48 protein-coding genes (1 of these 48 cut by a window edge) are annotated in these 57,671 nt (G+C 49.4%); 27 read left to right on the forward strand and 21 right to left on the reverse strand.

What is annotated here, in order from left to right; all coding sequences use genetic code 11:
• Positions 1-134: 134 nt before the first annotated feature.
• Positions 135-587: a TM2 domain-containing protein gene (locus ACO0LF_RS15435; RefSeq protein ID WP_423015430.1), complete on the forward strand. Its 453-nt coding sequence runs from the start codon at positions 135-137 to the stop codon at positions 585-587.
• Between the two features lie 169 nt (positions 588-756).
• Here the strand turns inward: ACO0LF_RS15435 and ACO0LF_RS15440 are convergent, their stop codons facing one another.
• Both ACO0LF_RS15440 and ACO0LF_RS15445 read right to left on the reverse strand, forming a co-directional pair.
• Entirely contained in the window at positions 757-1,341 is a 585-nt protein-coding gene (locus ACO0LF_RS15440; protein WP_423015858.1) for a TMEM175 family protein, read from the reverse strand.
• 198 nt (positions 1,342-1,539) lie between these two features.
• A complete protein-coding gene (locus ACO0LF_RS15445; RefSeq protein ID WP_423015432.1) occupies positions 1,540-1,920 on the reverse strand; it encodes a tautomerase family protein in 381 nt (126 codons plus the stop codon).
• 312 nt (positions 1,921-2,232) lie between these two features.
• Between ACO0LF_RS15445 and ACO0LF_RS15450 the strand changes: the two genes are divergently transcribed.
• The gene (locus ACO0LF_RS15450; protein ID WP_423015434.1) at positions 2,233-2,955 is read left to right on the forward strand and encodes a substrate-binding periplasmic protein; all 723 of its coding nucleotides are present in this window, start codon (positions 2,233-2,235) and stop codon (positions 2,953-2,955) included.
• A gap of 2 nt (positions 2,956-2,957) precedes the next feature.
• On the opposite strand, the gene ACO0LF_RS15455 is transcribed toward ACO0LF_RS15450, so the two are convergent.
• Positions 2,958-4,076 (reverse strand): DUF2855 family protein, encoded by a 1,119-nt coding sequence (locus tag ACO0LF_RS15455; protein ID WP_423015436.1) that lies wholly within the window; start codon positions 4,074-4,076, stop codon positions 2,958-2,960.
• Positions 4,077-4,329: 253 nt separating this feature from the next.
• On the opposite strand from ACO0LF_RS15455, the gene ACO0LF_RS15460 reads away from it, so the two are divergent.
• The 6 genes from ACO0LF_RS15460 (at position 4,330) to ACO0LF_RS15485 (ending at position 9,574) form a co-directional block, all read left to right on the forward strand.
• Positions 4,330-4,977, forward strand: coding sequence for a hypothetical protein (locus ACO0LF_RS15460; RefSeq protein ID WP_423015438.1), 648 nt, complete (start codon positions 4,330-4,332; stop codon positions 4,975-4,977).
• Positions 4,974-5,651 carry an ABC transporter ATP-binding protein gene (locus tag ACO0LF_RS15465; RefSeq protein WP_423015440.1) on the forward strand — a complete coding sequence of 226 codons (678 nt, stop codon included), beginning with the start codon at positions 4,974-4,976 and terminating at the stop codon, positions 5,649-5,651. Before ACO0LF_RS15460 ends, ACO0LF_RS15465 begins: the two co-directional genes overlap by 4 nt.
• On the forward strand, positions 5,648-6,865 hold the full coding sequence (locus tag ACO0LF_RS15470) for an ABC transporter permease (RefSeq protein ID WP_423015442.1): 1,218 nt from the start codon (positions 5,648-5,650) through the stop codon (positions 6,863-6,865). The genes ACO0LF_RS15465 and ACO0LF_RS15470 overlap by 4 nt, the downstream gene beginning before the upstream one ends.
• Before the next feature lie 18 nt (positions 6,866-6,883).
• A complete protein-coding gene (locus ACO0LF_RS15475; protein WP_423015444.1) occupies positions 6,884-7,624 on the forward strand; it encodes an outer membrane lipoprotein-sorting protein in 741 nt (246 codons plus the stop codon).
• 2 nt (positions 7,625-7,626) lie between these two features.
• Complete coding sequence (locus ACO0LF_RS15480; protein WP_423015446.1) at positions 7,627-8,880, forward strand: hypothetical protein; 1,254 nt, start codon at positions 7,627-7,629, stop codon at positions 8,878-8,880.
• 73 nt (positions 8,881-8,953) lie between these two features.
• Positions 8,954-9,574, forward strand: a complete 621-nt coding sequence (locus ACO0LF_RS15485; protein ID WP_423015448.1) for a hypothetical protein — start codon at positions 8,954-8,956, stop codon at positions 9,572-9,574.
• Between the two features lie 2 nt (positions 9,575-9,576).
• On the opposite strand, the gene ACO0LF_RS15490 is transcribed toward ACO0LF_RS15485, so the two are convergent.
• From ACO0LF_RS15490 to ACO0LF_RS15510, 5 genes are all read right to left on the reverse strand, one after another.
• Positions 9,577-10,554: a GGDEF domain-containing protein gene (locus ACO0LF_RS15490; protein ID WP_423015450.1), complete on the reverse strand. Its 978-nt coding sequence runs from the start codon at positions 10,552-10,554 to the stop codon at positions 9,577-9,579.
• 190 nt (positions 10,555-10,744) lie between these two features.
• Positions 10,745-11,296: a GNAT family N-acetyltransferase gene (locus tag ACO0LF_RS15495; protein WP_423015452.1), complete on the reverse strand. Its 552-nt coding sequence runs from the start codon at positions 11,294-11,296 to the stop codon at positions 10,745-10,747.
• A 17-nt stretch (positions 11,297-11,313) separates the two neighbouring features.
• On the reverse strand, positions 11,314-12,423 hold the full coding sequence (locus ACO0LF_RS15500) for an HD-GYP domain-containing protein (protein WP_423015454.1): 1,110 nt from the start codon (positions 12,421-12,423) through the stop codon (positions 11,314-11,316).
• A gap of 104 nt (positions 12,424-12,527) precedes the next feature.
• Positions 12,528-13,616, reverse strand: a complete 1,089-nt coding sequence (locus tag ACO0LF_RS15505) for a DKNYY domain-containing protein (RefSeq protein WP_423015456.1) — start codon at positions 13,614-13,616, stop codon at positions 12,528-12,530.
• Between the two features lie 191 nt (positions 13,617-13,807).
• A complete protein-coding gene (locus ACO0LF_RS15510) occupies positions 13,808-16,669 on the reverse strand; it encodes a M16 family metallopeptidase (protein WP_423015458.1) in 2,862 nt (953 codons plus the stop codon).
• Positions 16,670-16,886: 217 nt separating this feature from the next.
• Here ACO0LF_RS15510 and ACO0LF_RS15515 point away from each other — a divergent pair, with 217 nt between their 5' ends.
• Positions 16,887-17,171: a hypothetical protein gene (locus ACO0LF_RS15515; protein WP_423015460.1), complete on the forward strand. Its 285-nt coding sequence runs from the start codon at positions 16,887-16,889 to the stop codon at positions 17,169-17,171.
• A 221-nt stretch (positions 17,172-17,392) separates the two neighbouring features.
• Here ACO0LF_RS15515 and ACO0LF_RS15520 read toward each other — a convergent pair whose 3' ends face one another.
• The 5 genes from ACO0LF_RS15520 to ACO0LF_RS15540 all read right to left on the reverse strand — a co-directional run bounded on the left by ACO0LF_RS15520 (position 17,393) and on the right by ACO0LF_RS15540 (position 29,925).
• On the reverse strand, positions 17,393-20,275 hold the full coding sequence (locus ACO0LF_RS15520) for a M16 family metallopeptidase (protein ID WP_423015462.1): 2,883 nt from the start codon (positions 20,273-20,275) through the stop codon (positions 17,393-17,395).
• 170 nt (positions 20,276-20,445) lie between these two features.
• A complete protein-coding gene (gene lpdA, locus ACO0LF_RS15525; protein WP_423015464.1) occupies positions 20,446-22,542 on the reverse strand; it encodes a dihydrolipoyl dehydrogenase in 2,097 nt (698 codons plus the stop codon).
• A 14-nt stretch (positions 22,543-22,556) separates the two neighbouring features.
• Positions 22,557-23,903 (reverse strand): dihydrolipoyllysine-residue acetyltransferase, encoded by a 1,347-nt coding sequence (gene aceF, locus ACO0LF_RS15530; protein WP_423015466.1) that lies wholly within the window; start codon positions 23,901-23,903, stop codon positions 22,557-22,559.
• Positions 23,904-24,024: 121 nt separating this feature from the next.
• On the reverse strand, positions 24,025-26,721 hold the full coding sequence (aceE, locus tag ACO0LF_RS15535; RefSeq protein ID WP_423015468.1) for a pyruvate dehydrogenase (acetyl-transferring), homodimeric type: 2,697 nt from the start codon (positions 26,719-26,721) through the stop codon (positions 24,025-24,027).
• A gap of 414 nt (positions 26,722-27,135) precedes the next feature.
• Positions 27,136-29,925, reverse strand: a complete 2,790-nt coding sequence (locus ACO0LF_RS15540) for a TonB-dependent receptor (protein WP_423015470.1) — start codon at positions 29,923-29,925, stop codon at positions 27,136-27,138.
• Positions 29,926-30,280: 355 nt separating this feature from the next.
• On the opposite strand from ACO0LF_RS15540, the gene folD reads away from it, so the two are divergent.
• The 6 genes from folD (at position 30,281) to ACO0LF_RS15570 (ending at position 36,091) form a co-directional block, all read left to right on the forward strand.
• Entirely contained in the window at positions 30,281-31,126 is an 846-nt protein-coding gene (gene folD / locus ACO0LF_RS15545; protein ID WP_423015472.1) for a bifunctional methylenetetrahydrofolate dehydrogenase/methenyltetrahydrofolate cyclohydrolase FolD, read from the forward strand.
• A gap of 1 nt (position 31,127) precedes the next feature.
• Complete coding sequence (locus tag ACO0LF_RS15550; RefSeq protein WP_423015474.1) at positions 31,128-33,191, forward strand: M3 family metallopeptidase; 2,064 nt, start codon at positions 31,128-31,130, stop codon at positions 33,189-33,191.
• Between the two features lie 17 nt (positions 33,192-33,208).
• Positions 33,209-33,802, forward strand: coding sequence for a DUF4124 domain-containing protein (locus tag ACO0LF_RS15555; RefSeq protein ID WP_423015476.1), 594 nt, complete (start codon positions 33,209-33,211; stop codon positions 33,800-33,802).
• 6 nt (positions 33,803-33,808) lie between these two features.
• Positions 33,809-34,228 carry a DNA polymerase III subunit chi gene (locus ACO0LF_RS15560; RefSeq protein WP_423015477.1) on the forward strand — a complete coding sequence of 140 codons (420 nt, stop codon included), beginning with the start codon at positions 33,809-33,811 and terminating at the stop codon, positions 34,226-34,228.
• A 1-nt stretch (position 34,229) separates the two neighbouring features.
• Positions 34,230-34,631: a hypothetical protein gene (locus tag ACO0LF_RS15565; protein WP_423015479.1), complete on the forward strand. Its 402-nt coding sequence runs from the start codon at positions 34,230-34,232 to the stop codon at positions 34,629-34,631.
• 155 nt (positions 34,632-34,786) lie between these two features.
• The gene (locus ACO0LF_RS15570) at positions 34,787-36,091 is read left to right on the forward strand and encodes a D-amino acid dehydrogenase (RefSeq protein WP_423015481.1); all 1,305 of its coding nucleotides are present in this window, start codon (positions 34,787-34,789) and stop codon (positions 36,089-36,091) included.
• A gap of 192 nt (positions 36,092-36,283) precedes the next feature.
• Here ACO0LF_RS15570 and ACO0LF_RS15575 read toward each other — a convergent pair whose 3' ends face one another.
• Positions 36,284-36,796 (reverse strand): Lrp/AsnC family transcriptional regulator, encoded by a 513-nt coding sequence (locus tag ACO0LF_RS15575; RefSeq protein ID WP_423015483.1) that lies wholly within the window; start codon positions 36,794-36,796, stop codon positions 36,284-36,286.
• Between the two features lie 145 nt (positions 36,797-36,941).
• Here ACO0LF_RS15575 and ACO0LF_RS15580 point away from each other — a divergent pair, with 145 nt between their 5' ends.
• Positions 36,942-38,087 carry a branched-chain amino acid ABC transporter substrate-binding protein gene (locus ACO0LF_RS15580; protein WP_423002226.1) on the forward strand — a complete coding sequence of 382 codons (1,146 nt, stop codon included), beginning with the start codon at positions 36,942-36,944 and terminating at the stop codon, positions 38,085-38,087.
• A 126-nt stretch (positions 38,088-38,213) separates the two neighbouring features.
• On the opposite strand, the gene ACO0LF_RS15585 is transcribed toward ACO0LF_RS15580, so the two are convergent.
• Positions 38,214-38,522 carry a c-type cytochrome gene (locus ACO0LF_RS15585; RefSeq protein ID WP_423015485.1) on the reverse strand — a complete coding sequence of 103 codons (309 nt, stop codon included), beginning with the start codon at positions 38,520-38,522 and terminating at the stop codon, positions 38,214-38,216.
• 360 nt (positions 38,523-38,882) lie between these two features.
• Here ACO0LF_RS15585 and ACO0LF_RS15590 point away from each other — a divergent pair, with 360 nt between their 5' ends.
• From ACO0LF_RS15590 to leuA, 5 genes are all read left to right on the forward strand, one after another.
• Positions 38,883-39,116, forward strand: coding sequence for a TIGR04438 family Trp-rich protein (locus tag ACO0LF_RS15590; protein ID WP_423015487.1), 234 nt, complete (start codon positions 38,883-38,885; stop codon positions 39,114-39,116).
• A gap of 85 nt (positions 39,117-39,201) precedes the next feature.
• The gene (locus ACO0LF_RS15595) at positions 39,202-40,101 is read left to right on the forward strand and encodes a LysR family transcriptional regulator (RefSeq protein ID WP_423015489.1); all 900 of its coding nucleotides are present in this window, start codon (positions 39,202-39,204) and stop codon (positions 40,099-40,101) included.
• Between the two features lie 11 nt (positions 40,102-40,112).
• Complete coding sequence (lgt, locus tag ACO0LF_RS15600) at positions 40,113-40,907, forward strand: prolipoprotein diacylglyceryl transferase (RefSeq protein ID WP_423015491.1); 795 nt, start codon at positions 40,113-40,115, stop codon at positions 40,905-40,907.
• Positions 40,908-41,155: 248 nt separating this feature from the next.
• Positions 41,156-41,833, forward strand: coding sequence for a substrate-binding periplasmic protein (locus tag ACO0LF_RS15605; protein ID WP_423015493.1), 678 nt, complete (start codon positions 41,156-41,158; stop codon positions 41,831-41,833).
• A gap of 562 nt (positions 41,834-42,395) precedes the next feature.
• The gene (gene leuA / locus ACO0LF_RS15610) at positions 42,396-44,108 is read left to right on the forward strand and encodes a 2-isopropylmalate synthase (protein WP_423015860.1); all 1,713 of its coding nucleotides are present in this window, start codon (positions 42,396-42,398) and stop codon (positions 44,106-44,108) included.
• Positions 44,109-44,122: 14 nt separating this feature from the next.
• Here the strand turns inward: leuA and ACO0LF_RS15615 are convergent, their stop codons facing one another.
• Positions 44,123-45,622: a PLP-dependent aminotransferase family protein gene (locus tag ACO0LF_RS15615; protein ID WP_423015495.1), complete on the reverse strand. Its 1,500-nt coding sequence runs from the start codon at positions 45,620-45,622 to the stop codon at positions 44,123-44,125.
• Between the two features lie 102 nt (positions 45,623-45,724).
• Here ACO0LF_RS15615 and ACO0LF_RS15620 point away from each other — a divergent pair, with 102 nt between their 5' ends.
• The 5 genes from ACO0LF_RS15620 to ACO0LF_RS15640 all read left to right on the forward strand — a co-directional run bounded on the left by ACO0LF_RS15620 (position 45,725) and on the right by ACO0LF_RS15640 (position 49,995).
• Positions 45,725-46,186, forward strand: coding sequence for an OsmC family protein (locus tag ACO0LF_RS15620; protein ID WP_423015497.1), 462 nt, complete (start codon positions 45,725-45,727; stop codon positions 46,184-46,186).
• A gap of 3 nt (positions 46,187-46,189) precedes the next feature.
• Complete coding sequence (locus ACO0LF_RS15625) at positions 46,190-46,852, forward strand: FMN-binding negative transcriptional regulator (RefSeq protein WP_423015499.1); 663 nt, start codon at positions 46,190-46,192, stop codon at positions 46,850-46,852.
• Positions 46,849-47,313: a GNAT family N-acetyltransferase gene (locus ACO0LF_RS15630; RefSeq protein ID WP_423015501.1), complete on the forward strand. Its 465-nt coding sequence runs from the start codon at positions 46,849-46,851 to the stop codon at positions 47,311-47,313. Before ACO0LF_RS15625 ends, ACO0LF_RS15630 begins: the two co-directional genes overlap by 4 nt.
• A 113-nt stretch (positions 47,314-47,426) precedes the next feature.
• Positions 47,427-47,807, forward strand: a complete 381-nt coding sequence (locus ACO0LF_RS15635; protein ID WP_423015503.1) for a hypothetical protein — start codon at positions 47,427-47,429, stop codon at positions 47,805-47,807.
• 112 nt (positions 47,808-47,919) lie between these two features.
• Complete coding sequence (locus ACO0LF_RS15640) at positions 47,920-49,995, forward strand: M13 family metallopeptidase (RefSeq protein ID WP_423015505.1); 2,076 nt, start codon at positions 47,920-47,922, stop codon at positions 49,993-49,995.
• Positions 49,996-50,063: 68 nt separating this feature from the next.
• Here ACO0LF_RS15640 and ACO0LF_RS15645 read toward each other — a convergent pair whose 3' ends face one another.
• Together ACO0LF_RS15645 and ACO0LF_RS15650 are read right to left on the reverse strand one after the other, a co-directional pair.
• On the reverse strand, positions 50,064-51,023 hold the full coding sequence (locus ACO0LF_RS15645) for an aldo/keto reductase (protein WP_423015507.1): 960 nt from the start codon (positions 51,021-51,023) through the stop codon (positions 50,064-50,066).
• The gene (locus ACO0LF_RS15650; RefSeq protein ID WP_423015509.1) at positions 51,020-51,862 is read right to left on the reverse strand and encodes a 2OG-Fe(II) oxygenase; all 843 of its coding nucleotides are present in this window, start codon (positions 51,860-51,862) and stop codon (positions 51,020-51,022) included. The genes ACO0LF_RS15645 and ACO0LF_RS15650 overlap by 4 nt, the downstream gene beginning before the upstream one ends.
• Before the next feature lie 651 nt (positions 51,863-52,513).
• Between ACO0LF_RS15650 and ACO0LF_RS15655 the strand changes: the two genes are divergently transcribed.
• Entirely contained in the window at positions 52,514-53,809 is a 1,296-nt protein-coding gene (locus ACO0LF_RS15655; RefSeq protein ID WP_423015511.1) for a GAF domain-containing protein, read from the forward strand.
• A gap of 53 nt (positions 53,810-53,862) precedes the next feature.
• Here the strand turns inward: ACO0LF_RS15655 and ACO0LF_RS15660 are convergent, their stop codons facing one another.
• The 3 genes in view from ACO0LF_RS15660 to ACO0LF_RS15670 are tightly spaced (at most 25 nt apart) and all read right to left on the reverse strand, a layout consistent with a single transcriptional unit that may run on beyond the window.
• Positions 53,863-54,717: a hypothetical protein gene (locus ACO0LF_RS15660; RefSeq protein ID WP_423015513.1), complete on the reverse strand. Its 855-nt coding sequence runs from the start codon at positions 54,715-54,717 to the stop codon at positions 53,863-53,865.
• A 25-nt stretch (positions 54,718-54,742) separates the two neighbouring features.
• A complete protein-coding gene (locus tag ACO0LF_RS15665; RefSeq protein ID WP_423015514.1) occupies positions 54,743-56,563 on the reverse strand; it encodes an adenylate/guanylate cyclase domain-containing protein in 1,821 nt (606 codons plus the stop codon).
• A gap of 10 nt (positions 56,564-56,573) precedes the next feature.
• Positions 56,574-57,671, reverse strand: the final stretch of a protein-coding gene (locus ACO0LF_RS15670) for a filamentous hemagglutinin N-terminal domain-containing protein (protein WP_423015516.1). It continues 2,076 nt past the right edge of the window; only the last 1,098 of its 3,174 coding nucleotides appear in the window; its start codon lies beyond the right edge, outside the window — the gene reads right to left on this strand; it ends in the stop codon at positions 56,574-56,576.

Raw genomic sequence — 57,671 nt, forward strand, 5'->3', positions numbered from 1 at the left:
GCTTCTTGAGCAAGTCGCAAGAACTATCCCACTTTTCGCTTGCACAGCCCTATTTTTATCTGTCAGCGTGACGATTGAGACACACTCTAGTCTCATCGCATACAATCACAGCTTCAACTTTGATGGTTTTTGCAATGACTTCCAACAATATAAGCAAGGCAATAAGCGGCAATACAACGCCACATAAAAATAAAACCGTGGCAACCCTACTGGCCGCCGTCTTCGGTGCCATAGGTTTGCACCGCTTTTACCTGGGTGGCAAAAAAGATAAATGGGGCTGGCTGCATTTCATCACACTACCGATCAGTATGGTCATTCACTATTTCTACTTTGGCAAACCCGAGATTGTGCAATATAGCTTCCTGCTACTATCTTTCCTGATTGCCATACTGGAAGCGCTGGTCATGGGATTAACGCCCGATGAAAAATGGGACGCCAGGCATAATAGCAAATCCGGCCAGGCCAGCGAATCCAATTGGCCACTGGCGCTATTGCTGGTATTGACACTGGGCGTAGGCGCATTTGTACTGATTGCGGTCATTGCCCGCAGTTTTGATCTTTTATATACGGGCGGCGCTTACGGTTGATAACCCAGCTGTCATTTTCATGGCATCAGCTAACTTAAAAAGCCTCTTGAGATTAAGCAAGAGGCTTTTTGCATATTAATACGCTCGCCACTAATGATCTGCTACTGCCCCTACTACCTCTTCTCTGGGACTTATTGCGCAACATGCTCACCAAACGAGCAAAATAAAATCACTCATCGTGACTCTTCAAAACCTTTTCTATACGGCGATCAGGTATCAGCCAGATCAATGCCATGCCTACATACAGTGCCATGGATAACAGGGGATACCAAAATGCCAGCGGAATCGCCGTTGCATAAGTCACAGGTGATAACTTGCCCTTCCAGTCTGAGCCCACCGCTTTCTTGAGTAGAGAATCATTGCCCTGTGTGGCGATAATCTGTTGCTGCAAAATGAAATAGGCAATTGCCGACATCAGCAAGACCAGACCGTACAGTGCCGTAGGAGCTGAAGCAAAATGATTTTCGCCCACCCAGCCAGAAGCAAAGGGTATCAGTGAGAGCCAGAACAGCAAATGTAGATTGGCCCACAATATGCCGCCTGTCACTTTGCGGCAGGTGTGGAGCATATGATGATGATTATTCCAGTAAATTCCGACGTAGACGAAGCTTAGTACATAGCTCAGAAATACTGGCCAGACAGGTAGCAACACTTCCAGCGTGCCGCCACGCGGGACTTTCATTTCCAGCACCATGATAGTGATCAAGATGGCGATGACGCCGTCGCTAAATGCTTCCAACCGGGTTTTTCCCATCATTGCCTGCCTCGCCCTATAAAGTAGTGTGTGGCTTATTTTGATGGATATGGCAGTCCGCGGCAAGTAGCCAACAGAGCGATGCAGGCGTTTCAGCAGGCATCGTTTATGGTGTTCCGCAATGCGTCGATCAATGCGCGCCTACCCTCACCTGCATGGCAGCAGATTTTATCCGCGCTAAGCAGGCTAAAAAGGAGGTCAGGTATGCAGCAGGCGACCGCCAGCGAAAGACCAGTTTTCCCAGGAAGTTTCCTTGAAACAGACCATGATGTTTTCCGGGTTCATGCTCTTGTCGCACAGGCGCTTCATCAGGGTATCAAGTAATTTCCTCTTGACCTGTACGCTGCGTCCTACCGACCAGAGAATTTCTATCAGGACGAAATCCTGGTTCCGGTCTTTGCGCAAATCGGGATAATGCGGGTCAAAGCGGAAGTTTTCTGCATCAAGCTCCAGTATGCGCTGGAATTTGTCCGTCTCCGGCACGCCCGCTTCTATCAGGGCCGCATGCACTGCATTCAAGATTGTCTCCTTGAATAGCAGGGACTTGGGTTTGCAAACAGTGATGGTAACCAGGGGCATGATGTCTCCTATCTACACAAACTGCGACTTTCAAAAAAGCGTATCTTCATCTTAGCAAATTAATTAGCACTTTAAAAATTTATCTATCATTCATGGCAATATCAGGATGAGGCTTTTTGTATCGCCGCTCTGAAAACCTGTTAACGGCCTTACACTTAACAAATCCTTACTTTAAGCTGCTATGCAAGCCTTGCCATGCAAAGGTATGATCCGGCTATTCTTTCCGTAAAAAAAGATTGCATGCAAGACAAGCGCCCATCTCTTTCCCTTCACTTCACCCACATTACGGCGTTGTTGCTTTGCTTCTGCTGTATGGCACTTGCTCAGGCAAAAACTGTCCTGCCTCTGCTGGTGGCAGAAACACGTGACGAAAATGGCGAGATCGCCCCACTACGCCCGGAAAATCAAAAAATCATCGCGTATTTTGAGCGTGCCCTGGATATGCAGTTCGATATACGCCGCTACCCTTTGCCGCGCGTCATAGAGAATACAGGCAAGGGAGAAGGTCTGGCCTTTGGACTATCGAAAAGTACTGAAAGGCTCAAAACCATGCGTTATTCCGAGCCGGTTTTCTCAGACTTTGTCTGGGTTGTAGTCAGGGATGATTCCAGGATGCAGTATTCAGGCTTGCAGGATTTACAAGGGAAAGCCGTAGGCATCGTCAGGGGAATACGCTTTGGCGATGAAATAGACAAAATGCGTAATACAGTGTTCAAGGTGGAAGAGGATCAGCCACAAAGCAGCTCTCGCCTGAAGAAACTCTTATCAGGGCGCATGGATGTCATGCTGGTCAATTCACGCCTGCCAAATGCCAAGGATCTGGAAGCAGAGTTGAATTCATATCTGGATGAAAAGAATTTGCGCAGCGAAACCCAGATGAATTTTGGGGTCAAGGTATTTGCCAAACCCTTGCTGGTCGACCCCATTCATTTCACCTCAGGCATAGATACCAGGCCTGAGGTTATCAACAAGATCAATGCAGCCATCATCAAAGGCAGAAAATCCGGGGATTTGCCTGCCTTGTGGAAAAGCTGACATCAGCTTTCTGTCAATAAACTCAAGACATTGCCTTGATCAGGCCGGGCAGCACCGCCCAGCATATCTTCATATACCTTGCGCACTGCAGCCTCACCATGGCCGTGGATGACTTGCATCCAGGGTTTCTCGGCTGTCATGACAGGTTGCATGAAGGCTTGCCAGGCTATCGCCAGACGGGTTTGCACACCGTTTGGTCCCCAGTCGGTCATACGTTTCTTGATTTGAGCTGGCGCAAAAAACAGCGCTGGCCGGGGCCCGGGCAGGTTTGAAGCACCACTCAATTCTTCCCAATGGGTGCCCCCAACGGCGCAACTGTATTTCATGTTGTCCTTAAAGTGATGATGCAGCTGGCTGCGCAATTGCCCATTGCCAGCCATATCCACGTAGACAACACCCTGGTCAGCCGCTAAATCATTCACCTGCTCATAGCTGATGACCTCATCATAAATCCCCATATTCCTGACGAATTCCAGATTGCCAGTTGAAGTCAGGCCTATGATCTTGCAAGCCTTGTCCTTGCGCTGCGCCAGCATAAAAGCCAGGCCATAGGCAGTCTTGCTGGATGCACTGGAGATCAAGACGGTTTGTGCTCCAAAGAATTGATTATCCTCAAGAAAATCATCGATCATGAATGAAGTGATAAACAAGGGACGCAGCAAGACCTGTACATCCTCGGATTCTTTGGTATAGCCAGGGTCAGTACTGGTTCTGACATAGTGATTATACAAACCATGCATGGCTTGCCTATGATCTGCACCATCGACAAAACCAGCAGGTGACACCCGGGTCGCCTGCAAGCTCACATGGGTCGCCATGGGGAAGTAGCCATAAAAACGCTCACCAACTTGTACGCCCTCGGCTTTCGATACCAGCACATTGCCAAAGCCCCAGACCGGGATATTGCCCCAGCCCTCGTCCGTAGGAAAAAAATTCCAGTAATGCATGGCTGTACCAAAGGCGGCATAGGTCACATTATTGGATGTAAAGGCAAAACGCTCGACCTGCAAAACCACTTGCCCTTCTTGCAACTCTGCTTCCGCAGGCACATGCAAGGGCCTGAACCTGGATTCCAATAAATTGCTTTTATTGACAATAAATTCTTTGGCTGTGGTTTTCATGGTCTCGTTGTTTTGTTGGGGAATTTACAATTAAAGCTCAGTATTGCACGATTCAGGATTTTTTTCTCGACTTGCCAATAGTTCTAGTTAGGTAAAACCTCTGGCACAACAGTCCATCCATTCGCGCCATTTTTTCCACCCTTCACGGCAAACTTCCCTCCCCCGTCGCATAGGCATTGAGGCTAAGGGATGCCCTCTTTATTCTCCTTTCTGTCGCAAGATCAGATGATATTTAAACAAACAGGAGATTCACATGCGCGCACTCAACCTCACTCACGGTAAAAAATTTCTGCTGGCAAGCGGCCTGCTGCTGGCTGTTACTACACAGGCCCTGGCATTTTCTGAGCCAGAGTTCAAAACTGCCTTCCAGCAATTCACCCAGTCTGGCAAAGGGAGTGAAGAGGCTGCCGCCAATGCTTTCAATGACTTACTCAAACAAGACCCCAGCAGTCCACTGATCATGGCCTATGCCGGTGCCAGCACGGGCAGACTAGCAGTCACCACCATGTTCCCCTGGAAAAAAATGTCTTATGCAGAAGACGGCATGGCCATGCTGGAAAAAGCCCTGCAACTGGCCGCCGCCAATGAAAATGCCCAGGGCCATGGCAGCACGCCAGTGATACTGGAAGTCAAATATGTCGCCGCCAGCACTTTCCTGGCTGTGCCCGCTTTTATGAATCGTGGCCCGCGTGGCGTAAAGCTCCTTAATGAAGTGCTGGAACACAAGCAGTTTGACAAGGCCGAAGCTGGCTTTCGTGGTTCAGTGTTGATGCGCGCCGCCAGTCTGGCCACCGAACAAAAACGTCCTGAAGATGCCAAGCGCTATCTGAATGAAGTAGTTAAACAAAATGCGCCACAGACAGAAGCAGCCAAGGCCATGTTGAAAGGCATCCCATCATGAGCCTGCCACCTGCCATAGAACTGCATGCAGTTCATAAGACTTATCAACTCGGCGCCCACGTCGTCAAGGCCTTGCAAGGTGTGGATCTGAAACTGGAGCGCGGTGAATTGCTGGCCCTGACCGGCCCGTCTGGTAGCGGCAAAAGCACGATACTGAACCTGTGCGGCTTGATAGACCATGCGGATGCTGGCGACATCCTGCTCAACGGTGTCAACATCAATCAATACAATGAAACGCAAAAAACACTGCAAAGACGCGACACCATAGGTTTTATCTTCCAGAGCTTTAACCTGGTGCCTGTCATGACGGTGGCAGAGAATGTCGATTACCCGCTCTTCCTGAGCGGCGTGCCAGCAGCAGAACGACGCGAGCGCGTGGCTGCGCAATTGAAGGCAGTTGGCCTGCATGAACATGCCCAGCATTTGCCAGATGCCTTGTCTGGTGGCCAGCGTCAGCGTGTAGCGATTGCCCGCGCACTCATCAAACGCCCCAGCCTGGTGATTGCCGATGAACCCACGGCCAGCCTGGATTCACGTACTGCCGACCAAGTGCTGGACCTGATGCGTGAACGTGGTCATGCCGAAGGCGTGGCCTTCATCATCGCCAGCCATGATAACCGCCTGACTAGCCGCAGCGACCGCATCGTGTCGCTGCTGGATGGGAGATTGCAATGAAACTCAGCTGGCTCAAATTTGCCTTTTACAATACCCTGCGCAACCGTCGCCGTTCTGCCATTACCGTCGTCATCGCCGCACTGGGTACAGCGGCAATCCTGCTGGCTGGAGGCTTTGCGTATTCCACCTATGAAGGCCTGGCACAGATATCGGCGCGCAGCACTGGCCACCTCATCATAGGCAAACCCCAGCACTTCACTAGTGACCAGGACGTGCCCTTGCAATATGGTCTGGAAAATGCTGCGGCACTGCAAAGCAAGCTACTGGCAGACCCAGCCGTACGCTATGTCTTGCCACGCATAGAATATAGTGGCCTGATCAGCAATGGCGACAAGTCCACCATCATGATGGCAGTAGGTATAGACCCGGATGCAGAATTCTCAGTCAAGGGCCCTACCCTGACATTAAAAGAAGGCCAACTCCTGCAAACTGAATCAGCAGAAGCAGAAATCGTCCTGGGTGATGCACTGGCACGCAGCCTGAAGGCCAAACCCGGCAGCAGCCTGACGCTGATGGCCAGCACTACCGATGGTGCCTTGAATGCGGTTGATGTCACCGTCAAGGGCCTGGTATCGACAGGCGTGCCTGACCTGGATAAGCGCCTGGTGTATTCGAATATCAAGACAGCGCAAAAGCTCTTGAATACCCAGCGTATTTCCAGCCTCGGCGTGTTCCTGAACTCCATGGACGTGACCTTGCCTGCCCAGGCCAGACTGGCCAAAGCTTTTCCTGAACTGACGGTGCAAAACTGGCTGGAGCAAGCCTTCTTTTACAAGTCTGTACGTGATTTGTATAACCGCATCTTTGGTGCACTGGGTGCCATCATCAGTGTCATCGTGGTGTTCGTGGTTGCCAATGCCATGGCCATGGCCATCATAGAACGTACCCGTGAAGTTGGTACTTTGCGCGCCATGGGTACTTTGCCAGGACAACTGATACGTAGCTTTTCTTTTGAAGGGATGATCCTGGGCGGCACAGGTGCCATCGCCGGTGCCTTGCTGGCGATTAACGTTGCGCTGCTGCTCATGGTATTCCCCGTAGAAATGCCACCGCCACCAGGGCGCTCCAGCGGTTACCCATTATTGATCACGATAGATGCTGCCATGTATGCCATCACCGTGTTCATGATGATTGCCTTGTCCATGCTGTCGTCGGCCTTCATCGCTCGTAAAACCCTGCGTCAACCCATCGTCGATGCGCTGGCACATAACTAAGAGATAGAGAGAATAAGAATGAAAACAACTATGCACATTGCCATCTTATTGCTGGCAGCAACTACAGGTATCGCCCGTGCAGATGAAGTCAATGATTTGTTGAAAGCGGCTGATCAGTTTCGGCTAGGTACAGAAAACATGCAGGTGGAAACCGAGATCACGACCTTTGCCAAGGATGGCAGCAAGGAAAAAGAAAGAAACTATCTGGTATTTTCGCAAGCCAATCATCAGTCCCTGGTGTTGATGAAAAGCCCGGCAGAAAAAGGGCAGAAGGTCTTGATGCTGGGCGATGATTTCTGGATGCTTTTGCCTGGCAGTCAGCGCCCACTACGCATCACGCCCATGCAAAAGTTGCTGGGAGATGCTTCTATCGGTGATATCGCTACGATGAGCTGGTCGCAGGATTACACAGGAAAAATCGTTGCAGAAGAAAAATGTGATGACAAAGCCTGCGTGCATTTGAGTTTGAATGCCTTGCGCAAATCAGTCGCTTACCAGCGCATAGAACTGTGGCTGGGCAAAACCCGTCATGAACCTATCAAGGCCGACTTGTATGTGCAATCAGAAAAACTCGCCAAGCAAGCCAGCTTTGTCTTTGACAAGCCACAAGCGCCGACTACCGTGTCTGAAATGCTGTTACTGGATCAATTGAGCAGCCACAAAGAAACACGAGTGCGCTATCTGAGCCGTAAGCCCAAGACCGTGCCTGAACAATGGCTGAACCCCATGTTCCTGGCCAAAAATCCCAGTCTGGAGTGAGCATGTCTGATTTTACAAATCCTGCATTGAGATTAATGCTCACTGCTGCACTCTGCACACCTGCCCTGGCCATCGCTGAAGATATAGACTTCAGCGGCCAGGTACGCGGTCTGGTCAATAGCTACACCAGCAATAATGCCAGTCAGTTGGCGATCGCTAACCAACTTGCCCCAGGCTTGAGTAGCAAGAATACACAGCTGGGTGTAGTCGAAACCGAATTGCGTGCCAGTGGCAAAGGGATTACCGCGGTTGCTACTTTACAGGGACAGATAAATGATAGTGGGCGCACACAGTCTACTGCCTGGATCAATGAATTGTATGGCAGCCTGGGTGATGGTGCCTGGCAGTTCAGTGCTGGTAAAAAAACCATCGCCTGGGATGTCGGTTACGGTTTTCGCCCGAACGATGTCGTGGCGCAGGAAAAGCGCCGCTCGCTGATCAGTACGACCGTGATAGGCAAGCCGTTGGCCAGCCTTGATTATTTTAACGCGAGCACTTCGGCAACCATGGTCTGGGTTAATCCCGATCATGCTGCAACAACTGACGTAGCAGATGAGCAAGCTCTGGCAGCACGAGTGTATCACCATGCTGGCGGCGTCGATTTACATGGCTTTGGTCGTTATGGTCAAAACAGTGGTGGCAGCCTGGGTGCTGCTGCTTCCTGGGTGGCGACAGATGAAATGGAAATCCACGGATCAGTGCGCTTCATGCAAAAAAATACAGGCTTGCGTATGACTGCCGATACGCCCCTGTTGCAGCGTACCAGCCCCTGGCAAAGCAGCACGCAAAACAATGTCGTGCAAGCCATGCTGGGTGCGAACTACACAACAGAATCACAGCATAGTTTCTTTCTCGAAGCCTGGTGGGACGGCACGGCCCTGTCTGAGCGTGAATGGCAAGACTGGAACAGGCGTAACCTGGCTTTACAAGGCAGCATCAATTATTTGCCACAGATGCAACAAGTGATAGGCTACAACCTGGCCTGGCAAAACCAGGCGCTGTCTGCCTCTGGCAATATCCGTCGCAAGAATGTCTTTGCACGCTGGAGCTGGCAAAAGAATGACTGGCAACCTTCGCTGGATGTATTGTGGACGCCAGAAGATAACGGTCGCATCATCACCGCAGCACTGGGCTGGCAGGGTGATCGTATTAGCATCAATGGCGGTTTGCGTGTTTATGGTGGGCCCAGCAAGTCAATATTGGCACAGCTGCCAGACAGCAAAACTGCCTACATTTCTGCCACCTGGGCATTTTGAGTGTACTGACAGGCAGATTCAGCGATAATTTCAGCGATAATAGCGGCTTGCTCCAAATCGCTGAAAGCTGTCTATGTCAAAATCCCATGTCGATGCCAATTACCGTTTTATCGCTGCCAACCAGGAAGTCAATACCCGCATAGCACAAAGACATCAGGCGCTGGCCTTGTATGTGACCCTGGTGGTAAGTCTGCTGGCCGCTCTGGTGGCCTTGAAGCCTGGCGAACCCAATAGCAAGCTGCCTGTCGAATGGCTGGTCATGGGTTTTCCCGTGGCATCGATTTGCCTGGCATTCCTGAATTACAAGGCAGAACGCTCGATCACGAATTTGCGCCATTTCCTGGCCACGCTGGAAAGGCTGGAAGATGCCCATCTGCACCTGCCCAGCTATAACACTGACCCACGCTGGGCCAGGAGCGCCAACAAGGCCAGGCGCTTTCAGGATTATGCCTGTGCCGTACTGGTGGCCGCCGCCAATGCCATAGGCCTGGGCGCGGTTACCCATATCTACCCTGAACGTATCGCGGCTAATCAGTTTGTCATCTGGATCAGTGCGATTACCGCATTGGCTTCTTTATTTGTATTGCTCTTCATGCCAGCCTGGAGTTATCGCCCGGACAGTGAGCTGGAAAAGCAGATCATCGTAGAGAATGAAGGCGCAGATATCGCCAGCAGTTCAGACCAGAAAAACTAAGCTTAGACGCCATCCTCCCGGGCTACGCGCACTGCATTCCGCCCGGAAAGCTTGGCTGCATACAGCATGGCATCGGCACGCTGAAACCAGGCTTGCCCCTGTTCTTCGGCCAATCTCCTGGCGACGCCTATAGAGACCGTCACAGGATAATCAGGCAATAATTCTGTCTTTTCGACCAGGGCGCGCAATTCTTCGGCAAAACGTGCCGCGGTAAATTCATCCACCCCCATGGCAATAACCACGAACTCTTCTCCGCCATAGCGAAAAAAACTATCGGCAGTCCGTATGCGCGCGCGTAGCAAGGAACAAAACTGTATCAAGACCTGGTCACCTACTGTGTGGCCGAATTGATCATTAATTTTCTTGAAATGGTCAAGGTCCAATATCAATAAGCAGGCATCTGTCTGAGGCTCTCCCTGTTTGCACAAGTTTTGTAATTGGCGATCAAAGGCGCGGCGATTACCCACGCCAGTCAAAAAGTCTTTTTCCGCCTGTTGATTCAATTCAAAATGCTGCAGACTGGTGCGATCAGAAAAGATATAAGAAAACAGATTGATCAATACCAGGGTAACGACCACACTGGATAAGTCCAGCAAGGGCATGGCGTCATGCAAAATAACCAACAGGCACAGCAGGGATACGCTATTGATCATCAGGGCTTCTCTGGCCCTGAGTATGAAGAAAGCCGCGATCATGGTGGGATAAACCCAGAACACGATGGAAACGCCTTTGACATATACCGCGGCCAGCATGCCCAGCGAATAAAACACGGTGACCGCGATACCCGCAAAACGCACACGCCTGGTACGCCAGACGAATACCATGATGCACAACATGCCTAGTACGATTAATAAATCAACCGTGGCAAGTATGAAGTTACCCTGAAATAAACGGACTATCCCAAAAGGAAGGATACTGGGTATGCTGAGGCCGCAAAGCAGCAACAGTACCACCTCTTCTTTTGAGCGTTTTAACAACATGCGTTTTTCCTGGCGGTCACAAACAAATGGATTGCTGGGTATCTCACTCTGAAACCACACAGTGAAGCATCAAGGTTTCACTGCCAGCCTAACTCAAGCCACAAGCATATGTCCAACACTAAGCGCCAGGCTTTGCATGAAAAAAACAGTATTACTTCTTTCGTATAGAAATCTATTTATAAAAATCTATTTATTTAGAGACAAGCTCAGGATGTATCAAGGCATATATCCAGAAATTGCCTGGCTTGCCACGCACCATGCGAAAAGCCCGTAAGTAACCTTCACGCTGAAAACCCATACGTTCAAGCACCTTGCAGGAGTTGCTATTGCTTTCCAATACCGTCGCCTGTATGCGATTGTATCCAGCCTCGTGAAAGCCCCATTCACACAGTGCAGTGGCGGCAAGCCGCATGATGCCCTGGCCCCAATACTCAGGTGCCATGTCATAGGCCAGTTCGGCACTGCGATTCAAGTCTGACACAGTATGGAAACCGACCGTGCCTATGAGCTGGTCATCGGCTTGCCTGACTATGGCAAGTCGTATGGGGGAGCTGGCTGCATCGTTTTCAAAACTTCGTAGTTGCGGCAATAAGTCATCCGCGCCGCCGGGGTTCCAGCTGGTATGCCTGATGACGTCAGGATTCTTGAGGTAGGCATACCAGTGTTCTGCATCGCTGCTGCGTATATTGCGCAGGGTTAAACCGGGATAGGGAAGTTCCAATAATTTTTTAATTTGCGTCATCAAAAAATGAATCAAGATTATTGTTGCTTGGCTATTAACTTGCGCACAACTTCATTGAACATTTCCACCATCTGCGGATCAAACTGGCTTTCAATATTGGCATTGATCTCGGAGATCGCGCTGAGCAGGCTGCGCTTATAACTGCGATCCGAACGCTCATTGGTGATAGAACAAAAGGTATCGACTATCGCCAGCATGCGGGCACCGGCATGTATTTGCTGTCCAGTCAAACCGTTAGGATAGCCATAGCCATCAAAGCGTTCATGATGATCAAGGACGATGCGTGCTGCTTCATCCCAGCCACCAAAACGCAATAAAATCTGGCTACCAGTTATCACATGCTCCTGCACTATCTTCAACTCTTCGCGGGACAAGCCCCCTTCCTTGTTGAAAATATTATGTGGAATAAAGCTCATTCCTACATCATGCATCAAGGAGGCTGCTTGCAATTGCCTGGCATCAACAGGAACGCCCAGGGCTTCGTTCAGGGAAGCAGTCAATTGCGCGGCCTGTTCACTACGATTTTTCCTGTAGATGCTCAAATTATCGATTTGCTGGGCAAATTTGCGCATCATCAGCATATCGTCCTGCAACTCCAGCACGATCCTGGCAGTTTTGCCGACAGCCTCTTTACTGCTGACCTTGCCATCCAGCAAGCTAATTGCATCCTTGAATTGCTGGGCTTGAAAACCGTTACGGCTGGTCTTTTGCAAGGCGTCACATAAGTCATAGAGCTTCTTGCGTCTGACATCGCTGGTGCTGCCATTGGCAATCAAGTCATTGAGCAAATCTTCTACTTCATCAATGGCCAGCAAGAGAAACTCGCCCAACTCCCGAAAATAAGGGTCTTGCTCAGCCCTGACCCTGGCAACTATCTCTTCAACACGATGCAATAATTCGACAAAGGGTGTCAACCCCACCATCTGACAATTGCCCTTGAGTGAATGCATGGCACGAAAGAGCCTGTGCACATAGGCGGCACCACCATCATTATTGAGCTCTTTAACGCAGGCCTCTGCCTCTTCGCAAGCTTCGCGGGTGCAATCGACAAAGTCGTCGATGATAGTGCGCTCCATTGCCAGAAATTCAGGACAAGTGAAACTGTCAACGCTAGTGGCTGTATTCATGTCGAAATATCCCTGGTTGTCGTAGGTCAATATTATTAAAAATTATAGTCGCAAGTTCTGCAGAATATATACATAAATACGCAGATACACAGATACGCAGTGAGCTATTTTTTCCCTGTTGCCAGCTTACCAGCAAGATAATAGTGCGCGCCATCATGAGCGTCTGAATCCGTGGCAGAGTCATAATTGCCTGCGACAAAACCAGCCGCATCGGCAGCCTCCAGCAAGATCACTTTTTTCTGGCTGGAATCTCTGTAATACACTCGCTTATTGTCTTTAAAGTAAGACCGTTCCAGCAATGTGAATGTTGCAGGATCTGCATCCGTGACGACTTGCAAGGGTTCCATCGCTCCAAAAAACACTGCGTACAAGAATTGCCCGTCCGTAGCATAGACTGCCAGATCCTGATTTGACAGTAAATGAAAGTGCGCCGTGGGCGCATTCAACTTGCATGCCTTGTCGAAAACAAACACCTGCTTATCATCCTTGCCCATGTCCGGGTTGAGCAATTGAAAGCTTGCCGGATTCCCGCCCTGCAAGACTTGCCAGCCATAATAAACTTGCTGATTATCACTGCCATAACGACCACCCAGGTGCCGGAACTCTGCCGCTTTGGCACCCGGCAATATACGTCCCTCCAGATAGACATGGGCCTGGTCTTTCCAAAACAAGGTGAAACGCTCCTCACCAGCCTGGGCGTTTGGATTACTGACGCCAGTAAAACTGCCAGCATCAGCTCCCTCTATCAAGCGGCCATCAAAATAGACATGCTTTTCATCCAGGGCATAACGCGCATATTGTCCGCCTATGGTTTTGAAGGTAGATGCCAGAGCACTATTCAAAGGTTTGCCGTAGTAATAGACCTTGTCTTCTTTGACAAAATAGCCGTTGCCCGATATGCCAGCCACGACGTTCATGATGAAGCGCGGATAACCAAATACCAGCGCCACCAACACCGTCAGCACGACACACACCAGCAAAGCCCGGTCTGCAGAAATACGAAAGTAAGTCATGCCAAACAGCTTGTAACAGACAAAGATAATGACGGGGTAAAAGATGACGAACAGCAGAAAAGTCAGATTGGATTTATTGTTTTCCGAACCAGGCGCATCAAACAGCATGGGTGACATCATCATGAGCAAAGGCCATACCAGCAAGGCCAGGGTACTCAGAATATCCAGGAATAATTTCATTTTCACTTTCACGGTCTTAGAGCAGCTTAGCAACTTGATTTGCGATAAATTTATCATCAATTTCGGGAAATAGCAGAAAAACACGCCACTACCCAGCGTTTCAAGGACACATCAAGTTAAAAGCCCGGCGATCGCTAACGATGGCCGGGCTTTTAACTTAAGATTTTATGAGGGCTTAATGCATTTATTTTTTACTCGGCAAATACCTGTTGTACAGGCAAAATATTAATTGAACTTGCCTTGATATTAAGCTTGCGCTGACCTATGACCCTGTCTTCCTCCAGCAATTCCTTAGGTTGAGCGACATCATACTTGATAGGCAAAGGCCGATCAGCCAACAAGCGCTCTTTCAAGTTTGCCGTATCCTTGGCGACGATAACGATAGACATATTTTCCACATTTAAATGTCGTTTGATTGCTGCATTCACGTCTTCCACCCTCAACTTGCTCAATTGCGTGCGCATCATCTGGGTGAATTCAGGTGTTCCCTGCCATTGCGCATCCATGGCATAAGCCAGTTGCTGATCCTGACGCATCATCATCATGAAAACATTCTTCATGAGGTAGTCACGGACCATTTCAAACTGCTCTTTACTGAGCCCTTGCTGTATCAGCTTGTCGAGTTCGCTGAGGCTGATACGCAATGCCATATCTGCATTTTCAGGCTCGGTAGGACGTATCCAGATTTCAAATAACTGCGCTTGACGGGCACGATTGGCAATAGGCAAAAACTCCGACATCCCTTTGGGAAAGGCTTCGATATAGGCATACGTACCATAATTCAAGCCACGCACTTCACGTATGCGCTTGGCCAGATACCCCATGCTGGAGCGATGCTCACCCAGCCAGGTTTTGGCCAGCCAAAGTGCTGCAAAGTCTGGGTGCGAGCGTGTTACTTGTATGGGAAAACCCAGGGAAATGGCAGTAGATCGATTATCTTTTTGTATGATCTGCACTGCCAGCCCCTCATGACGCGGGATGACGGGAGCAGCAATCCGTGCAAATCCCCGACCTTGTGGCAATTTACTCAAAGCCTGTTGCAGGCTGTCCAGCATGGATTCATTAACATCGCCGGCAATACCTGCCTGGATTGCACCCTGGGTATAGGCTTGTTTCCAGAACTGCCTGACATCGTCCAGGGTAATGGAGTCAAGTCCCTTGACCGTACCCAGCACTGGGTGAGCAAATGCTGAACCAGAAAAGGCCATACTCTGCAAAGCTTCTTTGGCCAGCTCTTCATCGTTGTTACGTTTCAAATCCACCAGCAAAGCCGTCTTTTGCGCATCTTTGAGACGAACAAAGTCCTCCTCTCTGAAAGAAGGGCTTAGCAATTGTGGCATGGCGACACGCATCAAGGTTTCCCAATTATCCTTGTGTACGGAGCCAGTAAAGCTGGTCATTTCCTTATCTGTCTGCACTGAAAAACTGGCAGCGAGCGGCGACAGTGTCTGCCTGATTTCATCTGTCTTGTATTCTGTTGAGCCAGCAGATGCCAGCATGGCAGCTGTCAGTGCAGCCAAGCCTTCTTTGCCCATAGGGTCATGCACAGAACCAGCATTGAATATCAATTTAAAATTGATCTGCGGCAGACTGGAAGCCTGTACCAGAATATTGAGCTTGCTGGCAGTGTTGGTTTTTTTAAAACTGGCCAGGCCAGGCAATTGCCCTACCCCAGTTGGCAACGCGGCATTCGACATGGTCGTGACTACCATGCCTTCATCACGCAAGTATTTTTTTGCCGCAGCCTGCAAATCACTTGGTCGCAATTCATCCGTAAGCTGCTGGAACTGATTGAAGGTGGCATAAGAGCGCTGGTAATGAATGTAGCTCGTCAATGTGGCTGCAATTTCTTCAGTATTGTCGAGGCGACGTATCAATCCATATCTATGTTTGGATTTGGCATCTGCCAATTCTTTTTCAGAGATGGGGTTTTGTGCCAGATCCGCCATTTTTTCCAGGATGGCATTACGCACATAAATAACATCTTCAGGTTTTTTGACGCGAGCAACTACTGTTGCCAAGCCAGGGTCTAGGTTTGAAGGCGTAAAATCATATAACTCATCCACTTTTTGTTCACGCTGTTGCAAGCGTTCGTGCAATTCTGAGTCCTCTCCAAACACCATGGAGAATAACAACTTTATCGCAGCATGTTCCTTGTTCTCTACCGAAAAAGCAGGGGCATGAAAAGACACGGTTACATACGGCAGCGTTGCTCCCGACCAGATGACCGGTTTATAGACTGGTCCAGTTGGCGTTGGCTCAACAGGAATAGTGACTCGCTCTTTACCTTGCTGCCACTTGCCCCAGTATTTTTCAACCAGTGCAATTGCCTTTTCCGGATTCACGTCACCAGCAATGACGATGCTGGTGTATTCGGGCCTATACCAGCGTTCGAAGAATACTTTGGAATAGGCATATTGATTTGGCATGTCTTCTATATCCTGCAGGAAGCCAAGAGGCATATGTCTATAGGGATGTTTTTGAAATGCCGCCTCGTGTGCATCCGCCAGCAAGCGGCGCAGAGGGTGAGTGCTATTCTTATTGTATTCTCCAAGAATAGCCTTGGCCTCAGTCTTGAAATCATTTTCGCTAAACCACAAATTCTGAAAACGCTGCGCTTCTACCTGCAGCATGCTTTCCAGATCTTCCTTGAAAAAAGTCATGTGGAAGTTGGTCAAGTCTTCGGTGGTATAAGCACCGGAATGCACACCGGCCCTGGCTAAAATTTCTCCATACTTATCTACCGAAATTTCTTTGGTTCCCCGAAACATCAAGTGCTCAAAAAAATGTGCGAATCCGGATTTACCAGCCTCAATCTCATTGCGGGAACCAGTTTTGACTGGTATTTGCAAAGAAATCAGATTAGGCATGCCGGTAGGTATGACTATCACTTTTAAACCATTTGGCAACTGCTTTTCTGTGGCCCGAAAAGGCAACAATCCATTTTCCTTTGGCACAGTCACAGCCATCTTTCCAGATTCACTATCAGCGGCTGCCCCAGCAAACACCGGCATGATCGAAGAGATAAGGGCAAGCACCATACTCAAACGCATTGAATTTTTCATATTTAAGCAATTAAATAGTGTTATTTAAAAGGAATTAGCAATATATGAAAGAAAATAATCGATTAAGTTCCAGTAAAAAAATTAAATAATTGAAACTTTTTAATTGCCAGGTTGAACTAAGTGTAGCAATCCATCGTAGTAGCCTCGTAACAACTTAAATATAGCCGCAACATCAAGGAAGAAATTTCAAGTATTTGTCTCCTTCATGATTTTTGATTTTATAAACCTGGAGTTTCATGGGAAATTTGATTTCCTTCGGTCTTCCTGCGCATTTGAACATCTGGGTTCGATAGAACATGGCAAGGAATTTGGCTATAACGCCATGCATTGGCTCAAGCCCGGTGGTCATACAGTACACACAACAAAATTCAATTTATCCTCGAATGAAGAAACCCTAGAAACCGTGGACGCCGTGCTATACCGCAAGCGTGATATAGCGGACATCATCACTGCCCTGCGCGCTCAGGGCCATCATATAGAGATGAACTAGCACTAAGGCAATGGCTACGCCGATGGTCATGTCGACCTCGCCTCCCTATGTGCATGACTCCCATTTACGCCTGCAGATAGAAAGATATGTGGTTACCTCACTAGGCTTGATAGTGCAAAAAGCACACTAAAAACAAATACTTGATCAATAAAAAAGCCCTGCAATCACGATAGATTGCAGGGCTTTTTACTAACTGAACTTAACAAGCGAACTTAACAAGTTTAATCAGCAAACACCTTGCTCGCTGGTGTAATGCTGACAGCCTCAGCCTTGATATTCAATTTACGCTTGCCTATGAGTTGGTCTTCCTCCAGCAATTCCTTGGGTTGATCGGAATTGTATTTGATAGGAGAAAATGCATCTGACACCAACTTTTCTTTCAAATCAGCCGCGTCTTTGGCGATGATGACGACGGACAGGTTTTCAGAGTTCAGATGCTTTTTGATGGCAGCATTGACTTCTTCCGCAGTCAGTGTCGTCAGTTTATCGCGCATCATTTTTGTAAACTCTGGTGTGTGATGCCATTGCGCATCGAGTGCATAACCGAGCTGCTGATCCTGAGTGGCTGTCATCATGAAGACGTTCTTCATGAGGTAGGCGCGGGTCATCTCGAACTGTTCTTTGCTCAAGCCCTGCTTGAGCATTTTATCGAGTTCAGCAATCGCCACACGCAAGGCCATGTGGGCATTTTCAGGTGCGACCGGGCGTATCCAGATTTCAAACAATTGCGATTGACGGGCACGATTGGCAGTCGGGAAGAACTGGAACATACCACCGGGGAAAGCTTCAATATAAGCATAGTCACCATAATTCATGCCGCGTATTTCACGTATGCGCTGATACAGATGGGATGAGCTGGCCCTGTGCTCACCCAGCCAGGTCTTGGCTAGCCACAGCGATGCAAAGTCAGGATGAGCGCGCGTCACCGTAATAGGCAAACCCAGGGATATTGCCGTTGCCCTGGTATTTTTCTCTATGATCTCAACATCCAGACCCTGGCTTGCCTTGCCAACTGGCGCAGCAATCGCAGGCAAGCCCTTGCCTGCTGGCAGTTTGGCGACAGCCTGTTTCAGGATATTGACCATCTCATCATTGACGTCACCCGAGATACCGACATTGAGTGCACCGCTGGTGTAAGCCTGTTTCCAGAATTGTTTAACGTCATCCAGAGTAATGGCTTCTATGCCCTTCAGTGTGCCCAAGACCGGATGGGCGTAGGCGGAACCTGCAAACACCTTGGTTTGCAGCCGCTCTTTGGCAAATTCTTCTTCATTATTGTCTTTCAGGTCGAGCAAGAGTGCATTCTTTTGCTCATCCTTGATACGGCGGAAGTCCTCTTCACGGAAGCCTGGCTCCAGCAATTGCGGCATGGCGATGCGCATATAGTCTTGCCATTTATCTTTGTGCACGGAACCGGTAAAGCTGGTCATTTCTTTGTCAGCCTGAGCAGAGAAGCTGGCTGCCATAGGGAACAGGGCTTTCTTGACTTCATCTATCTTACGTTCTTTGGAACCGGCACCTTCTATCATTGCTGCCGTCATGCGCGCCAGGCCTTCCTTGCCTGCCGGGTCTTGCGCAGAACCAGCATTGAATACCAGCTTGAAACGTATCTGCGGCAATTTGGAGGCCTGTACCAACACATTGTATTTGCTGTAGTCAGGCTTCTCTGTGAAACTGGCCAATTTTGGCAGTGTAGCAATTTCAGCAGGCAAGGCATTGCTGGCCAACGTGCTGATTATCATGCCTTCATCGACCAGGTATTTTTTCGCAACGGCTTGCAGATCTGCAGGTGTCAGGCTGTCAATCACTTGATAGAACTGGTTGATAGTGGCGTAGGAGCGTTTGTAATGGACAAAGCGCACCAGCGTACCAGCGATCTGGTCGGTATTATCAAGACTGCGTATCACGCCATATTTGAGTGCGGACTTGGCGTCTTCCAACTCCTTAACTGATAAAGGCGCTTGCGACAACGCAGCGACCTTTTTCAATATCGCATCTCTGACGTAGACCACATCTTCCGGCTTCTTGACGCGGGCGGCGATGGTGGCCAGACCTGGGTCTACATTGTCAGGTGTGTAATCAAACAGTTGGTCAACTTTTTGCTCATCCTGCTGTAAGCGCTTGTACAACTCGGAAGTCGCGCCAAATGACAGCGACAACAACATGCGCAGGGCGGCATGTTCCTTATTGGTGACTGAGAAGGCTGGCGCATGGAAAGACACTGACACATAAGGCAGGGTCGCACTAGGCCAGGGCACGTGCTTGTATAGCGGACCATTCGCAGTCGGCTCAACAGGGACTGGTGCTTGCACCTTGCCACGCTGCCATTTACCCCAGTATTTTTCTATCAGGACGATGGTCGCCTTGGGATCAACATCACCGGCGACAATGAGCGTTGTATATTCTGGCCTGTACCAGCGGTCAAAGAAAATTTTTGAGTAAGCAAACTGATTGGGCATGTCCTCAATATCCTTGAGGAAGCCCATGGTCGTATGCTTGTAAGTGTGTTTCTGGAAAGCGGTATCACGTGTGACTTCAAACAGCTTGCTGCTGGGGTTGGCGCTATTCTTATTATATTCACCCAATACGGCACGGGATTCTGTCTTGAAGTCAGCTTCGCTATACGACAAATGCTGGAAGCGGTCTGCCTCTACCCTCAGGATGGTTTCCAGGTCTTCTTTGGAAAACGTCGTGTGGTAGTTAGTCAGGTCATCGTCTGTGTAGGCATTTTGCCTCGCGCCTGTGGCCGTCAATATGTCTTTGTACTTGTCTGCCGGAATTTCCTTGGTGCCGCGAAACATCATGTGCTCAAAGAAGTGAGCAAAACCAGATTTGCCAGATTCGACTTCATTGCGAGAACCAGTTTGTACCGGGATTTGCAGGGATACCAGGTTAGGCAAACCAGTGGGAACAATAATGATTTTCAAGCCATTCGGTAAGAGCTTCTCGGTTGCCTGGAAGGGTAGCAAGTCCTTGCCTGCCTGCGCCTTGCCTGCAGGCTTTTGTGCTAACGCTGGCGTACCCGCCTCCTGGCTTTGGGCAAGCGCTGGATAGACTATGGTGCTAAATACCAGCGTCATGGCACATGGCGTAAAAATTTTCATTGTATCTCCCGGTTAATAGATTTAAACGATGTTATGGGCCTATGACTGCAAATAAAAGAACTAGTTCAGATTTTTGGCCTACCTCAAAAGCAAAAAAAGCCCGGATACAGTTTCCTGTATCGGGCTTTTTCTCGCACCACCTATGAATTACATACCTATGAATTACATACTTACTTCTTGCGCTGCGGTGGCAAGTCAGTGCAAACGCCTTTATACACCTCAGCCGCCATGCCTATCGATTCACCCAGGGTAGGATGGGGATGGATGGTCTTGCCGATATCGACTGCATCAGCACCCATCTCTATCGCCAGGGCGATCTCGCCTATCATGTCACCTGCATGCGTGCCGACGATGCCGCCACCGACGATACGCTTGGTTTCTGCATCGAACAACAACTTGGTGAAGCCTTCGTCACGGCCATTGGCCACTGCACGGCCAGACGCTGCCCATGGGAAATGGCCTTTTTCAAGCTTGACGCCTTTGGCCTTGGCTTCATCTTCTGTCATACCTACCCATGCGACTTCAGGGTCGGTGTAGGCAACGGATGGGATCACGCTGGCATCAAAGTAGGCTTTTTCACCGGATGCCGCTTCTGCTGCGACGTGGGCTTCATGCACGGCCTTGTGTGCCAGCATGGGTTGGCCAACCAGGTCACCAATCGCAAAGATATGCGGCACATTGGTGCGCATTTGCTTGTCGACATTGATGAAACCACGGTCAGTCACGGCCACGCCTGCCTTGTCGGCAGCAATTTTCTTGCCATTGGGGCTACGGCCTACTGCGACCAGTACCAGATCATAGACTTGTGGTGCGGGTGCAGTTCCACCCGCTTCTGCGGCTTCGAACGTGACCTTGATGCCTTCAGGCAGGGCTTCAACTGCAACCGTCTTGGTTTTCAACATGATGTTGTCAAAACGTTTTTCATTGAATTTTTGCCAGACCTTGACCATGTCACGGTCTGCGCCCTGCATCAGGCCATCCAGCATTTCCACGACATCAATGCGTGAGCCCAGGGTGGAATACACGGTCGCCATTTCCAGGCCGATGATGCCACCACCGATGACCAGCATGCGTTTTGGTATCTGGCGTAATTCCAGCGCGCCTGTACTGTCAACAATACGTGGGTCAGCCGGTACGAAAGGCAGGTTCACGACAGAAGAGCCAGCGGCAATAATCGCCTGCTTGAACTGTACGGTTTTCTTGCTGCCATCCGCCGCGGTGACTTCAATATGGTTAGGGCTCAAGAACTGGCCCACACCCTGCACTACATTGACCTTGCGGGCTTTTGCCATGCCACTCAAGCCAGTCGTCATTTTCTTGATGACGCCTTCTTTGTAGCCGCGCAGTTTATCGATATCGATTTCTGGCTTGGCAAATGTCACGCCATGCGCTGCCATGGATGCAGTTTCATCAATCACGGCTGCCACGTGCAACAAGGCCTTGGATGGAATACAACCGACATTCAGGCAGACACCACCCAGCGTGGAATAACGCTCGATCAGCACCGTATTCATGCCCAGATCAGCAGAACGGAAGGCAGCAGAATAACCACCAGGACCAGCGCCCAAAACCATCATGTCGCATTCAACATCGACCTTACCGGTGTAACCGGAAGCGACTGGTGCGGGTACGGCAGGAGCTGCTGATGCGGCAGCGGCAGCAACCGGGGCAGCCGGAGCAGCGGCAGCAGGAGCAGACGCTACCTGGCCTGCGGCTTCCACCAGTAACAGCAAGCTGCCTTCGGCAACCTTGTCACCGACCTTAACCTTGATTTCTTTTACCGTACCGGCATGGCTGGATGGAATCTCCATACTGGCCTTGTCGGATTCGACAGTAATCAACGACTGGTCTACCTTGATGCTATCGCCCACCTTGACCATGACTTCGATGACTTCGACTTCTTTGAAGTCACCAATATCAGGGACTTTAACTTCGACGATACCGACTGGCCCAGCAGGTGCTGCAACCACAGGAGCAGCCGCAACTGCAGGAGCGGCCTGAGCCGCTGGTGCTGCGCTTGCGGCAGCACCTTCAGCTTCTATGACCAGCAACAGGCTGCCTTCGGCAATCTTGTCGCCCAGTTTGACTTTCAGTTCCTTGATGACACCGGCATGGCTGGATGGGATTTCCATGCTGGCCTTGTCGGATTCGACAGTCACCAGCGATTGATCAACCTTGATGGTGTCACCCACCTTGACCAGCAATTCTATGACTTCAACTTCCTTGAAATCACCGATATCGGGTACTTTGACTTCGATAGTGCTCATAGTCTGGTCTCCGTTCACAGCAGGGTTTTACGCAGATCAGCCAGTACATCGGCCAGATAAGCGGTGAACTTGGCAGCCATGGCGCCATCAATGACGCGGTGGTCATACGACAGCGACAAAGGCAGCATCAGGCGTGGCTGGAATTGCTTGCCATCCCAGACTGGTTTGATACTGGATTTGGACAGACCGAGAATCGCCACTTCAGGTGCATTGATGATGGGCGTGAATGCCGTGCCACCAATACCACCGAGTGAAGAGATCGTGAAGGTAGCGCCCTGCATGTCAGCAGGTTTGAGTTTGCCATCACGTGCCTGGGCAGACAACTCGCCCATTTCGACCGCGATTTGCGACAGGGTTTTCTGGTCTGCGTTCTTAACGACAGGCACCACCAGACCATTCGGCGTATCAGCAGCAAAGCCGACGTTGTAATACTGCTTGAGGATCAGGTTTTCACCGGTCGCATCAAGCGAAGAATTAAATGCCGGGAATTTTTTGAGTGCAGCAACGCTGGCCTTGATGACGAAAGCCAGCATCGTCAGTTTGACGCCGGATTTGACCAGGGCTTCGTTCGAAGACTTACGGAATTCTTCGAGGTCGCTGATATCAGCTTCATCAAATTGCGTGACATGCGGGATCATGACCCAGTTGCGGTGCAAATTCGGGCCGCTGAGTTTTTTGATGCGTGACAAAGGTGATGTCGTAGTCGCGCCAAACTTACTGAAATCCAGCGATGGCCATGGCAATACATCGAGACCGACGCCACTGCCATTTTTTGCCGGAGCAGAAACCGCAGCAACAGCTGTGCTACCCGCCATAATGCCCTTGACGAAGTTTTGTACGTCTTCTTGCGTGATGCGGCCTTTTTGGCCGGAACCGGCAACGCGGCTCAGATCGACACCGAGTTCACGCGCAAACTTGCGTATGGATGGTGAAGCGTGGGCTTTGCCGGCGCTGGCTGTTGCTACAGGAGCAGGAGCAGCCGGTGCTGCAGCGACTGGAGCCGGTGCAGGTGTGGGGGCCGCTGGTGCTGGCGTTGCCGCTACTGGCGCAGGAGTTGCTGCCGGAGCAGCCACAGGTGCGGCCGCTGGCGCTGCGGTAGTTGCCGCAGTTGCCGCAGCATCAACCACGACCAGCAAAGAACCTTCAGCAACCTTGTCGCCAACCTTGACTTTAATTTCTGTGACCACACCTGCATGGCTGGATGGAATTTCCATGCTGGCTTTATCTGATTCTACGGTGATCAGTGACTGATCGACCTTGATGGTGTCGCCGACTTTAACCATCAGCTCAATGACTTCAACTTCCTTGAAATCACCAATATCCGGTACTTTGACTTCTACGCTACTCATAGTTTTCTCCATTGTCGCCCTGCGCTTTCACAGGGCGGTTGGGGTGAAGCCAGGTTTTGACTCTGTCTTCACGCTCATCCTGTCTCTCTAAAATGAGAGAGACAGGAAATGTTAGTGGGTGTCAGACGTAAAATTACACAGTAACCGGATTAGGTTTATCTGCATCGATACCGTATTTGGCAATTGCCTGCGCCACGACAGAAGCAGACAAGGCACCTTCATCAGCCAGTGTTTTCAATGCAGCGATGACGACGAAGTAACGGTTGACCTCAAAGAACTCACGCAGTTTGGCGCGGGAATCAGAACGGCCAAAACCATCTGTACCCAACACTTTATAGCTACGGTTCTTAGGTATGAACGCACGTACCTGTTCAGCAAAGGTGCGCATATAGTCGGTTGCGACGACGATAGGGCCAGCCGTGTCTTTCAGGCATTGAGCGATGTAAGGCACGCGTGGCTCTGCAGTCGGGTGCAGCATGTTCCAGCGTTCAGCGTCCTGGCCATCACGCGCCAGCAAGGTAAAGGATGGTGCAGACCAGACATCGGCAGCAATACCCCAGTCATTTTGCAGCAACTCAGCACCGGCAATCACTTCACGCAGGATAGTGCCTGAGCCCATCAGTTGCACGCGGTGCTTGGTGGTTTGCTCGGATTTTTGCAACTGGTACAGACCTTTGATGATGCCCTCTTCCTGACCGGCTTTCAAACCTGGGTGGCTATAGTTTTCATTCATCAGGGTGATGTAGTAGAACACATCTTCCTGATCGGTCACCATGCGACGCAAACCATCATGCATGATAACTGCCACTTCATGGGCAAAGGTCGGGTCGTAAGGAATACAGTTAGGGATGGTGGATGCCAGTACATGACTGTGACCATCTTCATGCTGCAAGCCTTCACCATTCAATGTGGTGCGGCCAGCTGTACCACCGAGCAGGAAGCCGCGTGCGCGCATATCGCCAGCAGCCCATGCCAGATCACCAATACGCTGCAGACCAAACATCGAGTAATAGGTATAGAACGGGATCATGACGCGGTTATTGGTCGAGTAGGAAGTCGCCGCAGCGATCCATGAACTCATACCACCGGCTTCATTGATACCTTCTTGCAAAATCTGACCAGCTTTATCTTCGCGGTAGTACATGACCTGATCTTTATCGACAGGCTCATACAACTGACCGACCTGGCTGAAAATACCGATCTGGCGGAACAGACCTTCCATACCAAAGGTACGCGATTCATCGACCATGATAGGCACCACGCGCTGACCCAGGCTGGCATCGCGCAGCAAGGCGGTCAGGATACGGACATATGCTGCTGTCGTGGAAATCTCACGACCTTCAGCCGTTGGTTCCAGCATAGCCTGGAAGGCGGTCAGTTCTGGCACCACCAGCGCTTCGTCGGCTTTTTGACGGCGTTGTGGCAGGTAACCACCGAGTTCTTTACGGCGCGCATGCAGATATTGCATTTCTGGCGTGTCGTCAGCCGGTTTGAAGAATGGGATGGCTGGCAATTCAGCATCCGCAATCGGCAACTGGAAGCGGTCACGCATAGCCTTGATGGCTTCGTCGTCGAGCTTCTTGGTATTGTGCGCAGTATTGCGTGCTTCGCCGGATTTGCCAAAGCCAAAGCCCTTGATACTCTTCGCCAGGATGACGGTAGGCTGGCCCTTGTTTTCCTGGGCAACTTTGAATGCAGCGTAAATCTTGTGTGGGTCATGACCACCACGGGTCAGACGCCAGATGTCGTCGTCCGACATTTTGCTGACCATCTCCAGCAATTTTGGATGCTTACCAAAGAAATTGGCGCGTACATAGGCACCATCCTTGGCTTTGTAGTTCTGGTATTCGCCATCGACAGTTTCCATCATGACTTTTTGCAGGATGCCGTCTTTGTCTTTCGCCAGCAACTCGTCCCAGCCGCTGCCCCAGATGACTTTGACGACATTCCAGCCTGCGCCGCGGAAATCAGATTCCAGTTCCTGAATGATCTTGCCATTGCCACGTACCGGGCCATCCAGACGTTGCAGGTTACAGTTGACAACAATCACCAGATTGTCCAGTTGTTCGCGACCAGCCATGCCGATTGCGCCCATGGATTCTGGTTCATCCATCTCACCGTCACCACAGAATGCCCAGACTTTACGCTTTTCAGTATCTGCAATGCCACGAGCGTGCAGGTACTTCAGGAAGCGTGCCTGGTAAATCGCCATCAATGGACCAAGGCCCATTGATACCGTAGGGAATTGCCAGAAGTCAGGCATCAGTTTTGGATGCGGATAAGAAGACAGGCCTTTGCCATCAACTTCACGGCGGAAATGCAGCAACTGGTCTTCAGTCAGACGACCTTCGAGGAAAGCGCGTGCATAGATACCAGGGGAAGAATGGCCCTGGATGTACAGCAGATCGCCACCGTGATCTTCAGTTGGCGCGTGCCAGAAATGGTTGAAGCCTATGCCCAGCATGTTTGCCAGTGAAGCAAAGCTGGACAGGTGACCACCGAGGTCGCCATCCACGCGGTTAGCCTTGACCACCATGGCCATCGCATTCCAGCGCATATAAGAGCGCAAGCGCTCTTCAATTTCCAGGTTACCCGGGCAATGCTCACCCTGGTCAGCCGGAATGGTATTCACATAAGCAGTATTACTGGAAAACGGGATATGGGCACCACGGCGGCGCGCCAGATCAACCATGCGCTCCATCAGATAATGTGCGCGCTCAGGGCCTTCGGCCTCGATGACGGATTCAAGCGCATCCAGCCACTCATTTGTTTCAACTACATCGGGATCATTTACGGCCTGGGCCAGCACCTGGTCTATCTGGGGTGACATAGAAGGGGTCTCCTGTTATTGCGCGTTTGGGTGAAACGCGCGGGGCGAATCGACAAATTACGGCTAGTTTTTTGTTCTCGCAAGTATTTTAACAGGACTTTTTATTTTTTCAAATAGCGATAAATGATTTCACAATGTGAAATTTGTACCGCAGCGCAGCAATTACCTCAGCAATCTTCCTTATCCTATCCACAAGACTTCTGGGTCGGACTGCTAAAAGTACTTACTGTGCGGTGCAAAATCGGCTCAAAACCGCACTAGCATGAATTTTGCTTGGAAATACTGTGTCTTTACCAAGTTTTCCCTCTAAAGATGAATAATTCTGGTTTTTCCGCGAGCAATAAAAAAGGGCGATGAATAAATCATCGCCCTCTCAATCGCCCTAATCAGCGTAAAACTTATGACAACTACTTATTATTTGAATTGATATTTCAAACCAAGTTTGAAGTAACGGCCAACTGCGCCACTACCGTCCATAGGGTTGAAACCCATGGAACCGTAAGTCAAAGGATCCAGTGGTGCAACTTTGTCAAACAAGTTGGCGATAGAACCAAAAATTTCCAGGTTCTTCATTGCCTTGTAGCGGAAAGACATATCCAGGGTAGTGAAGGATGCCAGTGAGCAACCTGCTGGAGCTTCAGTGCCATCAGCAAACTTATTCGCGCAAGGCTGACCCTCTTCAGGAATGTTTTTCAGGGAACCACGGTAGCTGACTACGCCAGTTACGTTCCATGCGCCTTTATCCCAACCCAGCACAAAGTTGACTTTGTCTTTTGGTGTACCTACGCAATTGGATGTATCGCAGTTACCATGAGTACCGGCATATTGATGTTGAACTGCACCGTCAACACGCAACCAGGAAATCACGTGTGTCCAGTTCAAGTCAGCATTCAGCTTGCCGTATTCACCCAGGTTGAAACGCTGTTTCGCGTTGAAATCCACACCCTTGACTTCAGTGTAGCTAGAGTTTGCATATGGAGCCGGACCACCGATGATAGTACCTGTACCTGGCGTTACCACACCATTGATGGTCAGGTTATTATCCTGACGCAACACGCCTGGCAAAGAAGCCGCCGTTTGGAAGGACATGGAGTTGATTTCATTGTTGCGACGAATCAACCAGCCATCGACAGCCATGCTGGTATCTGGCAATGGATCCCATACCATACCCAGAGTGTAGCCTTTGGATTTTTCAGGTTGCAGATCAGGATTACCAACCTTGGCGCCAGTGAAAGTTGTTGCACAATCTGATGCTTGAGCACCTGGCAATGCTGTGCCGTTCGGACAACGAATAGGATCACGGACTGAAGCAGTACCTGCGCTGAAGCTTTCTGTGCCGGATTCTGGAGCACTAGGAGCACGGAAGCCTTCAGAGTAAGTGCCGCGCAGAGCAAAGGTCTTCACTGGCGTCCATTTCGCACCTACTTTAGGCGTTACAGAGGAGAAGTGAGAGTATTTGTCGTAACGCAGCGCGCCTGACAATTCTACAGATTTGATAACCGGTGCCAGGACCTCAGCATAGATAGCAGAAACTGTTTCATCACCTTTGGCAGCAACATAGCTGCTGTTGATGCTACCGTCGATACTACCATTCAGAGATGGCATGTTATATGACTCTCTGCGGTACTCAGCACCTACAGCCAGACCCATCATACCGCCAGGCAAAGCTACCAATTCACGAGAAGCCTTGAAGTCGACGATGTCCATTTTGGTTGGCGCATCCAGTGTTGCTGTCGTCACCATCGCTGCATACAGGGAAGCAGGGTTTTTTCCAGCCTGCGCGCCTATATAGTATGGGAAATACGGGCTCTTAGGATCGCCCAGTGCAGCTTTCAACACTTTCATATTGATCATGTTGGTGTAATCCAGGTGCAACTTGGATTCAGAATGCAGGATTGCAGTATCGAAATCCCAGCCTGCCATAGTCCCCTTCAAACCTACAACTGCACGATAGAAAGAGTTGTCAGCAATACGACGGTTTGGGCCGACGTCAAACATGGAGTAACGGAGACGCACATCAGCGCCATACGGGTTTTGCGGATGCGAAGCCGACATCAAAATGGTGTTGCCATAGTTGATGTTACCGGTCAAATTGGTTGACGTGGGAGGGAAGAACACGTTAGCAGACGTTGACGGTGGCGTTACGGTAAACGCAGCCTTACGTTGAGAATATCCAAATTCCGCATAGGCTTGCAAATCGTCATTCAACTGCCAGGTACCGCGCGCAAACAGGTTTACACCATCAATTTGTGGCAACATGGTACGGAACTGATCTGCATACCAAAGGCAACCGCCACCTGGGTCCTGCACTTTTGTCGCGGACAGCGAGGAGCAACCAGGCAAAGACACATAGTTCAGCGTTTTTGGATCACGCAAGGAACCTGTAGGGCTTGGGGATGCACTGTTATTGCCAGCAATGTAACCGTTGGTGAATGACCCAACCGTATTCATTGGGTAGCCCCAACGGCGCCAGTCGCCAGTACCTATCCAGTCACGGTCAGAGCGCTGGCTATTCATCAACTCGTTGGACTTGTAAGCCTCAGCATTGAGAATGATGTTGTATTTGTCTTTTTCCAGATTACCAAAACCGGCAGTAATCGAAGCTTTTGCCTGATTTGCATCACGGGAACCTGATGTACCAGCAGAGGCACTGACAGTCACGCCTTCATAATTCTTTTTCAGGATGATGTTGACAACACCGGCAATCGCGTCTGCACCATAGATGGAGGAAGCACCATCTTTCAGGATTTCGATACGATCAACCACTTCCATAGGGATAGTGGAGATATCCGTAAATGCTTTTTGTCCGTCATCTGCACGACCGAACTGCGCCATGCGGCGGCCATTCAGCAAAACCAGAGTAGATGTAGCACCCAGGCCACGCAGGGAAATTGCGGTAGAACCAGCAGCAAAACCGTTACCAAAGCTGGTAGGCAAAGAACCAGCACCATCGGAGGTCAAAGTTTGCAGATATTCAGCAACAGTAGTCTTGCCCGCTTTATCGATATCAGCGCGGCTGATGATTTGTATGGGGGATGCAGTTTCAGCTTCAGCACGTTTGATACTGGTACCTGTTACTTCCACCCTTTGGACTTTGGCGTCGTCCTGCGCGAATGCCGGCTGAGCCAACATACCCGCAGTCACCATCAAGCCCCCTGAAAACATGATGCGCAGGGATCTTGAAATTACTTTTTCCTTCAACATATCTCTCTCTCCTTTGAATTATCTTTAGTATTGCTTTGCAGCATATGCGCCATTATGAAAAAGACTTTGAAAATTAATTTTCACAGCTGTTATGAAGCCATTCTTGAAATTTGAAGTCAATCACAAGTCATGGAATGGGGACAGAAAACAACAAATGACAGCAAATCCATAACCAAACAAAGGAAATTATTTACACAAGAGTAATGCTAAAATCCTTGCATTATTGGAATAAGGCAACTATTTCCATTAAGAAATTCTGCAGAAAACCGTTAACTCACCAGCAGTTCTTAGCCATGGTGCACGCATCATTTATAATCCTGGCTATCCATCACTCTCATCACTCACTAAGCCGAACATGACTGCCCAAATTATCAGCGGAACCCAACTCTCTCAACAAATACGCGCCGATGTCACTGAGCGTGCGGCTAAATTGACAGCCCAAGGCAAGCAACCAGGTCTGGCAGTCATTCTGGTTGGTGAAAATCCGGCCTCGCAGGTGTACGTACGCAATAAGGTCAAGGCTTGCGAAGACTGTGGTTTTTACTCAGTTTTGGAAAAATATGATGCAAATTTGACAGAACAGGCCCTGCTTGAGCATATCGCCCGGCTGAACAATGATGCAAAAATCAACGGCATACTGGTGCAACTACCCTTGCCTGCTCACATCAATGCTAACAAGGTCATAGAAGCCATTGCCGCAGAAAAGGATGTTGATGGTTTCCACATCAGCAATGCTGGTCTTTTGATGACAGGCCAGCCACTCTTCCGCCCCTGCACACCTTATGGCGTGATGAAAATGCTGGAGTCGATAGACTATCCGGTGCGTGGTGCCAATGCCGTCGTGGTTGGTGCCTCAAATATTGTCGGCAAACCGCAGGCCATGTTGCTCTTGCAAGCGGGTGCCACAGTCACCATCTGTAATTCCAAGACCCGTGATCTGGCTGCGCATACGCGCAATGCAGACATCCTGGTGGTGGCGACAGGCAAGCGCAATATCGTCACGGCAGACATGATCAAACCCGGTGCCGTAGTCATCGACGTGGGCATGAATCGCGATGATGAAGGTAAGCTCTGCGGCGACGTTGATTATCTGCCAAGCAAGGAAGTCGCGGGTTATATTACGCCAGTACCTGGCGGTGTCGGTCCTATGACCATCACCATGCTACTGGTCAACACCATAGAAGCTGCAGAAAGAATTTAATATGACCACAGACAATCCTTTGCTCGACTTCAGCGATTTACCGCGTTTTTCAGATATCCAGGCCACACACGTCAGCCCGGCCATTACTGCCTTGCTGGAAGAAAACCGGGCCGTAATAGCGACACTGGAAAAAAACACTGGCCCAGTCACCTGGGATCAGTTCGTAGAGCCGCTGGACAATGTCACAGAAAAACTGGGGCGGGCATGGAGCATAGTCGGTCACCTCAATGCCGTAGTTGATACGCCAGAAATGCGTGCTGCCTACAATGAAAACCAGCCGGCCATCACGGAGTTCTGGACAGAGCTGGGACAAAACCTGGCTTTATTTGCAGGCTATAAAGCCCTGCAACAGGCGCCCGAATTTGCCAGCCTGCCGCAGGCCAGGAAAACCATCATCCAGAATGCCATTCGCGATTTCCGTCTCAGCGGTGCAGAACTCGCCGAAGACAAGAAGTTGCGCTATGCCGAAATCCAGGAAAAACAGGCCGCCTTGTCGACCAAATTCTCTGAAAATCTGCTGGACGCAACCAATGACTATGGCCTGTTCATAGAAGATGCTGCCGAGCTAAAAGGTTTGCCTGAAGACGTCTTGCAGGCCGCTAAATCCGCAGTAGAAGCTGACGACAAAACTGGCTATAAATTTACCCTGCACTTCCCTTCCTATTTCCCGCTGTTGCAATACGCAGAAAACCGTCAGATTCGCGAAACGATTTACCGCGCGAATGCAACTAAAGCCTCTGAACTGGGGGCAAAAACCGAATGGGATAACAGCGACATCATGGCGGAGCTTTTGCGTCTGCGTAAAGAAGAAGCTGGCTTGTTGGGTTATCAAAATTTCGCAGAAGTATCCCTGGTCAGCAAAATGGCGGAGTCCCCAGCCCAGGTCAATCAATTTCTGGAAGACCTGGCAAAACGTGCCCGCCCTTATGCAGAAAAAGACCTGGCCGAATTGCGCGCTTTTGCTGCCGATGAGCTCGGCATCAGCGACATGCAAGCCTGGGATACTACCTATGCATCCGAAAAATTGCGCCAGCAACGCTATGCTTTTTCTGAACAGGAAGTGAAAGAGTATTTCCCTGAACATAAAGTCATTGACGGTTTGTTCCGTGTCATCCAGACCCTGTTTGCTGTCGACATCAAACCTGACCAGGCCACAGCCTGGCATAAGGATGTGAAGTTTTACCGACTTGAAAAAAATGGCGCATTGGTCGGCCAGTTTTACCTCGACCTGTATGCCCGTAATGGCAAGCGCGGCGGTGCCTGGATGGATGATGCCCGTGGCCGCAGATTGACTGCGCATGGCGTGCAAACACCAGTCGCCTATCTGACTTGTAATTTCAGTGCTCCTGTGACCATGAACGGTGTGGCAAAACCTGCCCTGTTCAGCCATGATGAAGTGATTACCCTGTTCCATGAGTTTGGCCATGGCCTGCACCATTTACTGACCAAGGTAGATGATTTGTCAGTGTCCGGTATTTCTGGCGTTGAATGGGATGCAGTTGAATTGCCTTCGCAATTCATGGAAAATTTTTGCTGGGAATGGGATGTGTTGCAACATATGACTGCGCATGTTGATACCGGTGCAGCACTGCCTCGCGCGCTGTATGACAAGATGATTGCAGCTAAAAATTTCCAGTCTGGTTTGCAAACTCTGCGCCAGGTTGAGTTCTCCCTGTTTGACATGCGTTTGCATGATGCCTTTGAACCGAATGGCACGCAAAGCGTGCAAGACATCGTCAAGGCAGTGCGCGCCGAGGTTGCAGTCATGCAGCCACCAGAATTCAATCGTTTCCAGCATTCTTTCAGCCATATCTTTTCTGGTGGCTATGCGGCAGGTTATTATAGTTACAAGTGGGCGGAGGTCTTGTCTGCCGATGCCTATGCGGCCTTTGAAGAACATGCGACTGTATCGGGTAGCACCTTGTCGCGTGCAATAGGCGAGAAGTTTCAGACCGAAGTCCTGGAAGCTGGTGGTTCCCGCCCTGCCCTGGCTTCGTTCAAGGCTTTCCGTGGTCGTGAACCACGCATTGACGCCTTATTGCGTCACAATGGCATGAGTGCCTGAGTATCGAGGAGAAAATCATGAAATTCAATAAAAAGATCCTGGCCTGCGGCTTATTATCCACCGCCTTCGTGGCGATGACGGCACAGGCGCAATTATATAAATCGGTGGGGCCTGACGGTAAAGTCACCTACAGTGATCAGCCGCCAGCCAACCAAAAACAGGTGGAAAAGAAAAAACTGCCTGGCATTGCGGAGAATAATAATTTCCCGCCGGAACTTGCTTTGGTGGTCGCCAAGAACCCTGTGACCCTCTACACAGCAACTGGATGCACTCCATGCAATGACGGGCGCAATTTATTGAAAACTGCCGGTGTACCATTTTCAGAAAAAACCGTGAATACGGCAGCGGACCAGGAAAAACTCAAGCAAGTCAGTGGCGATATACAAATGCCTTTGCTGGTCATTGCCAACGTCAAGTTCCGTGGTTATAGCTCAGATCAGTGGAAAGATGCGCTGGATAAAGCAGGCTACCCATCTACCAATAAACTGCCCAAGGATTATCGCTATCCAGCAGCAGAACCAGCTTCGCCACCGCCACCACCAAAAGAGGCAGAACCAGCCACGCCGGCTCCAGAAGCACCAAAGAAACCTGACAATGGTTTTAAATTTTAAGCCAGCATGACACGCATCGATTTTCATAGCAATGTGGCGGACAAGTTCAACTACACTTGCCGCCTGATACGCAAAGCCCATGCGGCCAATTGCAAGATGGTGGTGTATCACCAGGATCGCGCCTACTTGCAGCAACTCAATGAAGCCTTGTGGACACTCGCCGAAGCTGACTTCCTGCCACATGTCATGCTGAGCGATCCCCTGTCTGCCATCACACCCATCATTCTCACACATGATGAGCGTGCCGCCTGCCCGCATTATGAATTATTGATCAATCTGACTGCTGCAATGCCAGCCAATTTCGCGCAATTTCAGCGCATGATAGAAGTCATTTCTGCGGATGAGGCTGACAAACTGGCCGGGCGTGAACGTTATCGTCTTTATCAGCAACAAGGCTATGCCCTTACCCACTCCGTGGCGAAATAAAATGAATAATCAAATCGATGCCAGCATTCCCATCTTGACAGAAGTCATCAAACCGGAAGAGCTGCTTACCCCGACCAACAAACCAGCCGCGCCCTCCAAACCAGCCAGCCCGATGGACACTGTACCTATGGAGAATGATGGTATCAGTATCAATTATCCCGGCAAAGTAGAAGAAGACTGGCAAGCGCTGGAACAAAGCCTGAGAGAAAACGTATTACGTCAGGTGTTGACACGAATAGATTTCGTGCTTGAGCACAGAATCAGGGATAACCTGGCTGATGTCTTGCAAATCGCAGTGGCGAATTTGTCGACTGAGATACGCTCAGGCTTGCATAAAACCCTGGAAGAAGTCATCACCCGCGCAGTGAGCCAGGAAATCACCAAGGCAAAGACGTCAAAATAATCAAAATAATTAAAAATATTTTTATTTTTAAACACAAAAAATATAATTTCGTTTAAAAATAAAAATAGAGAAGGCATTTCTGATTACCTGAGAAAGCAAAGTATTTCTACAATCTCCCTCATCACATACAAGATGAAAAACAGGAGATTTACCCCATGAAAGTCATCGTTCTCGGCTCAGGCATAGTCGGCACTTCTTCCGCATGGTTTTTAAAAAAACAGGGGCACGAGGTCATCGTCATTGATCGCCAGCCTGGTGCTGCACAAGAAACCAGTTTTGCCAATGGCGGTCAGATTTCTGTCTCTCACGCAGAACCCTGGGCAAATCCATCCGCACCGATGAAGGTCTTGAAATGGCTGGGCAAAGAAGATGCACCACTATTGTTTCGTCCACGTGCAGAATGGCTGCAATGGTTGTGGGGCTTGAGTTTCCTGCGTGAATGCACGCCAGGCCGCACTGCAGAAAATATCCGCCAGATTGTTGCCATTTCAGAATACAGCCGCCTGACTTTGCGCAGCCTGCGCGAAGAAACTGGCATACAGTATGACAACCTGAGCAAAGGCATACTGCATTTTTATACCGACCAAAAAGAGTTCGATATTTCTCTGCCTGCCGCAAAACTCATGCGTGACCTGGGTTGTCCACGTGATTCCATCGACGCTGATGAGGTGGTACGCAGAGAACCTGCTTTGGCAAGCATACGCAATAAAATCGTCGGTGGTGACTATACCGAAACCGACGAGTCCGGCGATGTCTATCAATTCACGACCAGCCTGGCCGACAAAGCTGCTGCGGCTGGCGTACAATTCCAGTTCAGCACCACAGTCACCAGACTGCTGACTGAGGGCACTGGTGCCAGCGCCAAAATTACTGGCGTGGAAATCATTGATGCTGCAGGTCGTCACAAAATCTTGCACGCCGATGCCTTCGTGGTGGCGATGGGCAGTCATTCTCAAAGTTTGCTGAAACCTTTAGGAATCTCGCTGATGATTTATCCTGGCAAAGGTTATTCAGCGACTTATCAAATTACGAACCCCGATCAGGCACCTGTCATTTCCCTGACGGATGATGGCTATAAACTTGTGGTATCGCGCCTGGGCAATCGACTGAGAGTTGCGGGGACTTGTGAAATCAATGGCTATGGCCGCGAACTCAATACTGCGCGTTGTGAAGCCATCACCAGACGCACGCGCGAACTATTCCCGCACGCTTGCGACTACGACAATCCTGTGTATTGGACTGGCTTGCGTCCATTGACACCGTCTAATGTTCCTTATATAGGCAAATCCCGCATCAGCAATCTCTACTTGAATACCGGACACGGCACCCTGGGCTGGACCATGGGCGCAGGCTCTGGTCGCGCCATTGCAGACATCGTTTCGGGTCGGCAGCCAGATGTCGATTTTGCGTTTACTGGCATGGAACGGAAAATGGACAAAAATACCCTGCTGCCAGTCTGAAGCAAGGCGCACTACCCCAACAAGGAGGCACAGCCGTGACCTGCAAGCAAGTCCAGATATTCCTGCAGGGAATACGTGGACAACAGTTTCCCCTCACGCAAGTTGCCAGATAGTATTTCTATCTGCAACAACTTGCGTTCTTTTTGTCATCCATTCTTTCTACTCCTGCGTTTACTGGATAAACGGGCCGGTTCATTTGCCTCTGGTACGCACAGCCAGCTCTTCGGCTTTTTCATCAAACGCAATCCGTGTCGTAAATTTGGCACGCTTCATAGGAAAACGGGAATGGAAATGCCTTACATTGCCAGAGCCAGAAATGGCGCGCCGCACAAACTGGTAATAGGCATCCATGTCTATGATATGGACAACCAGGAAATAGTCATACTCTCCGGATACAAAATAGCATTGCATGACCTCGGCTTCCTTGTTCATGCGCGCCTCAAATTCACGCATGAATTCGTCGGATTGATTGATCAGCGATACTTCAAGAAAGGCCAGCATGCCATAGCCAAGAGCAAAGCTGTCGACCATGGCCACTTCAGCGCTGATGACACCAGCCTCACGCAGTTCGCGTATGCGGCGCAGGCAGGTAGGCTGGGAAATATGCAGCTTGTCGGCCAGTACCCGGGTCGGGGTTTGATTGTCTTTTTGCAGGAGGTTCAAAAGCTTGCGATCAAGCTTGTCAAGAGTGCGATATTGGGGCATATAAAAAACGTCTGTTTTAAGAAAAAACCACACAAAATAGCTTTGCGAAATATTTTTTCTGTTGTACCTTCTTGCTGTTCAGTTATCTGAATAAGTCAGAGATGCAGTACTGTTATCCTACTTTTTAATCCTTAGGAGTATGTTCATGTCGTTCAAAACTAAAATGATTCCACTGGCTGGCGCAATTGCTTTCGCTTTCGCTGGTGCTGCGGCAGCTCAAGATCTGGTAGTAAAAATCGGTCACGTTGGCCCTATCTCAGGCGCAATCGCCCACTTGGGTAAAGACAATGAAAACGGCGCCAAAATGGCGATCGAAGAACTGAACGCCAAAGGCGTGATGATCGGCGGTAAAAAAGCCAAATTCGAATTGCTGGCTGAAGATGACGGTGCCGATCCAAAACAAGGCACAACCGTAGCACAAAAACTGGTAGACGCGAAAGTAAACGGCGTTATCGGTCACTTGAACTCTGGTACAACCATTCCAGCTTCGAGCATCTACAATGCTGCTGGCATCGTTCAAATCTCCCCATCTGCAACCAATCCTAAATACACACAACAAGGCTTTAAAGGCGCGTTCCGTGTAGTGGCCAATGATGGTCAACTGGGCGGTACTCTGGGCCGTTTCGCTGTACAAATCAATAAAGCGAAAAAAGTCGCTGTTATTGATGACAAAACAGCCTACGGTGAAGGTGTAGCTGCTGAGTTTATCAAAGGTGCCAAAGGCAAAGGTGCAGAAGTTGTTGTGCAAGAACATACAACAGACAAATCTACAGATTTCAGCGCCATCCTGACCACTATCAAAGCTAAAAACCCTGATGTGATCTTCTTCGGCGGTATGGATGCGGTTGCTGGTCCTATGCTGCGCCAAATGAAAGCACTGGGCATTACAGCCAAGTTCATGGGCGGCGATGGTATCTGTACAGCTGACTTGGTTAAACTGGCTGACACAGGCATAGGCGAAGGCCAGGTTGTTTGTGCTGAAGCAGGCGGTGTGTTGGATGCACAGAAAAAAATCAATGATGACTGGAAAGCAGCATTCAAGAAAAAATTTGGTGTAGAAGTCCAGATTTATGCACCATATGTCTATGATTCCGTCATGGTCATGGTAGAAGCAATGAAAAAAGCTGGCTCTGCTGAACCAGCGAAATATTTGCCAGAACTGAAAAAAATCCATTACAAAGGCGTAACAGGCGATATAGCATTTGATGACAAAGGCGACATCAAAGACGGTACACTGACTTTGTACACTTACAAAGGCGGTAAACGCGAACTGCTGCAAGTTGTTAAGTAATAGTTAAAGTGTGAAAGGATGGCCAATTTCCAGGCTATCCTTTACAAATAACTTGTTTGGATAATAAAAAACCTGGCAATTGCCAGGTTTTTTTTGATACATATGAATGCCTTGCGAAGGCAGCGCTTATTTCAAGCTCAAAATCCATTTCACCAAAGTCTTGGCCTCTGCTTCACTGACCTGGGCATTGGCTGGCATAGGAATCGCCCCCCACACACCCGTGCCGCCTTTAATCACTTTTTGCACCAGCTTGGCTTCCGCTGTTTTATCAGCAGCATACTTCTTCGCTACATCCTTATAAGCAGGCCCCACGACCTTATTATCAACAGCATGACAACCCATGCAGTTTTTGGCTTTTGCCAAATCCGCATTTGCCATTGCAGAGCCTGAAACCATGATTGCCAACGTGGCACCTACCAACAAAGAATATTTCATTGCTTCCTCCAGGTTAAAAACTATATGAATTTTACTGCCTTTTGATGATTTTAACGTTTATCCACATACGAGAGTTGACCTGCAGTAAAATTAGCGAAAATGATTAAAATCGGCGTGAATTTTCCTTGACCTGGAAGAAGATGGTAGAAAAATACACCTGCTTTCTCCTTTCTACATCTTGTTCATGCAAATATATACTAAAGAAACAGCTTGATACATGTCTGGTCAGCGGCCATTTCTAAATGCCTTTCCAGATGTTTTTCTTCAACTTCTTGTGCTTGCATGACATCCTTGCCCAACTGATTTGCAATCACGCCTATAATCAAATCAATAAAGACTTAACCCGAACAGAAAGCATTTATGTTTATCATCGTCCCTTTATTCATCGCGGTAGTCTTGAAAGTCGCAGATATCTGGATATTTGCAACAATTTCCTGGTGGTGGATAGTCGGCGCAGCCTGTGCAGCCTTTGTCTGGTTTGAAATTCTCGAACGCATGCTGGGTCTGGACAAACGCAAAGACCATGCACATTTTGAAAAAATTCAAAAAGCCAGGGTAAAACGCGCCTTTGAAAAGAAAAATAATCGCCGCTAGCCCAGGACTTGCGCTTGAATATCCAGCTTGATGTGCTGCGACTGGTACGCAGTACTGGCAATCAATCCCCGGCTAACACTGCACAATGTCATTACCAGAACTAAGAAACCTAGAATTGCGCCAGCTGCGCTATTTTCTCGCAGTCGCCGAAGAAATGCATTTTGGCAAAGCAGCAACACGCCTGCATATGACCCAGCCCCCCCTTTCCCAGGCGATACAAGCGCTGGAAGCTATCCTGGGGGCGGAACTCTTCATACGTAACACACGCAATATCTCGCTGTCATCTGCGGGCCAGGCACTGCTGCCCGAAGTCAGGCGCCTGCTGCAGCAGGCGCAAGCCCTGCCCAAGCTGGCGCAAAGAGCTGCCAATGGTAGTTGTGGTCATTTATCACTGGCCTTTGTTTCGATTGCCGATTACAGCATCCTGCCACCTGCACTCAGGGAATTCCGTCGTCATCATGCCGATGTACATATAGAGCTGCGGGAAGCCACCACTGACATCCAGCTACTGGCCCTGGAAAATGCCGAGATTGACGCCGGCTTCCTGATACCACCAGTTCCAGAAAAACTGCAAGGCTTGCTCAATTATAGAAAAGTCTTGTCTGAGCCGCTGATGCTGGCCGTGCCAGAGAGCCAGGTTAAAGGACGCAAGCAGTTAAGTCTCAGCGACTGCACAGACTTACCGCTGATCCTGTTTCCCCGCAAAATAGCACCCGCCTTGCATGACGCCATTCTCGGTTGTTTTCATGCTGCGGGCTTGACGCCAGTGATAGGCCAGGAAGCGATACAGATGCAAACCATCGTCGGTCTGGTCTCTGCTGGCATGGGTATCGCACTTGTGCCACAATCCGTGTCAAATTTACAGCGCCCAGGCGTGCAATATTTTGATTTACCTGAAGCAAGCGCCACCGTCGAAATAGGCCTGGTATGGCGCCAGGATAATCATTCTGCCGTGCTGGCCGCATTTGCCCATCTGTTTAACTAAACATTTCATTCATGCTGACCCATCCCAATCCTGATCCCGTCGCTTTTCACCTCGGCCCTATCTCCGTACATTGGTATGGCCTCATGTACCTGCTAGCATTTGCCCAGTTTATTGCCCTTGGTCGTATCAGGATCAGGCAGCCGCATATCGCCGCCCAGGGATGGACACGCGAGCACATAGACGACATGCTGTTTTTTGGCGTGCTCGGCGTCATACTCGGCGGCCGTCTGGGTGAAGTGTTTTTTTATGGTTTCTCTTACTATATGGAGCATCCCCTGGAGATTTTTGCCGTATGGAAAGGTGGCATGTCCTTCCATGGCGGCTTCATCGGTGTGTTGATTGCCATGTTCCTATGGGCGCGCAAGGCCAAATTCCATCTGGCAGATGTATATGACTTCATCGCTCCCCTGGTTCCTTTGGGGTATGCGGCGGGCCGTTTGGGTAATTTCATCAACCATGAGTTGCCAGGACGCATAGCATCGCCAGATCTTCCCTGGGCCATGATCTGGCCCGGTATTACGTACCCCGTGCATCCTTCACCGATCTACCAGGCCCTGGTGGATGGCTTGCTGGTCTTTGTGATCCTGTGGATTTATGCGGCCAAAGCCAGGCCCAGGCTGGCTGTTGGCGCCTTGTATGTGACACTATATGGTTGCACCCGATTCTTCACAGAATATTTCCGCACGCCGGACTATGAAGTGAATATCCTGGGCATGACGATTTCGGCAGGACAAATGTTGTCATTCCCCATGATTATCATCGGTGTTTCATTATTAATATTTTCTTATAAATCCAATAAAAAATAGCGCACAACAAAATCAGCTATTTTCTTTCCTATATTCATATAAACTTCAAGCCAGCATGGGGTAGCAAAATCGGCTGGAGCAAGTCAGGGACAGGGTCTCAGCATATAGACCCTCTTTAAGACCCTCTTAATCATAGCTCGTGCTTCCGCTTGTTCACCGTCAGAAGCAAGACTTAAATTATGCATATTATCTGTTCAGCATTTCTACTCCTATTTTGCCTCTGCTGGCAAAATGCTGATGCTGTCGAAATGATCAAGGTATATAGCTACCACCTGAAACCACCCCTGATCCTGGATCAGGCGACAGGCAGGGGTTTGTATAACGATATGCTGAGTTACCTGAATAAGGAAAATACTGGCTATAGGTTCGAACTCATCTATTTGCCACGTCGTCGCCTTGACTTGCTGGTCAACTCTGGCCAGCTGGATGGGCTGGTCATCGGTGTCAATCCTGTCTGGTTCAATGACAAAGAAGAGCAGAAATTTCTTTGGACCCTGCCTGTCATGAATGATATCGATGAGGTAGTCTCTTCAAAGAATCGTCCTTTCGAGTTTACGGGTGCAAAATCCATGAACGGCATGCGTATAGGCCTGGTGCTGGGCTATTACTATTTCGGCGTCAATGAACTCATCGCCGAAGGGAAAATTCTACGTGACGACGCCAGCAGCGAAGAACACAGCTTTCGCAAGTTGATGGCGGGCCGTATAGATGCTGCCATCATCAGCCGCTCCAACTACGATTATGAAATGAAGAATCACCCCGAACTACAGGGTCTGTTTCATATCTCGAAAAATCCGCATGACCAATATGACAGGCAAATTTTAATCCCCTTGCATATGACCAAGGTCCAGCAGCAAATCAATATCATTTTGAGGAATGCTGCAAACGATCCTATCTGGCAAAAACTGATCAATGCCTATCGCTGAATCTAGCGCAATGTTGATCAAGAAAAAAATTTTGCTTGACGAATGCTGGCAATTTCTCTTACAGTCTTCACATGAACTCTTTTTTCACATCCACATCTGCAATAAAAACTGCTGACAGCGCCAAGCTGCAAGCAGCGCTGATGCCTGTGTCTGCCACTCTAGTTCTACTACCATCTCTAACAAGCGCACTACTATAAGTTGTGCCTTGTCCAGTTTTAATCGGCATACCTGCCAGATTAAAATACCAGTAGCAAAAATTGCCTTTTCACCCCAGCAGTACCCAGCACAGGCTTCCTGACATCAGGAAAAATAGCATGACACCATCAGGCACATCAGCAAAGAAATCAGCAGGCGCTATCAGCGTCATGTCTGGCTTTGCACGCCCGCAGTCTGCGCTGCAACGTAGTAACGGCCTGCTAATGCTACGACTACTGATCGGTTAACCGGCCTCGCGTATCTCTGTGGCAGCCGGTTAGCTTAGCGCCGCCACATCAGCATCCATTCACTAATTTAAAAATATCAGCGCCTTGCTGAGGCACTGTGCCAGCCCAAGGAAAAGAACATCATGATGAGCAATCCAGCTAAAAAATATCAAGCCTTCCCGACTATCGTTTTGCAGGACAGGCAATGGCCCGGCCGCAGCATCAGCAAAGCACCGATATGGATGAGTACGGATTTGCGTGATGGTAACCAGGCGCTGATCGAGCCTATGGATGCGAAGAAAAAACTCAGGTTCTTTGAAATGCTGGTCAAGATAGGTCTGAAAGAAATTGAAGTTGCCTTCCCTTCTGCGTCAGAAACTGATTTTGCTTTTGTCCGCAAACTCATAGAAGAGCAACGCATACCTGATGATGTAACGATAGAAGTATTAACGCAGTCACGCGAAGACCTGATACGCCGCACCATCGATTCTGTACGCGGAGCCAAGCGCGCCATCGTACATTTGTATAACCCGATAGCACCGGCTTTTCGTCGTATCGTCTTTGGCAAAACGCGCGACGAAGTCAAACAGATTGCCTCTGACGGCACCCGCCTCATCAAGCAATTGACCGATGCCATGCCTGAGACAGAATGGGTATTTGAATATTCACCAGAAACCTTCAGCATGGCTGAGCTGGATTTTTCCAAGGAAGTCTGTGATGCAGTTGCCGCCATCTGGCAGCCTACAGTCGAGCGCAAGATGATCATCAACTTGCCAACCACGGTCGAATGCGCAACACCGAATGTGTATGCTGACCAGATAGAATGGATGGACAGGAATCTGGCGCAACGCGATGCCATCATCCTCAGCGTGCATCCACATAATGACAGAGGCACGGCAGTCGCAGCAGCAGAACTTGCTGTCATGGCCGGTGCAGACAGGGTTGAAGGCTGTTTGTTTGGAAATGGTGAACGTACCGGTAATGTTGATCTCGTCACGCTGGCTCTGAATTTGTACACGCAAGGTGTTGACCCTGGCCTGGACTTTTCTGATATCGATAGCGTCAGGCAATGCGTGGAAGAATGCAATCAATTACCTGTGCACCCACGTCACCCTTATGTCGGTGACCTGGTATTCACTGCATTCTCCGGTTCGCACCAGGATGCGATTAAAAAAGGCTTTGCCCAGCAACAAAAAGACGCGATATGGGAAGTGCCTTACTTGCCGATAGACCCGGCCGACCTTGGCCGTAGTTATGACGCTGTGATACGCGTGAATAGCCAGTCTGGCAAAGGTGGCATGGCCTTTTTGCTTGAACAGGAATATGGCATCAGCATGCCCAGGCGCATGCAAATTGAATTCAGCCGTGTTGTGCAAACGGCCGCCGACGACAGCGGCAAGGAAATGACGGCACAACAGATACACCAGATTTTCAGCGACAGCTATCTCGCGCCAGCAACACCGATCAGTTATCAAGCTCATCATGCAAACCCCGTCCTGCATCACAGGACATCACCATCCGATCCGGCACAAGTATCCTTGCATGTCGATCTGCTGCACCACGGACAGCCACAAGCTATTCACGGTGCAGGCCATGGTATTGTTGAAGCACAGCTCAATGCCTGCCAGTCGCTCGGCTATCAAGTCCGGATCATCGACAAGCAAGAGCAGCAGGTGACACAGCATGGTCGTTCACAGTACATCAGTATCATCGAAGCACGCGTCAATGATGGCAGCAGTCAGCATGGTGCGGGCATAGCTGACGATGCTGCAACGGCCAGCATGCGCGCCATCATCAGTGTGATTAACCGTCACGCAAACGCAGATACGGCAGTGCAGATGATCGCCGCCTGATCGCTGCAGGATCGCTAACGAGCAGCTTTGAAGAGCGTAGCCAGCTTGCTGACGCTGCGCTCTATCTCTGCACAAGTCAATGAAGCAAAACCCAGCAACAGACCGCCAGGACTTACTGCCGGTCTGCTTAATTTTCCGGGCACATCGGCGTAGTGGCCCAGGCCTCGCAACTCCAGCCCGATTTTTTGCCCGGCTTCTATGATCCGCTCTTCGTCATACGTCTGTTTGAAATACACGGCTAAATCAAGCCCGCCATCTTGCGCCCCACAGACCAGTTCATCCTCTAATTCTTTTTCCAGGCAAGTCACCAGACTAGCCTGGCGTTCTGCATAGACTTTCCTGGTGCGCTTGATATGCCTGCCGAAATGGCCTTCTGCAATAAAATCTGCCAGCGTCAGTTGCGGCATGATGCTGGTATGTTTGTCGATGACGGCCTTGGCTTGTACCATGGGTTCCAGCAATTTTTCCGGCAAGACCAGGTAACCCAGACGCAAACCAGGGAAAAGCACCTTGGATAAAGTGCCTACATAAATGACGCTTTGCTGTGTGTCCAGGCTTTGCAAGGATGCCAGTGGTGAACTGCCAAAGCGGTATTCGCTGTCATAGTCATCTTCGACTATCCATACCGCATTTGACTTGGCCCATTCCAGCAAGGCCATGCGCCTTTGCAAACTCATGGTCATGCCCAGAGGCATTTGGTGGGAAGGGGTGACGACAGCGATTTTTGCATCAGGATAATGCGCTGCTGCATAGATGACATCCATGCCTTCATCATCGACAGGTACGGCGCAAATATCCGCCTGGGCTGCATGCAAAGCTGCGGTAGTGCCGCGGTAGCAAGGATATTCCACTACGGCTTTGTCGCCCGGATCAAGCAACATGGTGCTCAGCAGATATAAGGCCTGCTGCGAACCCGAAGTGATCAGGATTTGTTCTGGCGCGCAATTCACACCGCGTGCTGCCTTCAGATACACCGCCAGCAATTCGCGTAAAACCAGATGGCCAGCAGGATCGCCATAACCCAGTTGCCCCTTGGGGTGACGGCAATGGCGAGCCTCCAGTCTGGCCCAGATATCGAAAGGGAATAAATCCAGGTCAGGCATGCTGACCCTGAATGCTCGCGCGTTACCCTGATGAAAGCGCGTACTGCCGCGTGGGTCTATATGCTGCTGACCCCGCTTTGAAATCCTGTCCATGACAGGCTTGGGGCTGGCACTACTCACCATTGCCTTACTGCGGTCGGCAAGTGCAGGCAACTCTTCATTGACGAAAGTCCCCTGTCCTACCGAACCACGCAAATACCCTTCTGCCAATAATTGGTCATAAGCATTCAAGACGGTTTGTCGTGAAATATTCAAGGACTGACAAAACTCACGACTGGGTGGCAACTGCATGCCCGGTAGCATCCGACCTGCCAGGATGGCTTTTCGTATTTCAGCATATAACTGCCGGTATAGAGGCAAGCTGTTTTGTCTGTCTAGAGTAATTCCAGCAATCATTTGAGAAATATGCATATACACAGCAAATTGGCATTCTTATTTTTTATAAAATTGGTACTTTTCAATAGCCAATACCAGGCATAAGATTAACGCATATTCATGGCAGCGGAGCAAAAAATGTATCAATATCAGGCAAAAATTTTGTGGGAACGGGGTGAACAGGCTTTTAGCGACAATCGCTATAGCCGTGCGCATCAATGGGAGTTTGACGGAGGCCTGGTCGTGCCTGCGTCTTCTTCCCCTTTATCAGTCCCTGTGCCCATGTCGGAAGAAAAAAATGTAGACCCGGAAGAAGCCCTGGTCGCTGCATTGGCCTCTTGCCATATGTTGTTTTATCTATCCTTCGTCGCCAAACGCGGCTATATAGTTGATCAATACCGTGACCTGGCTATAGGTATCATGGAAAAAAATGTTCAGGGTAAGCAAGCCATTACCCGCATTCATCTGCGCCCACAGGAAAATTATTGCGGTGACAAGCAACCAGGCTTGCAAGAACGCGAAGAATTGCATCATATGGCGCACGAGCACTGCTACATCGCCAATTCCATCCACGCTGAAGTTATCCTTGAAATCGAGTAAACCATGTACATGCCCAGTCATTTTGCAGAAGAACGTATTGAAGTCTTGCACGCCCTGATACAAGCGCACTCACTGGCCGCGCTGGTCAGCTTGCAAGATGGCGAGCTTGAGGCGAATCACATTCCCTTCATCGTCTCACCACCAACGGCAGATGCACCGTATGGCGTCTTGCGCGGCCATGTCGCCCGTAATAATCTGGCCTGGCAAAGCGCCGGTAAGGGCCAGGATGCCTTGTTGATTTTTCAGGGGCCACAAGCCTATATCAGCCCACGCTGGTATGAAGAAAAAAAACGCAGTGGCGAAGTCGTGCCTACCTATAACTATGCCGTAGTACATGCGCATGGTCCCATGCGCGTCGTCGATGACAGGCAAGAATTCCTGCAATTACTGAGCGATCTCAGTGACTATTTTGAACACAAATTCGACAGCCCCTGGAAAGTCAGCGATGCACCGGCAGAATTCATAGACAGGATCATGGATCTGATCGTTGGTATAGAAATCCCTATACGCCGCATCAGTGGCAAATGGAAAACCAGCCAAAACAAAAGCACCCAAGACAGAGTCAACATGGTGGATGGCCTGCGTGAAATAAATGACACTAGCCCTCAAGCCCTGGCAAACATCATGGAGCAGCAGTTATTTGAAACCGATGAGGAAAGTAAATGAGTACAGTCGTAGTCCGTGCAATCACTAAAGAAGATTTTCCACAATGGTCAGTCTTGTGGGAGGGCTACAACCATTTCTATGAGCGTAGCGGCCCAAATGCCTTGCCAGATGCAGTCACACTCAGTACCTGGGGCAGGTTTTTTGACGTCTATGAACCAGTACATGCTCTGGTAGCAGAGCAGGATGGGCAACTGCTAGGACTGGCGCATTATCTTTACCACAGGACCACCAGCCGTATCGAAGCCAGTTGCTACCTGAATGACTTGTTCACCAGTTCTGATAAGCGTGGCAAAGGTGTGGGTCGTGCCTTGATAGAGGCCGTGTATGAGCAGGCAAAACTGGCAGGGTCCACCGTTGTCTATTGGGGAACCCATGAAACCAATGAAACGGCCCAAAAACTATATCGTCAGGTGGCAGACCGGTCGGGATTTATTCTCTACAAAAAAATCCTGACGTCATAAACGAATAAGTAAGTAAATAAATAAGTAAATAAAGAAATTCATTCATTTACAGGAACGACGCGGGAAGGCAATATGTCTCTTTCTATTAGACATCCCTTTCGCTCCACTCTTTCATGAAACTGATTTTCCTGCTCGTGTGTGTACTTGGCCTGGCCTACGGATCAAGATTATTGCAAATCGCCTTTTGGCCAAAAGTACAGGTTCGGGTACTCAATAGCAAGGAAGAAGTCACTGGTAAGGATGAGGGTTTTACCACTGGCTGGCTGCATGCCGAGCTGGAATACTGGTATCAATCACAACAATATCTGGTGCAATGGCGAGGTGACCTGATGCGTTACCGCCCCTTGCCGGATAGCTTATGGATGGTCGTGCCGCCTGCCAAGCCTGAGCATCCCCGCTTTCCCATTCCTATAATCCAGCCGTTAATAGTGCTGGCCATCAGTCTGATTGGTTTGGTGAGCCAGTTACCTAGCATCTTTCCAGGCATCTTTTAATCAAAAAATTTGCCGTTCTGCAGCATAAGCTTCTCTAAATTCTCTGAACTTTAGGGAAATTGAAGCATCTACCACTCTTTCCACACAACAAGCTTCATAGCCAGGACATACCATGTCACGTACTCTTATTTCTCTCGCTCTTGCCAGCCTGTTCACCAATATGATGGCAACACCAGCTTTTGCACAAAATGCAAGCGCTGGCACGAACAGCACCATCACCAGCCACCAACTGCAATCTGGCATAGACTTGCAATGGATGGATAAAACCGTCAGGCCGCAAGACGATTTTTACCAATACATGTCGGGCAAATGGCTGGCAACAGCAGAAATTCCAGCTGACCGTGGCCGCTTTGGTTCATTTGACCAGTTGCGTGACCTGTCCGAGCAAAGATCTTATGACATCATCCAAACCCTGGCTGCGAATAAACAGCTTGCTGCAGGATCAAACCAGAAAAAAATTGCAGATCTGTTCAACAGCTTCATGGATGAAGCACGCGCTAATGCACTTGATATCAAACCATTGCAAAGCCAGTTCGCCCGCATCGATGCGCTGACCGACAAGTCAAAACTGCCAGCCTTGATGGCAGAACTCAGCAAACTGGGTGTCAACACACCTGTTGCGACTGGCATTAACCAGGATGCGCGTGACTCCAGCCGCTATGCGGTGTACCTGAGCCAGAATGGCCTGACCATGCCAGACCGTGATTATTATCTGAAGCAGGATGATGCCAAGTTACAGGGCTTCCGCGACGCTTATCTCAAGCACCTGGAAAAAATGTTGGGCATGAGTGGCCAAGCCAAACCTGAACAGGCTGCTGCTGCCATCATGGCGCTGGAAACCGAGATAGCCAAGATACAATGGACCAAGGTAGAAAACCGCAATCCTGTCAAAACCTATAACAAGACAGAGTTGAAGCAACTCGAACAATTACTGCCGGGCTTTGACTGGTCTGCCTATTTCAGCACCATAGGCATGGCAGGCAAAATGGATTATGTCATCGTCCGCCAGCCAGAATTTTTCAGTGGCCTGGCCAAGATCATCACTGCCACATCTCTGGATACCTGGAAAACTTATCTGAAATGGCAAACCCTGAATACCTACGCGCCCTTCCTCAGCCAGCGTTTTGTTGATCAGGATTTTGAATTTTCCAGCAAAACCTTGCGCGGTATCCCGGCCAACCAGGTGCGCTGGAAGCGCGGTGTAGGTCGGGTCGACGAAGCCATGTCAGAAGCACTGGGACAATTGTATGTGGAAAAATACTTCCCGCCAGAAAACAAGGCGCGCATGCAAACCATGGTCAACAACTTGCTACTGGCCTACAAGCAAAGCATAGAAACCCTGAGCTGGATGAGCCCGGAAACCAAGAAAGAGGCACTGACCAAACTGGCGAAGTTCAATCCCAAGATAGGCTACCCTGATCAGTGGCGCGACTATAGCAAACTGGAGATTTCTAAAGATGATCTGGTCGGTAATGTCATACGTGGGCGTGAACATGAGTACCAGCGCCAGTTGGCAAAACTGGGCAAACCCGTCAGCCGTACTGACTGGGGCATGAGTCCGCAAACCGTGAATGCTTATTACAATTCACGCCAGAATGAAATCGTCTTCCCGGCGGCAATCTTGCAGCCACCTTTCTTCAATGCGACGGCCGATGATGCAGTCAATTATGGTGGTATAGGTGCAGTCATAGGGCATGAGATCAGTCACGGCTTTGATGATTCTGGCAGCCAGTCAGATGGTGACGGTAATTTGCGTGACTGGTGGACCAAGGAAGACAAAGCCAATTTTGGCAAGCTGACCGCGGCCATGATAGCCCAGTACAGCGCCTATAGCCCCTTACCTGGTTACAAGGTCAATGGTGCCCTGACCCTGGGTGAGAATATTGCCGACAATTCCGGTCTGTCCATTGCCTACAAGGCCTATCAGATTTCCCTGGGTGGCAAGCCCGCGCCTGTGATTGATGGCTTTACTGGCAGCCAGCGCGTCTTCATGGGGTGGGCGCAAGTCTGGCGTGGCAAGTCACGTGATGGCGAAACCATACTCAGGGTGAATACTGATCCGCATTCGCCATCCATGTTCCGCGGCAACGGTCCCTTGACCAATCTGCCAGAGTTTTACTCTGCCTTTGGTGTCAAGGAAGGTGACAAGATGTATGTAGCGCCAGAAAAACGCATCACTATCTGGTAAGCGCCGATTCTGCATTGAATAAAATAAGGGGGTTGATGAAAGTCCTATCAGCACCCTTATTTTTTGTATCATGCATCCAATAATTCGAGTGAGGAAAAATCGACAGGTTTTGCTGCACGCGCCTCCAGGCAGGCCATTAATTCATTAAACTGCTGCAATGAAGAAGGGCCAAGCAAGGTACAATTTGCAGGTCTGGTCTGGAGTAAGTAAATTAATGCCAGGGCCTGCGCAGGAATATTTGTTTCTGCGCTCAAACGCGCTAAGGATTTCAAGATTATTTGCGTCGATGGCTTATTCAGCACCGCAAGTTTTTGCTCTTTCTCTCTACCAGAGTCTATCCTGCCTCCCGGTTTGCTGGCATCATTTTTCGTATACCACTCACTCAGCAATCCACTCGCCAATGGCCCCCAGGTAATGGTCCCTATGCCCGCGGTTTCTAATAACTGAAATATGGAATTCTGCTGCAGGCAATTCAATAAATTATATTCAAACTGATTCGTCAATGGGATGAGCGCCTGGTTCCCATTTGCATAAGACAAAATAGTTTCCATATCCTCGACCGCATAATTACAGACACCGAAATATTTGATTTTCCCCTGTTGCTGTAAAAGAACCAGGGCTTCCAGCATTTCATGATAGGTAAATTCTTTAGTGGGCGTATGGAGCTGCAATAAATCTATGCTGTCTACGCCCAATTGCGTCAAAGCCAACTCACATTGACGGACGATATTATTTTTTGCGTAACCTCTATGACTAGGTGGATCATCATCATTCGATATGCCGCCCACTTTTGTCGCGATAAAAAACTGGTTTTGCAACTGCAAATTTCTCAAAGCGCCACCAATTATTTGATGGCATTCACCTCTGGCGTAACTAACTGAAGTATCAATGAAAGAGATGCCTTGTTCATGCGCGGACGCGATGATGCTCTCTGATTCAGATGGATTTAGTCGCCAGCCCATCATCATGGTGCCCAGGCCCAGTCTGCTGACAAAAGGCCCGCCCTTACCCAATTGAACTTCATTCATTTTAGGTTTTTCAGATAGTCTCGCGTAATCCCTTCACTATAAGGAGAGGTTTCAAATTCAGCCGTATTATTTTCTCTCATATCCAGGCCATTGTATTTCGTGAAATGAGGGCTGGAATCAATCTCCTCATTTCTCTCGCTTGCATAGTAAAAAGCAGAGAAAACTTTGCGATAAATTCCATCCGGCGTGGTAATTTTTCCTGGTTGTCCATGATAGCTTTTCGAGGTCGTATTAAAAACGACGAGTCTGTTAAACACAGGTTGCACTTCTTTTACTTTATGACTACCGTCTTGTGACCATAACTCCAAGTTGCCACCGTATTCGTCTTTCCAATCTGGCGTCAAATAAAACAGGGCATTGCATCTGCGCCATGCTTGCAATTTTTGATGCCAGTTAAAATCGACATGGACATTCAAGAATCCACCATTGCCAGTCATCATTGCTCCGCCACCCATGAAGTAAGGGTCGGGTATCAGCGATTTCGTTCCCGTCAGGGTTTCAAGAAACAGTAAAAAAGACCGCGAACTGATTGCGGCAGAAAACAACTTGAAATTCTGTGAAAAACTCCTGGTATCTTCCAAAAAATGACGGCTGACATTTTGATGATGATGAAATTTGAAGTTGAGATCTTGCCCATCCAGTTGGGGGTACTCATGGGCCAATTGTTCAGCAACAGAATTCGGTAAAAAATTATCAAAAACGATGTGCGGAAAGGGATCGTTTTTTTTAAATGCCTCTTTGTTGTCAAATGCCAGTTGAGCATAATGCGGATCGTCAAATACGTCCAATATCTGGGACGCAAATTGGCTCGCACTTTGCTCTCTGTTTTTCGTATCCATACACTGCTCCGTTTTACTCATTTATTAAAGGTGTCATCCTGGCTGTGACAAGCACGGATGCATAGCAATAACTACTAGCTCTACTTGCGAATCCCACATGAAAAAAACGCCATTACGGCCTTCCATATCAAATGCCACATGAGCGAAATCAAGCTGGAATTTACCCGCAACCATGACAACAATATGTTTGATAAATTATCATAAAAATTTCGCGTGATTATCAAAATCAGGCGAACTATTGATCATAAACAATAGTCTATAGCACTACCCCACTTGGGCATATACGACATATTAGCAGTGCGTTGTTGTAAGCAGAGGTGGGTACACCCTGATTTTGACATTCAGGAAGGTAACAAGATGTAAGCAAGGCAGGAGTGAAATGCTATTCCTGGACAGTGATGCCATTCAAATTGAGAGCACTCACATCAACTTATGCTGGGTAAAAAATCTTGTTATTTAAGTAAAATCAATACAGCATGATGATATTATTTGCAATGAATATGCATAAAGTGCTAAGGCTTTGCTCATTAAGATTGTTAAACACAGATATTTTTTGAAAACCTGAGCCCAAGCTTATCAGTGTCACAATGACGATGCAGTCAGGCTGTGGCAAAATAGCTGGGATTAAATTCCATCGTTGAAAGTCAAGTTATGAGTTTTGTACGTCGCATCCAACAAGATAAGTATGATGTCTATGATAAAGAGGACGTGCATGCTCGCTTACATTTCTTCAAGAATCTGCAAACTATTACAAATGCCATCCATTCCACCAGTAATATCGAGCAAATCATGCTCGATTTATCACAAAGCATTTGTGAGCTGTTTGATTGCGAACGCCTGACGCTGTACTCGGTCAATTACAGAAAAAATGCCATAGAATCCAAAGTCAAGACTGGTTTGACTTCATTCAAGGACTTCGCCCTGCCGATATCCGAGAAAAGTGTCGCCGGTTTTGTGGCGATGTCCAAGCAAACCGTCAACATCGTCAATGTTTACGATGAGGCAGAACTCAGGAAGTATTCTCCCAAGCTGGAATTCCTGCGCCGGGTTGATCAGCGCACAGGTTTTCGCACCAAGCATATGCTGGTTGGCCCTCTGATCCATGAGCAAAGTAATGAATTGCTGGGCGTGCTACAGCTCATCAATAACCGCAATGACTGTCAGTTCCCGCCTTTGCTGGAAGAAGGCTTTAAATACCTGCGCAATACGCTGGCAGTGGCATTTGCCCAGCGCCTGATGTCGCCACAGGTCATCCATACCAAATTTGACTCATTGATCAAGTCGTCGATACTGTCTATCCCTGAATTGGGCCTGGCGGCACGTGCTGCACGTCGCAAGGGTGTCGATGTAGAAGAAATCCTGATTGATGAGTTTGAAGTCAGCCCGGCAGATATAGGCAATTCTCTGGCAAGCTTCTTTGAATGCGAATACCAACCCTACAAAGCAGAGAGATTGCGCCCGGAAGCACTGAAGAACTTCAAGCGTGCTTATGTCGAAGATCATCACTGGCTCATACTGGAAGAAAGCACCGATACGCTGGTGGTCATGACGACCGACCCTGAACGTGTCATGGCTTCACGTATAGTGCATAGTCTCTTCCCTATCGCCAAAATTCAATATTGCGTGACGACGCAAAAAGAGTTCAGGCAAACCGTGGATCAGTTCTTTGGTGATACAGAAAATACTGCTGCTGCGACTGAACAAAGTGCCCAGGATGCGATTGATACCGTGTCTGCTGCAGAAAAAGCCTTGCTGGCGCAAGTCAGGGAAACCATACAAGAGGCGTTTGCCAAAAGTCACCCGGAGTTCCAGATTGATGTGCGTTCGCGCGAAGACAAAACTGTCAGCCGCATGCATAAGGATGGCTCAGTGCAGCGCATCGCTGGTCAGGTGATCGTCGACTTCCATGTCGATTTCCTGGATACCGGGATGAATACCGCCGCATAAGAAAAAACGCCACTTTGAGGTTTAGTTCATTTGTGGCGTTTTTTTTGAGCTGTTCAGGGAGCAACTTCCGACATTTTTTGCAAGTCTGGTCGCTGTCTGGCGATCAATTGCCAGACTTGCCTGGCTTCGGTAAAGGCCCGCTTGCTTTGCAGCATAGCCGCATACATGACCCACTCTTCCACTGCAGCTGACTCTTGCGGTTTAAGCTCATTCAAGCTTGCGGCTTCTGTCTTGCTGGCCAGCTTGAATTCTGCCTTGGCTATATTGGTCTTGCCATCTTTGGCGGAGACGTAGCTGACTTGCCAGCGGTAAGTAGCACCCTCTTCCAGTTTTACTTTCTCTGGCAATTGCCAGGTATTCTCTTTGATTTTTTCGCTGAAAATAAGCTTCTCATCCATGTCATGGATACTGATGTCAAATTCGGCCGTTTCTGCAGAAATCCAGTTGAATGCCGGGCGGCTGCCCAGCAACAGAGAATTGTTTTCTGGCGTGACGACGAGGATACGTGGTGGCAGCTGGCGCATACGGACAGCACCGGCAATCACATTACTGGTTTCTGCGGCACGTACCAATTTTTCTGCCATCGGCTTGATCACGGCCTTTTGCCCCTGCAAATTGACGACCCCATCTTTTTCTACGATAACAGTAGCGGGCCCTGTCAATTGATATACTGCACGTGTTGCATACAGGGACAGCGAAGCCTTGGCACCTGCTTCGAGAGTGATTTGCATTTTAGGTTGCAGGTAAGCCAGCAATTGCAGTTTTGAACTGGTGCCATTGACTTCCATTTTGCCATTGCCCTGCACATCCAGCACCATGCCCAGGGCCGCATCAGCATGTGCCTGAGCACTTAAAAATGTCAATGCGGCCGTACATATGGCCAACAAACTACGTATCATCATTTTCATATCACTACCTTCCAAAATATTATGACTACAAGGGTTGCCAGCCATAGACAGCAATAGCTGAACGTCCCTTGAGATTTTGATCGCCGAGCGCAATCAACGTCCCTGCTTCTGCCAGATTGGCGTGCACTGTCGCAGAACAAACTATCGGATAACCCACGTCCTTGCACAAACCTTCTATTCTCGCCGCCGTGTTGACAGTATCGCCAATTGCCGTGTATTCATGCCGCTCAGCCGAGCCGACCTGACCAATAACGGCATCCCCCGCATGCAAGCCTACACCTATCTGCAAAGTCTGCTTACCTTCGTCCTGCAATTCTTGATTGAGTATGGCAAGTGCCGAAAGCATTTCACGCGCAGCATTGAAGGCATTTTGAGCGGGATTATCAAGTTGTTGTGGCGCGCCGAAAAAGGCCATCAAACCATCACCAATAAACTTGTCTATGGTACCACCATGATCATGGACGATTTTACTCATGCGTGCAAAATAGCGATTCAAGAGACTCACCACATCGTTTGCCTGTGCATGTTCGCACAGGGTGGTGAAGCCGCGTATATCAGAAAACAAGACACAAACGGGTAAGCGGCGGCTTTGTGAAATCTGGTCTATGCGGCCTTCGACGATTTCCTGCATGACTGCCGGGCTGACACGGCCAGAGAAAGCCTTGCTCAAGCGCTGCTTGTCGATAAAATGCTGCCAGGCTTGCCAGCTACTGCTGCTGCCCAGAGCCAGCAAACCCGTCAAGAAGATTGCCGTCGGCGGTAACCAGACATCATATTGCATGGCAAGGCCACTGGCGACCAGCAAACCCAGCGTCGCCAGGGTGAATACCATTAATTTGATGCGTATGCTGCGCCCCAGCCAAAACAAGGCAAACAAGGCTGACAAGGCGAAAAGGCTGAGATTGCTGGTTTGCTGCAATAAGCGCTGGTTGAGGATGCTGCGCAATAACTGTGCATGGGCCAGCACCCCAGGATTGGGATCATTGGCAGGCAGCCATGCTGCCAGGGATACCGGTAAATCAACCAGATCAGTGGCATCCATGGTTGCGCCCAGCAAGATAACTTTGCCAGCAAAGCGCTGCTGCAACTCTGCTGTTTTGCCTTGCTGCGCCAGCTTCAGGATATCCTGCAAGGGGACATAGGTAAAACGCGCACCCAGACGGTAATTGATAAGGCCGGACCAGTCCTGGCGCACGCCAGCCGCAGCAGCAATCTCGGTTGCCAGGCCACGGCCTATGCGGTCTGGCTGGCAATCAGCGCCAGGAAATCGGCGTATGCGCTGGTCACTATCGCGACAAAATTCAGCAGAAGCAACGGCCTGAAATTGCTCGCCCTGCATTCCCAATACTGCGGCATAGTCCACTTGTATATCGCGATAGTGCGCATGTTTCAAATCCCAGACTTTGGCGACCACGACAGGCAGGCTTTGTATATTTTCCAGCAAGCCTGTGAGCAGGACTTTATGGAAGTCTATAGCGTCTTTACGAGTCGAGATCAGAGCATCAAAGCGTTTTTCTGGCAAGCTCAGATCCATGCCGACTACCTTGGCACCGGCTTGATTCATGGCTTTTAAAAAATTGGCCAGATGCAGATGATTCAGGCTCAGCGGTTCATCTATCTCGTCAAGAAAAGCTTCATCCATGCCAACCACGATGGGGTCTATGCTGATCTTTTGCGGTGTATATTCACGCGAAAGTTTGAATTGCAGATCAAGGATTTTATTATCTATCACCGTCACGACTGGCAGATACGACATGAACGCAGCACAGACCAGCAAGAGCAACAAACCTAGCGCCTGCAGCAAGCGCCGCGTGAAGAATTCTTGCAGGCGTCTGGTTTTATTCATATAGGCTCAATCAAGGTTTCAATAAACCTGTGGCGCTGGGTAATAGGCCACCACGTCCCACAGCACTTAAAGAACTGCCGTTGCCTACCCGGCACAAATCCGTCAGCAAATCCCCCAGGTCATTTGGCTGTGCCGTCAAGCTCAACAGGCTGGCGGAAAAATCGACTTGCGGGCTGCTCAGTCTGACAAGCCCATTCACACCATCCGGTGCAGCAGCCTGTATCAGGTTCTTGCCGCTGCCATCAAATTTTTGTGGCGATCCACCTAACACCAGCTGGTTGCCGCTGGCAATCGTTGCATCTACTTGTATATTCACATTACCACCACTGGCCGCCCTGGCTGCCGTGTTTGCCTGTACAAAACCACTACGCAATACCAGCGCCGGTGCAGTGATACGGATATCACCGCCATTCCCTGCCTGCACACCTGTGACCGAAGTCGTGATTTGCGAGCGGTCAAGCACCAGTGGGCCACTGCCTTTGATCACGATGGCACCACCATTCCCATCCAGTGCACTGGTGTTGATGCTACTGCCCTTTGCCATCAGGCGACTGGCATAGCTGATTTGTATATCACTGGCCGCTACATTGCCACTGGCAGAAGCCGTGATCTGTGCCTGCTGTAATTTGATCTCAGGTGCATCCACCGCTAACAAGGTTTTAGCAGGTAGTTTATCAGTACTGATCTGTGCAGCATTGCTTATCGACAGCAAGCCTTGCTCCATAGTCAGGCTCTCGCTGGCCTTGATATTAATATTGCCGGTATAGCCACTCGATGCAGCGCCAGCTTCGGAACTGATGACGGCATTGCTGGCGATGCTGATCTTTGCCGCGCTAACATACACTTCACCCGCCTTGCCCCTGGCGTAGGCAGAAGATGAGATTTGTGCTGCATTGCTCATTTGTAGTTGATTTGCTGTGACATTCACTGTACCAGCATTGCCCACTGATCTGCTGGTATATTCATCGCCCGCATTGGCACTGCTGAATATACCTGTATTGAGTGCCTTGACATTGCCATCCTCATCCTTGACTGGATTGCTGAGCTTGCCATCGAGTGTGATGCTGGCCGCATTCACTTTCACAGCGCCAGCTGAGCCGGTAGTCGA

The sequence above is a fragment of the Undibacterium sp. Di27W genome (genome assembly GCF_049340345.1).
Classification (GTDB): Bacteria; Pseudomonadota; Gammaproteobacteria; order Burkholderiales; family Burkholderiaceae_D; genus Undibacterium.

What these genes read in the sequence shown, in the direction of transcription:
- ACO0LF_RS15550 (WP_423015474.1), top strand. Translation starts at nt 31,128, where the DNA reads ATGACCACAGACAATCCTTTGCTCGACTTCAGCGATTTACCGCGTTTT.
- ACO0LF_RS15660 (WP_423015513.1), bottom strand. Translation starts at nt 54,717, where the DNA reads ATGAAAATGATGATACGTAGTTTGTTGGCCATATGTACGGCCGCATTG.
- ACO0LF_RS15615 (WP_423015495.1), bottom strand. Translation starts at nt 45,622, where the DNA reads ATGCATATTTCTCAAATGATTGCTGGAATTACTCTAGACAGACAAAAC.
- ACO0LF_RS15585 (WP_423015485.1), bottom strand. Translation starts at nt 38,522, where the DNA reads ATGAAATATTCTTTGTTGGTAGGTGCCACGTTGGCAATCATGGTTTCA.
- ACO0LF_RS15645 (WP_423015507.1), bottom strand. Translation starts at nt 51,023, where the DNA reads ATGAATGAAGTTCAATTGGGTAAGGGCGGGCCTTTTGTCAGCAGACTG.
- aceE (WP_423015468.1), bottom strand. Translation starts at nt 26,721, where the DNA reads ATGTCACCCCAGATAGACCAGGTGCTGGCCCAGGCCGTAAATGATCCC.
- aceF (WP_423015466.1), bottom strand. Translation starts at nt 23,903, where the DNA reads ATGGAGAAAACTATGAGTAGCGTAGAAGTCAAAGTACCGGATATTGGT.
- ACO0LF_RS15440 (WP_423015858.1), bottom strand. Translation starts at nt 1,341, where the DNA reads ATGGGAAAAACCCGGTTGGAAGCATTTAGCGACGGCGTCATCGCCATC.
- ACO0LF_RS15650 (WP_423015509.1), bottom strand. Translation starts at nt 51,862, where the DNA reads ATGGATACGAAAAACAGAGAGCAAAGTGCGAGCCAATTTGCGTCCCAG.
- ACO0LF_RS15435 (WP_423015430.1), top strand. Translation starts at nt 135, where the DNA reads ATGACTTCCAACAATATAAGCAAGGCAATAAGCGGCAATACAACGCCA.
- ACO0LF_RS15625 (WP_423015499.1), top strand. Translation starts at nt 46,190, where the DNA reads ATGTACATGCCCAGTCATTTTGCAGAAGAACGTATTGAAGTCTTGCAC.
- ACO0LF_RS15480 (WP_423015446.1), top strand. Translation starts at nt 7,627, where the DNA reads ATGTCTGATTTTACAAATCCTGCATTGAGATTAATGCTCACTGCTGCA.
- ACO0LF_RS15465 (WP_423015440.1), top strand. Translation starts at nt 4,974, where the DNA reads ATGAGCCTGCCACCTGCCATAGAACTGCATGCAGTTCATAAGACTTAT.
- ACO0LF_RS15515 (WP_423015460.1), top strand. Translation starts at nt 16,887, where the DNA reads ATGATTTTTGATTTTATAAACCTGGAGTTTCATGGGAAATTTGATTTC.
- lpdA (WP_423015464.1), bottom strand. Translation starts at nt 22,542, where the DNA reads ATGAGCACTATCGAAGTCAAAGTACCCGATATCGGTGATTTCAAGGAA.
- ACO0LF_RS15565 (WP_423015479.1), top strand. Translation starts at nt 34,230, where the DNA reads ATGAATAATCAAATCGATGCCAGCATTCCCATCTTGACAGAAGTCATC.
- ACO0LF_RS15595 (WP_423015489.1), top strand. Translation starts at nt 39,202, where the DNA reads ATGTCATTACCAGAACTAAGAAACCTAGAATTGCGCCAGCTGCGCTAT.
- ACO0LF_RS15570 (WP_423015481.1), top strand. Translation starts at nt 34,787, where the DNA reads ATGAAAGTCATCGTTCTCGGCTCAGGCATAGTCGGCACTTCTTCCGCA.
- ACO0LF_RS15510 (WP_423015458.1), bottom strand. Translation starts at nt 16,669, where the DNA reads ATGCGTTTGAGTATGGTGCTTGCCCTTATCTCTTCGATCATGCCGGTG.
- ACO0LF_RS15485 (WP_423015448.1), top strand. Translation starts at nt 8,954, where the DNA reads ATGTCAAAATCCCATGTCGATGCCAATTACCGTTTTATCGCTGCCAAC.
- ACO0LF_RS15560 (WP_423015477.1), top strand. Translation starts at nt 33,809, where the DNA reads ATGACACGCATCGATTTTCATAGCAATGTGGCGGACAAGTTCAACTAC.
- folD (WP_423015472.1), top strand. Translation starts at nt 30,281, where the DNA reads ATGACTGCCCAAATTATCAGCGGAACCCAACTCTCTCAACAAATACGC.
- ACO0LF_RS15460 (WP_423015438.1), top strand. Translation starts at nt 4,330, where the DNA reads ATGCGCGCACTCAACCTCACTCACGGTAAAAAATTTCTGCTGGCAAGC.
- ACO0LF_RS15605 (WP_423015493.1), top strand. Translation starts at nt 41,156, where the DNA reads ATGATCAAGGTATATAGCTACCACCTGAAACCACCCCTGATCCTGGAT.
- ACO0LF_RS15490 (WP_423015450.1), bottom strand. Translation starts at nt 10,554, where the DNA reads ATGTTGTTAAAACGCTCAAAAGAAGAGGTGGTACTGTTGCTGCTTTGC.
- ACO0LF_RS15665 (WP_423015514.1), bottom strand. Translation starts at nt 56,563, where the DNA reads ATGAATAAAACCAGACGCCTGCAAGAATTCTTCACGCGGCGCTTGCTG.
- ACO0LF_RS15630 (WP_423015501.1), top strand. Translation starts at nt 46,849, where the DNA reads ATGAGTACAGTCGTAGTCCGTGCAATCACTAAAGAAGATTTTCCACAA.
- ACO0LF_RS15495 (WP_423015452.1), bottom strand. Translation starts at nt 11,296, where the DNA reads ATGACGCAAATTAAAAAATTATTGGAACTTCCCTATCCCGGTTTAACC.
- ACO0LF_RS15470 (WP_423015442.1), top strand. Translation starts at nt 5,648, where the DNA reads ATGAAACTCAGCTGGCTCAAATTTGCCTTTTACAATACCCTGCGCAAC.
- ACO0LF_RS15445 (WP_423015432.1), bottom strand. Translation starts at nt 1,920, where the DNA reads ATGCCCCTGGTTACCATCACTGTTTGCAAACCCAAGTCCCTGCTATTC.
- ACO0LF_RS15635 (WP_423015503.1), top strand. Translation starts at nt 47,427, where the DNA reads ATGAAACTGATTTTCCTGCTCGTGTGTGTACTTGGCCTGGCCTACGGA.
- ACO0LF_RS15540 (WP_423015470.1), bottom strand. Translation starts at nt 29,925, where the DNA reads ATGTTGAAGGAAAAAGTAATTTCAAGATCCCTGCGCATCATGTTTTCA.
- ACO0LF_RS15505 (WP_423015456.1), bottom strand. Translation starts at nt 13,616, where the DNA reads ATGAAATTATTCCTGGATATTCTGAGTACCCTGGCCTTGCTGGTATGG.
- ACO0LF_RS15575 (WP_423015483.1), bottom strand. Translation starts at nt 36,796, where the DNA reads ATGCCCCAATATCGCACTCTTGACAAGCTTGATCGCAAGCTTTTGAAC.
- ACO0LF_RS15655 (WP_423015511.1), top strand. Translation starts at nt 52,514, where the DNA reads ATGAGTTTTGTACGTCGCATCCAACAAGATAAGTATGATGTCTATGAT.
- ACO0LF_RS15455 (WP_423015436.1), bottom strand. Translation starts at nt 4,076, where the DNA reads ATGAAAACCACAGCCAAAGAATTTATTGTCAATAAAAGCAATTTATTG.
- lgt (WP_423015491.1), top strand. Translation starts at nt 40,113, where the DNA reads ATGCTGACCCATCCCAATCCTGATCCCGTCGCTTTTCACCTCGGCCCT.
- ACO0LF_RS15450 (WP_423015434.1), top strand. Translation starts at nt 2,233, where the DNA reads ATGGCACTTGCTCAGGCAAAAACTGTCCTGCCTCTGCTGGTGGCAGAA.
- ACO0LF_RS15590 (WP_423015487.1), top strand. Translation starts at nt 38,883, where the DNA reads ATGTTTATCATCGTCCCTTTATTCATCGCGGTAGTCTTGAAAGTCGCA.
- ACO0LF_RS15500 (WP_423015454.1), bottom strand. Translation starts at nt 12,423, where the DNA reads ATGAATACAGCCACTAGCGTTGACAGTTTCACTTGTCCTGAATTTCTG.
- ACO0LF_RS15580 (WP_423002226.1), top strand. Translation starts at nt 36,942, where the DNA reads ATGTCGTTCAAAACTAAAATGATTCCACTGGCTGGCGCAATTGCTTTC.
- ACO0LF_RS15475 (WP_423015444.1), top strand. Translation starts at nt 6,884, where the DNA reads ATGAAAACAACTATGCACATTGCCATCTTATTGCTGGCAGCAACTACA.
- ACO0LF_RS15520 (WP_423015462.1), bottom strand. Translation starts at nt 20,275, where the DNA reads ATGAAAATTTTTACGCCATGTGCCATGACGCTGGTATTTAGCACCATA.
- ACO0LF_RS15555 (WP_423015476.1), top strand. Translation starts at nt 33,209, where the DNA reads ATGAAATTCAATAAAAAGATCCTGGCCTGCGGCTTATTATCCACCGCC.
- ACO0LF_RS15640 (WP_423015505.1), top strand. Translation starts at nt 47,920, where the DNA reads ATGTCACGTACTCTTATTTCTCTCGCTCTTGCCAGCCTGTTCACCAAT.
- ACO0LF_RS15620 (WP_423015497.1), top strand. Translation starts at nt 45,725, where the DNA reads ATGTATCAATATCAGGCAAAAATTTTGTGGGAACGGGGTGAACAGGCT.